The following is a 57,671-nucleotide window of genomic DNA, read 5'->3' as shown; positions in this document are numbered from 1 at the left end:
GTAAATTATGCAACGGGCCGGGAAAAAATCCTGGTCTGCCGGTCTCACTTTACTTGCAATTCACTCGAAAAGAGCTATAATTAGAAATAGGTGGAAATTAAAGAGTCGCCGTGACCCGGAAGTGCGGGAACACTCCCGAGGCACGAGCAGGTGGCAACAGCACCTACACGTAACAGTCAAGCTGTCCACGACGACATTTTTATTATACAACGCTGCCCGCTTGAACACAAGCGAGGCGCAGCGTGTGATAGAGATGCCGGTAGGGTGGGAGCAGACTGCGCGATTTCATGCAGCAAATGATTGAGCCTATCCCTTTAAACCATTAACGGAAAGGCAAGCATTCGCTTACATATTTCTCGACGCTTTTCTGTTGAAACCGGTTATGTTCCGGTTTATTGGTATTGGGATTTAGCAGATGATGAAGCCAAGCGCATGTGTAGGGGTAAAAGCCTCGCATGCGCTTTTTAATTTCCCCTATAAAAAAGCTGGCGGCAGCGCTAACGTGTATGCCACAGCCTAAGTATAGGGGGCTTTGTGGTGTTAAACAGTATTTTAAACCAAGCGTTTGAACAGTATGTCTTTGACAGAGTGGATAATATCCTCAGTATAGCCGGTGTTGCTGATGCAAAATACAGGAAAGCAGTGAAAGAGGCCGACTCTGTACTATCACAGCTTATGGCAATTGCCCGCGAACTGGAAGCGCAGCATCCGGAACTGCTTCGGCTGGTTATGGAGTATGAGGCCGCCACTACGCTTGAATCCGGATTAGCCGCTGAAATTGTTTATCGGGAAGGTATTCGGGATAACTGCAGCATACGTCAAGAAGTCGCCACTTTTATGCAGAAGCAATTTTAAGGTTATCAGTTTATCTCTTCACTTACTAGCTGCTAATAAACAAGGCGATGTCAGGAGATAAGGAGCGACAGGAATCATAACGAGTTATCAAGTCCAAGTTTATTGGTGAATAAAGGCCAAAGGGGAGTCAGGTGTGTATGTGCCTGTGGGAAAAATAGCAATGCCATCGACGAATGTGCCGATGGCATTGTTATTTTTTATTTTTTATGGATGGACTGATTGCCGGACAGGTTTTACCGGTGTATCCTGCGGTGATGTTTGATTTGGCTCCGCTTTATACCAGGCGGCATACATTGTCGGCAGTACGAGAAGCGTTAGCACGGTGGCGCCAAAAAGTCCGCCGGCAATGGCGACGGCCATCGGGCCCCAAAAAACACTGGAAACAAGTGGAATCATGCCGAGAATTGCGGCTGCTGCGGTTAAAAGGATAGGACGGAAACGGGCGACAGTGGCGTTAATGATGGCATCCCACAGAGGGTCTCCGGCTTGGAGTTGTTGTTCAATCTGGTCAATGAGAATGACTGAGTTTCTCATGATAATTCCGGCTAGCGCCAGGAGGCCAAGCTGCACAACAAAGCCCATGGGACGTCCGGTTAATAATAATCCCAGACTGACACCAATAATACCGAGTGGAGCCGTTAAGAGAGTCAGCACCATCTTAGGGATGCTTTGCAGCTGGAACATGAGTAAAGTCGTGATAATGAATACCATTACCGGTACCGGCTGCATCAGCCATTTGGTAGCTTTGGTGCTCATCTCCATGGGACCGCCAATATCAATGCTGTAGCCTGGCGGCAAGGAGGCACGAAGTTCTTTCAGATTATCGTAGGCTGCTTTGGTTGCGTCGTTTCCCAGTACGCCTTCAATGGTATTAGCCTGGACGGTAATCGTAGGTTTAAGATCACGGCGCCAGATGAGGCCTTCTTCCGCATCGTAGCTGATTTTAGCGATTTGATCCAAAGGAATGTATTTGCCATTACCAATATGGATATTTAAGTCTTTCAGGCGGGAAAGGTCATTCCGGTTTTGTGCGTCAACCCGAAAGGCAATGCTCACTGTTTTATCCTTTTCCCGGTATTCGGTTATATCAGTTCCAGAGAGTAGAGCTTGGAGACCGGATGCCAGCGCCTGGCTGTCCAGTCCGAGCATCCGCGCTTTATCCTGATCAATGGCTAAATGCATGACTTTGCTTTTTTCATTCCAGTCAAGATTAATGCCGGTAAGAGTGGGGTTTGTCGCCATGTTGTCTTGCACTTGTTTGGCGATGGCCCGGACTTTGTCATGGTCGTTGCCGCTCACTCTGAGCATGACCGGATAAGGATCGGAAGGGCCGGTTTTAATCAGTTTAGTGTTACCGCGTACGTTGGCAAATTCAGTGGTAAACAGTTCCTGCGCTTTTTTCGTTAGTTCCGTGCGGGCGCTCAAGTCTTTTGCTGTGATAACAAATTGAGCAAAATTGGTATTAGGCAGGGTAGGTTCGGCGGTTAAAACGAACCGTGGCGCCCCTTGCCCCACGTAATAGGTATAATTGACTACGTTGTTGTCTCCGGCTAACTGCTGGGCAAACCGCTCCGCTTCCTGCTGGGTTGCCTGCAGGGAGGCGCCTTGCGGTAATTGCATGTCCATAATTAACTCGGGCCGGGTGGAAGCCGGGAAAAATTCTTGTTTAACCAGTCCTAGTAAGAGGATGGAACCAACAAAACAAGCGACGGTGGTTGCCAAAACTTTTTTACGGTGTGTCAGGCAGGAAGTTAATATTTTTTTAAACATCCGGTAAAACCGGGTATCGTAAACATTGTAATCGGATGTATTACTGGCCGGATGAACTTTTACCAGGTTATAGCCCAGGAGGGGAGTAACCGCGCCAGCAGCAACCCAGGACAGAAGCAGGGCAATCGTGACTACGGAAAAAATACTGCCGACAAACTCGGAAGCGGTGCCTTTCGAGAACCCTACCGGAATAAATCCGGCACATGTGATCAAAGCACCTGTCAAACGGGGCGCTGCAGTGGAGCTATAAGCATAGCAGGCGGCATCAAACCGGCTCCAGCCTTGCTCCAGTTTTACAATCATCATCTCGATGACGATGATGGCGTCATCTACCAACAGGCCCAGCGCGATAATCAGTGCGCCCAGGGAAATTTTATGCAAGTCAATTCCTAAAGTTCTCATGACAATAAAGACGCCGGTAATTACCAGAGGAATGCACAATGCGACAATAACGCCGGATCGCATGCCGAGACTGATAAAACTAACGATCAATACAATGGCGACGGCTTCGAGCAGAGATTTGACAAATTCGTCAATGGATGATGCTACGACTTTCGGCTGATCTGCTACTGTATTCAATTCCAAGCCAGCCGGCAGATCTGTTTGTACTTGGGACAAGGTCTTATTCAGGTTTTGCCCCAAGGTAAGGATATTGCCGCCCCGTTCCATAGATAAAGCCAGGCCGACAGCTGGCTGACCATTGTAATACATTTTGGGATCCGGCGGATCAATGTAACTGCGTTCGACTGTAGCGATATCGCCGAGCCGGAAGGTGTGCCCGCCGGCACGAATGGGAAGATTTTTCAGGTCGTCTAAATTTTCGAACATGCCGGTGATGCGAACATAGACATTATCCGAAACTGTTTCCAGCATACCGGATGGTGCCATGGCATTTTGCGCCTGTATGGCAGTGGAGATGTCAGCAGGCGTGATGCCCAGCTTTGACAGTTTGTTGGTTTCCATTTCAATATAAATTTTTTCCGTCTGCACACCGATAAGTTCGATTTTCTTTACACTCGGTACGCCTAACAAGGTTCGGCGGATGGTTTCCGCTTTTTCCCGCAGTTCTTCATAAGTATAGCCGTCACCGGTCAAGGCATAGACACAACCATATACATCATCGAAACGATCGTTAAAATAAGGACCGTTAACTCCTGCCGGTAAGGTAGGCTTGATATCATTGACCATGTTGCGCACTTCCAGCCAAGTGGGGCGGATTTGGCTTTCGGTGACGGCATCATCCCTCAAAACAACGTAGATAATGGACTGACCAGGACGGGAATAGCTTTTAAGATAATCCAGGCCCGGGGTATCCTGCAGCTTTTTTTCAATTTTATCGGTGACTTGTTCTTCGATTTGACGGGCGGTAGCGCCAGGCCAATTCACGGAAACGATCATTTGGCGAATGGTGAAGTCGGGGTCCTCCATCCGGCCGAGGTTCTGATAGGAAAAAATTCCGCCAAGGAAGATCACAGTGATAAAATAATAGACTAATTGTTTATGGTTGAGGGCCCATTCGGTTAAATTGAACGGTCTCACTGGCTATCACCACCCTTTGCCCGTACTGTTTGCCCTTCGCGCAGCTTATGGACACCGGCTGTAACAATGGTTTCACCTAGATTTAACCCGGAGAGGACTTGAACTTGTGTATTGCCAAAGCTGCCAATTTGAATGGTACGTAAATGAACAACCTGGTCTGTTACAATCCAGACGTTAGGCGTATCATTTGTTTGATAGATCGCGGATAGAGGGATGGTGGTAAAGCCAGGGGTTTGACCGTCGAAGCCGACGACGTGTACGGCGGCTGTCATGCCGAGTTTGATTTCCGGCGGCGGATTGACCAAGCTGATACGAACTTTATAGGTGCGGGTTGTCGGGTCGGCCATGGGCGCGATTTCCCGTACTTTACCATCTACTTTCATATTGGGAAGAGCCCAGAAGGATACGGTGAGCCGGGTTGACTTACGTAGTTCTTCGATACGGTTTTCCGGCACACTGATTTCCACTTCCCGCTCGCCGTCCTGAACAATGGTCATCACAGTTTGACCGGCGCTAACCACTTGCCCGGCTTCGGCGCTGAGGCTGGAAATAACGCCGGATTTGTCTGCATAGAGCAGACTATAATCTAATTGGTTAGAACCTTGCGCATATTGGGACGATGCCTGCCGAACGGCAGCCTGAGCGACTTCATAGGCGTTTTCGTATTGATCTAGCTGGGCACGGCTGATGGCATTTTGTGTATATAACTGCTGGTAACGGTGTAAGTTGCTTTCTGCCAGCTTAAGTTGCGATTCTGCAGAATAGACTTGGGCCGAGGAACTGTTAACCGTTTGCTGTAGATCTCGGGGATCAATCTGCATGAGAATATCGCCTGCGTTGACTGAACTGCCGAGCTGTACATTACGTTTTATGATTTTACCAGTTACCTGAAAGGCCAGCTGGCTTTCATAACGGCCACGCACTTCACCGGAATAGGTATAGCCTTGCGGGGGAGCATCGGCGCCAATCACTGCAGTGCGTACAAATGGGATATCCTGAGTTACGGGTTGGGGATGGCTGTGCTCTTTCCATTTTAAGATACCGGCAGCGCATAAAAGAACGGCTGCTGCGACTAACACATAATGCAATTTCTTTTTGGGCAGTTTCGTGAGCCAAAGAAACGGTTGCATGTTTTCACTCCTTAACTGATATTTTAGCGGGGACAAGTTGGGTAAAAGGCTCTTCATATGAGCAGATGTGCACCCAGTGCCCATCGCAGCTGAGCTCAATTTTTCCCAGCTTTCGTCCTTCCCAGGTCCAGGTCCGAATGACTTCATTGACGATTTGGTTGATTTTTTCCGGTGGCAGGGAAGGATCGGCTCTGACAGGGATACCGGCAATAGTTATTTCTCTTGAATCGTAATGCACGTTGCTTGCTCCTTTCCATTAGTAAATGAGAATTTGCTACGGCAATGACACAATGATAATTTGAACAGTTCAAATAAAAGGGATAAAAAATCATCCAAACAGACGATCTGTTGGAATGTGCTTTTATTATTTGAACAGTTCAATTAATAATCAAAAAAAACCATCCAACAGGATTCTGTTGGAATTAGTTTTACTCAAGTGACAAATGCAAAGCCTTTTCCGGTATTGACAACACTTTTTCGATGAGGGACTCGGCCGTTTTTAAATAGGCAGCCATCAGTTTGCTTGGGACTTTCTCGCACAAGGTATCTGTGATACATTGCAGAATGGACATGATAAAATTTACTGCAATATCAGGGTGAGAAACATGGAAATATCCTTTCTGGACTCCATCTTCGATGATGTATATCAAAGAGGGTTTAAGTAGGAGCGTCCCTTGCCGAATGATTTTATTTTTGATATGTATATTCTTTTCATCATATAAAAGATCCAAGAGCAAACCATCTTTATATTGTGCAGCGCGGAAGATGGCAGTTAATATTAATTCAATTTTGCGGGGCGGGATAAAATCGTCAGAATAAGCCATCTGTTTTATATCAGCTAACATGACGGAGATTTGACGGTTAATCACCGCTTCCAGTATTTCTTCCTTGGATTTAAAGTAATAATATACCATTCCTTTGGCGACACCCATTCTTTTAGTGATGTCATGGATGGTTGTTTTACGATAGCCGTTTGCTGAAAATAAAGGTTCGGCAGTATCTAAAATTTCATCGATCCTGATTTTCGGGTCCTGGGGAGTTCGCGACACAGTAATCACCTCAATTATTGAACAGTTCAAATTATAAATCTTGCTGGGGATTTATGTCAAGGATTAACTTCCCTTTTTTCTTTACGCGTAATGAAGTAAACACACTTTCTGACTTCTGTAGTAGCTAAAATAACGTTGCTAGATAAGTGAATGCTTGACTATTGGCAAAATACACCATTATAATATAGTTAAGTAAATTTAATTATATTAACTTAACTATTTAAGGGAGACATGTTATGCCACTACGAGAAGCAATCCACAGATTTTATACCGACATTATACTCCACGAACTACAGTTGATGAATAAAAACCCATCGTATCCCAACCTAACCTACAACACTTTTTTATATCTGAGTATGATTACCTGCAAGAAGAATTGTACCGTTAGTTATATTGCAGAAACGTTACACATTTCAAAATCCGCGGTTACCATCAAGGTCAATGAATTGATTCGGCAAGGGCTGGTTCAAAAAATACAAAGCTCTAGCGATAAACGAGTCTACTATCTATCGTTAGACCCTAAAATTACCGAGGATTACTCGCCTGAGCACCGATTAGACAAAGCTGTTGGCACGATTGAATCAAATTATACGGACGAACAGGTCAAAATGTTTTGTGATATGCTGAAATTCTTTACCAAGGTTTATCTGGAAGAGTAAGTATATTATATTTTGTGAGGATGATTTGCATGGAGATAATAAAAAGTTGCAGCCAAGAAAAGGCGGATTATATCCACAGACGTTTACAAGAGTACAATAGCCGATATATTACGGATTGTGAAGACTTGGCATACTGTATTGAAAATGAAAAAGGAGAATGTATCGCCGGAATCGTTGCCTCAAGAGATTTGGACTGCATTACCATTGACTACTTGTTTGTTGATGATGCCTACCGAAAAAATGGATATGGGTCAAAGTTATTAGCTTACCTTGAATGCCAAGCTAAGCACATGTCTGCAAAAAGAATTATCTTGAATACATTTGGTTTTCAAGCACCGGCTTTTTATGAGAAACGCGGTTATCAATTATTTGGAAAAATCGAGCCCTGTTTTAATGAATACGGACAATATTTTTTCAAAAAAGAACTGAATATAGAGAGATAAGTTACCTAACATATTCTCAAGTCTAATTAAAAAAGTAGCTAATTTATATCTAGGCGTTTTAGCGGTTGGCAGAAACTCAGGGATTGAGGTTGGCAAATTTTTATATTAGATGTGGTGATAGACTTGATAGCAGGAATTAGTCATATGACTTTTATTATTAAAGATTTAGATAAAGCAACAACTTTTTTTGAAGAGATTTTTAAAGCTAAAGAAATCTGGAATATGATAATCATCTTTTTGAATTTCATACAGGAACTTTAGAAAACAGACTTCTTCGCTATCAGAAAGAGAAAATTGATTAAAAATCAGCAGGATATAGCGAAAACTAATTTTAATACAAAGTGGAGGACAACATGCAATATTATATAAATGGAAAAAGATATAGGCTTGCCAATAATATAAAAGAAAACAAAGAGGTAAGACTGAGCTTTGATAAGCTAGCTCAAAAAACCTTCGATATATCGTTTGAAGAATGGTATCAAAACGGCTATTGGGCGGAGAAATATATTCCTTATGCTCTTCTAGACGGAGAGCGTGTAGTTGCTAATGTGTCTGTAAACATTATAGATACTGTTTGGCAAAATGAGAAAAAGCGATATGTTCAGCTTGGAACAATTATGACAGATAGTGAGTATAGGGGCCAAGGACTATCTCGTCTGCTTATGGAGAAGGTACTGGAAGAATGGAAAGATAAGTGCGATGCAATTTATTTGTTTGCCAACGATACGGTTCTTGATTTTTACCCGAAATTCGGTTTTGTAAAAGCAGATGAATACCAGTGTAAATTATCTATAACATCCCAGAATAAAGCTGTCAGAAAGCTTGATATGTCAAACGCTGCCGACAGAGAATTGTTGCTTGAAAAATACAAAAAATCGAATCCATTTTCGGCTTTACCAATGGTTGATAATGTAGGCTTACTTATGTTTTACTGCACACAGTTTATGAAAGACGATATTTACTATCTGGAAGATTATGACGCAGTTGTAATCGTAATGCAAGAGGACGGGAATTTAATTTGCTTTGACATTTTCTGCGATGGAAACCATGAGATGGATGATGTGTTAGCTGTTGTTGCAAATGATGACACGACAAACGTTGTATTGGGATTTTCACCTAAGTCAATTACAAACTGTCAAGTAACTCTTTTCAAGGAGGAAGATACTACACTGTTTGTACTAGCAACCAAGGAAAATATTTTTGCAGATAATCAAGTAATGTTTTCACTGTTATCTCACGCATAATCATGGACGATCACGTTGCTTCGGATAAAAGGGTCATGGATTACCTGGTTAAAAAAATGCTGTTAATTTAGATAATGCTTATTTAGCCGATTATCGACAAGGAATTATCAAGTATGTTATCACCGTCTTAAATAAACCGGTATATATCATTCTTTTTCTATAAGAGGAGAACTATATGACAAAACCTTCGCTAAGCTTTGGCGAGATAGCCGAGCTTTACCATGAAATCCGCCCACGGTATCCTCAAGAATTATTTAAAGATCTTTTTAAGTTAATAGACCTTCCCCAAAATGCCTGTATCCTGGAAATTGGTGCTGGCACTGGAATCGCTACAGCAGAACTTGCCAAGCGGGGATTTCATGTAACAGCTCTGGAACCTAGCTCGGAAATGGCTTCAGTACTTAAAAAGAATTTGAAGAACCTTAATCTAGAAGTAATTATTTCTACATTTGAAGATTGGACACCACCACCGGGAAGATTTGATTTAGTGATTTCTTTTACAGCTTTTCACTGGCTTGATCCAGTGACTCGTTATCAACGAATCTACGAAGCCCTGTCTCCCAACGGTTACCTAGCAGTTATTAAATATCACCACGTAGCTGGTGGTGACCGATCCTTTTTTAGTAAAGTACAAGAATGCTATAAGAAGTACAAGCCAGAAAGTTCAGCGTTCCGATTACCAGAAGTTAGCGATTTCAAACCTAATACCCAAGAAATCTATGCAAGTGGTTTGTTCAAAAAGCCAATTTTTCGCAGTTATCTTACTGAAGAGACATATAGTCGTGTAGACTATGAGCAGCTTTTACTAACATATTCGGATCATTGTGCTCTTGAAGAGCAGAAACGTTCTCAACTTTTAAAATGTATTGGTACGCTAATTGAGGATCATTACGCAGGGCAAGTACGTAAATGTTATCTACACGAACTAGTGATAGCTCGTGTACGTTAGGCTATTTTTACGGTAAGGTTGCCTTATGTAAGAAACACACTGTAGTAAAAGAACAATTTATTAGCGTATGTACTTTTAACCAATAATGAAAAGAATTATGCAAACTATGAAATTATTAATAGAAATGGTATCAAGTCAATTTCCATTTACAATTAAAATTAACCAATGAGGTGAACCGTTATGGTGGTGAAAATTTTCGTAAAGATTATTTGCTGTTTTATGTTTGTTATAGGTTTGAGCTTACCTGCTTTTGTTAATACGCAAGGTGTTTTTGAGCCAAATAGTAATAGAATTACATCGGTTATTGTTCCTTTAGAATGGGACGGAACGATGAAAGGGATGCCGATTGTTAAGGTGAAAATTGGTGAAAAGGTATTGCGTCTGGCGCTTGATACTGGGGCTAATAAGGTTTTTTTTGCTATATCTCCTAACGCTTTAAATGAAATAAACGTGAAGTATTCTACTGATATTAAAAAAGAATTGGATGTTAAGGGGAATTTGTATAAATCCCGAACTTTCGAGATTCCCGAGGTTAAAATCGGGGAACTTCAATTGAACAACGTGATTGCCACAGAAGAATTGCGGGATAGCCCTGATGATTCTGACGGTATCATTGGAAATCGGTTGTTTGATTATTTTAATGTCTTAATCGATTATTCACAATCCCATATGATACTATATCCTAATAGCAGTTTACCTTCTGCTTTAGAATTGTCACAATGGACGAAAATTTCCTTTAAGCATGAAGATATTGGTATTGTTATGCAGGGGCGATTGGGGAACCAGGAGAGGATTTTACGCTTTTGCCTTGATAGTGGTGCTGTTGCCGCAAATGAGGAAGGCAAGCCATTACCATTAGGTTTATTGCGGTCAAATTCTCTGGCTGCTCGAAATAAAGGTAAGGATACAAAAACTTACACAGACTATTTAACAGTTGATGGGAAAAATATTGGAAAAATGGATTTTTATTTTTTTGATTTTACCCAACCTCCAGTTGACGGTTTTTTAGGATATAACTTCTTTTCAAAATACAAAGTCTTTATTGACTTTTCCAAACAAGTTATGTATATCAAGGAAACGCTACAATCTTAGATTTATCCTAAAGACGGAATTTTGTGGACTAACCAGAGTGGATTGAGATAGAAAAGCTCATTTGTGAAATAAATTCATCTATTACAATTGAGCAATAGGAGAGATTTAAGTGAAAAACCTGAAATTATCACCACAACTGAACAAACTAATAAAAAAGTACCATTGTATAAAAGATACAGAAGGTATGTCTCCTGCCAGAGTATATAAATTAGAAGGGAAAAGTGAGAACTTATATTTAAAAATGACGGATAGCCGATACAAAGAAACCACATATGATGTTGAACGTGAAAAAGATATGATGCTGTGGCTGAGAGGTAAGTTGACTGTTCCAGAGGTTTTGTACTTTGAACAGTATAAAGGTTGGGATTTTCTCCTCATGAGTGAAGTAGATGGTGTTATGTGTCACGAAGAATATAAAACACATGAAAACCCTAAGAAGATTGTTGCGCTATATGCTGATTGTATCAAGCTTTTTCAAACCATTAACATTTCTGATTGCCCCTTTAATAATAATATAAACAATAGGCTAGCTGAATTGGATTATCTGCTTAATAACAATTTAGCTGATGTTGATTGTGAGAATTGGGAAGAAGATACCTCTTTCAAAGAACCATGTGAGCTATATGATTTTCTAAAGGCGAACAAGCCACGGGAGGAATTAGTCTTTTCACATGGTGATTTATGTGATAGCAACATTTTATGGAGGGATAATAAAATAAATGGCTTTATTGATTTGGGAAGAAGCGGTAAGGCAGACAAGTGGTATGATATTGCTTTTTGTGTCAGGTCTATTAGAGAGGATATTAGGGAAGAAAAATATGTTAAGTTGTTTTTTGAGTTGCTAGGAATAGAGCCTGATTGGGAAAAAATAAAGTATTATATTTTACTGGATGAATTGTTTTAGCTACTGTTTATTATTGGGTTTGATTATTTTTCGTATTCATATGACTCTGAAACATCCGCTTTTGTCGGGATTCTATTTGTTCTTTAATAGAAGCTCAACAGAGATTTAATCGATATGAAAATATACTGGTGGAGCAAGCATTGAAAATGCGTGAGCTGGTGTACGAAGGCTGACATTATCTAGTGCAATAAAAACTTCGGAAAGTGATATTTAATTTCAATTAGTAGCGCATCTAAAGGAGCGAAAATGTTTGATTATAGAACAGAATCCCCCGCTGATTTCAAAGAATTGCTTGATTTATATAAAGATTTAGGATGGGATTCACTCAATTTAACAACTGATGAGTTGAAACAAATGTGTATGCATAGTTGGTATTCAGTATATGCCTTTAGTGAGGATAAATTGGTAGGTATGGGGCGTATTATATCTGATGGTGTTATTACAGGAGTGATATGTGGTGTTTGCGTGTTGCCCGATTATCAATCAAGAGGAATTGGTAAAGAAATAATAAGTAGACTGGTTCAATACTGTGAACAAAAACGGGTAATTCCACAGTTATTATGTGTGGAAAAGTTACAGCCTTACTATGAAAAATTGGGGTTTGCAAAATTTTCTGTTGGTATGACGCGGGATGTTAAGCGTTAATATTAAGTAGAACCTGATGAGAACTATAAACGTTAATTGCAGTTAAAGGATAAGACAGTAAACAATGCGGATTTGCTGCCGAAAAGATAGAACTAATACATTCAAATAAGCGTTTTACCTCAGGTTTGAGGTTGGCAAATTTATATTGTATTAGGAGGCTTAGGGCAATGAAATGGAAAGACGGTATAACAATTTACAAAGGTTTTGTGTCATATAATCTGTGTTTCCTTCAGATATTGAGGCAAATCAGCTTTGTTAAGGCATTGGAAAAAAGCGTTAGAATGAGCATCAAAAACTAATTTATATTTTGATCATATAGGATTGGAGAAAAATATGGACTTTCTAGATTTAGCTAAGTACCGTTGTACTATTCGTGACTTTTCAGATAGAAAAATAGAAAAGCATAAACTTGATAGAATTTTGGCCGCGGGACGTGTTGCACCATCTGCTTGCAATAAACAACCGCAACGAATTATTGTAGTTCAAGAAGCTGATAGTATTTTAAAAGTACAGAAGGCCTACAAAACATTTGGTTCTCAATGCATTCTGATAGTGTGTAGAGATGAAAGAGATGCTTTAATCAGACCATTTGACGGCAAATGCTCTGGTGATTTAGATATTGGAATTGTGTGCGACCATATGATGTTAGCTGCAAGAGAATTGAATATCGGCAGTGTGATGGTGGGGTTATTTGACCCCGCAATTATAAGAAAAGGATTTGACATTCCAGAATATATTCAGCCTTCTGCATTACTGATTTTGGGCTATCCAGAGAAGGGGTTTCTAAGCGCAAATCGGCACATCACTGAACGAAAGCCAATTGGAGAAACAGTGATGTATGAAAATTACAGCGAATAAAGGATTTGCATAAAAGTAAAAGTGCCGATATTATAGTTGCGGAAAATCATGGACATGTTGTAAGATTTGCGCTTGCTGGAGCAAGTCACACCTCCGTATAGTCGCATTGTTCAGTATGAATTTTAATAGAACAATTTAATGGGGAGAATTACAATGGAAAAATATGAACTAGTTAGCGACTATCGTTGTGATGAACAATTGCGAGAAAGTTTTAATAAACTAGTGATAAATGTATTGGAAGGAGATTTTAGAAATTGGTATAGCAGAGGGTATTGGAACGAGAAATATATTCCATACTCTTTTGTTGATCAAGGAAAAGTAATTTCGAATGTTTCGGTTAGCGAGATGTCAATTATTATAGAAGGTAAAAAATATAAAGGTATTCAAATCAGTACGGTTATGACAGATGAAAATTATCGCCATCAAGGATTAGCAAAAAAATTAATGAATCATATTATAGAAAAATATGAGGATCATTGTGATTTTTTGTACTTATTTGCAAACGATACAGTCCTAGATTTTTATCCTAAATTCGGTTTTGAACGTTTAGACGAAAGTGACTTTTTCTTAGATATTGTGAAGAGTTCAATTCAGCCTAATTCTAAAGCGAAAATAAAAAAGCTTAGTATTGATGCAGAAGAAGATTTGAAATTGATGGAAAAATTCGCATTAAATCGTAAACCCATTTCGACGATTTTAGGTGTTGAGAGTCATGATAGTTTATCAATGTTTCATTTTACATTAGTATTCGAAGAATCCATTTACTATATTGAAGAATTAGAAACGATTGTCATAATGGAAGAGGATAAAGATATTTTACATATTTATGATATTATCACGTTGAATGATCAAGATATTAAATTGATTTTAGAGAGTGTAATTAATGAATCAATGGAAAAAGTTCAATTCTATTTCACACCTGACTTTAAATTAGAAGGCATGACATCGAAAGTTGCCCCATTCGATGATGATGCTTTATTTATTCGATCAAAACAGCCTGTAATTAAGGGCAATTTTATCTTTCCTTTAACATCTCACTATTAATCGTTTAAATGAGCCTCTTTTTAGATTGTATTTTTGGCTCATTGTAAAATGAAATTGAACTAATAAAAAATCCATAGGGATTGGACCTATGGTAAGAAGGTTTTGCTTAAGAACAACTTCACATGAGAAACAATGAGGCTCTCAAAGGAAGAGTTACGTAGAGCAAATCATCTGAGCATAACTGGTGTAGAAATGTCTTACTGTCTTACTGTATTGAAAATGAACAGGAGGGAATCAAATGAATATTAGAACAGCTAAGAAAGAGGATATAGATCAAATTAATAATATATACAAAATATTATTTGCATATATGTGTGAATTGCAACCAGCATATTTTAAAGCGACAAATCAAGACATGGAGTTTTTAACATCAATTATTAAAAGTGAAAGTGCCGATATTATAGTTGCGGAAAATCATGGACATGTCGTAGGATTTGCTCTTGTTCAGGAGCAAGTTACACCTCCGTATAATTGCATTGTTCAGCATAAATATGCTTTTCTCATGGATATTGCAGTTGAGCCAGAATCAAGAGACCAAGGTATAGGGACGGCTTTGATAAATTCAGTGAAGCTGTGGGCAAAAGAACGTAATTTGGAATATCTGGAGCTTAACGTTCTCAGTGAGAATTTAAAGGCTTATAAACTCTATAAAAATGAAAGCTTTACTGAAGTAATGCGTACTATGCGGTGTTCATTATGAGCATAATTGGGTGTAGGCAGTCCTGCTGTTTTACCAAGATAATATTTTGAGAAGAGGGTACTTCCTTTTAAAAATCAAGATCAATTTATAGTAGTTAAATTTATATCTATAAAGAAGGTAATCTAATGAAAAATAATAAATCGAAAGTTAATAATAGAATAGAAAGAATAAATCCGATTGGAGTTCCAGCGCCAGTTGGTAAGTATAGTCATATTACTAAAATACCAAGAGATTCTGAAATTTATGTTTCTTCAGGTCAAGTAGGAGTAGATTTTAGAGGAAATGTTCCTTCAAATCTTAATGAGCAAGTAAGCAATACTTTCTCTAATATTTCCAGCTTACTATCTAGTCAAGGGTTAGATCCGGATAATGTTATAAAAGTAAATGTTTGGGCTACGGAGCAAATAGATTGGGATTTCTTTTATCCTAAGTGGGATGAACTTTTCGGTGAAAATTCACCGTCTATGACTGTAGCATATATAAGTGAATTAGGATGGCCTGAATTAAAAATCGAAATAGAAGTATGGGCCGCAAAGTAATTATGTTTTATGTCGTCATTGTATAGTAAGTAATAGTTGGGTGGGGGAATAAACGAAAAGGAGAAAAGAAAATGAGAACAATGAGGCTCGCAAAGCAAGAGTTAGATAGTGAACGTACTCGGAGAATATTGGAGACCGCTTTTTATGGCGTTTTATCTACTGTATCAGAAGATGGTATGCCCTATGGAGTGCCTTTAAACCATGTATTGACAGACAACAAACTATATTTTCACTGCGCGGTAAAGGGGCATAAATTAGACAATATCCTACACAGCTCCAAAGCTTGTTTTACGGTTGTAGGAGATACTAAAATGTTGCCAGAAATTTTTACGGCGCATTTTGAAAGTGTTATCGCCTTTGGAACGGTACGTATACTGCAAGACCCTGTAGACATAACCCGTGCTGTACGCCTGCTTTGCGAAAAAAACACTCCCCAACGTTTGGATGTAGTCGATTCAGTCATCGCTGGGTACCTGTCAAAGCTTACTGCTCTGGAAATGACCATTGAGCATCTTACAGGAAAAACGTCGGAAGACTGATAAATACACTGCGATTTTGTCTTATCCAACGTTCATTTTTCTGAAGAAGATTGAGAATTTGATGCCTACTTATATTTCGGCAGCTGCAAGGGATTGAGCATTATATAGATTATTTAATATTCTTTGCTGGAAGGGGTAGTAAAAAAGTGAGCAGTGAATTCACAATAGAAATCTGCCAGGAAATTTTGAATATGGAACAAACAGACCTGTCTACTCTCAAAAACTTGGAAGATCAGGGAGAATTAAAAAAGTACGGTTACCATCCTGCCATGGAAAAAGTACATTTGCAAAATAGCCACCGCCTTAAGAAGATCATAAATAAATACGGCTTTCCGACAATTGACAAGGTAGGAGAAAAAGTACATATTGCAGCATGGCGCATTGTACAGCACGCAATCAGTGATCCAAGTTTTATGTGTGACTGCTACCGGCTTATACAATCCGGCTCAAAGACAAAAATACCATTGAAAAGTATAGCATATCTTAGTGATAGAATATCTTTCTTCAGACGTAAGCCTCAAAAATATGGTACGCAGTTTGATTATGGATTGAATGGGAAGTTCGGAGTATGGTGGCTCGAAATGCCTCAAAATATAGATGCTTTACGAGTAAATGCCGGATTGCCTCCTTTAAAGAAAGTCGAACAATATTTTAGCAATAATGAGGATATATCAGAGGCGCAAGCATTGAAAATGCGCTCTGAGCAAGAAGCATGGTTGATGAAAGTGGGCTGGTGTACAATGGATGATATTATCTACTGTAAAAGATTTTATGGAAATTAAGAACCTGGTAAGAAGCACGGGGCGTTAATTGCAGCTTATAGAGATTATTATAATCAGGAGCATCCAGTTGAAAGCAAAACTGACGCCATTTTGAAAACTGACGTCAGTCTTGCTTATCTTTTTTTTATATAAATTTAAAGAGTACCTGTTATTAGGCCGAAACGTTCTTAAGCATAGCCAGTCTTTGGGGTTTAGCATATAGATGGTATATTGCTGTTGCAGGAAGACAGCGCCGCAGTGCAGACGACAAAATTAATTAACGCTGCCGCCGCTCCACCCCCAATTTACTGAAAATAGCGACGAATAGGCTGCCGAAAGTGACAATCGATTGCCAGGGGTACATGTCGTACTGCCAATTGAATTTAGGCTACTATAGGTTGCTTAATAGGGTGAAGAATATGGATTCGCTCCTTTAGGATACTAATCTATCGCCAAAGTCACCCAGTGGTTTCCCCGGTTCCCTAGGAATGCCGACCTTGCTTACCCGGCAGCATGGGGGCAAAAACTGAGAATCTGGAATTGGGATACTGAATTGTAAATATCGTAGCATATTATTTCCGGTAGTTCATTGTCGTTCGAAATAAAAAAGACGGTAAGTATTTGTTGAAAAACGACAAAATGCTTAACCGTAAAAGATGGGTTTTTATCTGAATATATATTGACTCCATATAGTATAGTATTATTATAAATATAGTAATCTTATAGGTAAAGAAGGTTCAGAATGTTTACTGCAGGATATATACATAATCGCGTGTCATCCAGGATTATAGCGTAGCTGCACGAGGCTTGGACGGAAAACCAGAATCTGATGTATCCAAGGGAATCGTGAACAACAGAAATTAAACCTCAATATCTCAGATAGGTCTGTGACTAGGTGCGATAAAAAAACAGAATATCATTTCAACAGGTTTACAGGATCGAGAATATCGAAAAAGGGAATTGCTCGATCGGAAGCTAAAAAGGACTCCTAAAAGAGAAGAATTAGAGCTTGTTAAGCATAATTGCGGCTAAAGGCTAATTGTATATCTATGCTAGAATCTCTTATAAATAATAGAATAACGAAAGTCTAATTCAATGGAGGCGAGAAGGAATGTTTAAAACTGTTGAGGATGTTATTCAATTAAAAGCATTTGAAAATATCAAAGTTGTTGCGGGAGAAGAAGGATTGAGCCACGTTGTAACTGGCGCTACTTTAATGGAGGTTCCAGACATTTTACCTTATTTGGAAGAAAATACCTTGCTGATTACGACATTATTTCCAATTGCAAGCAGTCCTAAAGAAATGGAACAGTTGATTCCTCAACTATGCAGTGAGAAGGTTGCAGGAATTTGCATTAAACCATTGCGTTACATAGAGAAAATACCGCAGATTATGTTAGATCAGGCAAATCAATTGGGATTTCCAATTATTGAGTTGCCTGTAAATGCCAATCTTTCCACACTCATAAATCAGATTCTCGAAATGTCTTTAAATGAACATATGACGCAACTGCAGTTTCGCGATAACGTTCATCAAAATATGATAGAACACCTGCTTAGCGGAACTGGAGTGGAAAAACTTGTGGAAAAACTTGCACAATTACTTAATAAGAATATTTTTTTGTTAGACAAAGAGTTGTCTGGTATTTGTGCAGCAATTAAAGATGAATCAATGGAAAATTGGCAGATAGTGGACAAGTTAGCAGATGAGAGTTTAGAAAATCAAAAAATGTTTGAGAACGAGCATATATTGTATCCAATTAAAGCGGGAGAGAATTTATTTGGTTATATATTCGTACCGGATACTAGTAAAACAAATGAAAAAATAATAATAGCGATTGAACAGGCTGCTATGTTATTTGCTTTAGTTTTTTTAAAGAATTATGCTGTTGCGATAAATCAACGCAACTTTAAAGATGTATTCATTCGTGAATTATTACAGGGAGAAGTGCGTTCAGAAATTGAATTCGAAAATAAAATAAAAGTATTCAATCTTCCACTCGTTTTTCCACAATATGTGGTTTCTATTAAGCTATTTACGGAGAACGAAGTAATTAAAAAGCAATTTTACAATGAATTAATTGACTACAATTTTGTCAGCAAAAAATTGTCATTTTTGAATAATAAATTTATTGTGTATTTTAATGATGCTCTGATTATTCTTGATAAAAGCGAGAATGATCAAAAAATTTATGATTTATACACCAAAATTATTGTCAAATTAGAACAAAGGGTTGGCATGCGAATAAAGATTGGTATTGGAATTTCAAAAGCGTCAAAAAGGTTTGATACGCTTGACATCGCCTATAAACAGGCGATTAACATGGTAAACATAGGAAATATTATATATCCAAATTCGTTTGTTGCCTTATACAGCCAGAATCGTATATTTGAATTAATTGAGCAGATTCCTGATACTAGCCTCTTGGTGAACTTCGTACGAGACAAACTCGGAGAATTGATTGATTATGATAAGGAAAATGGAACTGATTTTTTGGAAACGTTACAAGTTTTGATGCGACTTAATTTTAATTTAAAAAAAGCTTCAGAATATACCTATGTTCATTACAATACTATGCGATATAGAGCTAACAAAATCCGGCAACTAGGTATTGACCTTGAGCCTGGACAAAACCAAGGTGAGATAGTTTTTGCATATAATATATATTTATGGCTTAAAGCGATAAATAAAATCTGATATTACAGCAAATGTTTGTCTCTTGATGACAAATATTTGCTGTTGCTTTTATTTTGAGCAACAATGACATGGTGTACAAAAGTGTGTTAAAGTGTGTTGAGATGATAACTAATTTAATTGCTATGTTACGCAGCGCTATAAAGATAAGGGGGATACATTATGAAATATTTCTTTAAAAATGCCAATCTGGTTTTAGAGCAGAAAACAGTGGATCTTGCTGTTTGTGATGGAAAAATTGATTTTGTATCTAACGTAGAAGAAGGCAACTTCGACAAAGTGGTTGACTTGAAAGGCAAAATGGTACTAAAGGGTTTTTGTGATTTGCATACCCATTTGGATAAGGCCTTAATTAGTACGCGTGTAGCTAATCGGTCGGGAACATTGGCTGAGGCAATTGCAATCATGAGCGAATACAAGGCGAAAATGACCGATGAGGATATTTATGAGCGCGCAGAAAGTACACTTTTGATGTGTTATAAAAATGGAACTCGTTTTTTACGTACTCACATAGATGTTGATAAAAACATTGGAATACGATCAATACTTGTTATGAAGGAATTACAAAAGAAATATCGCCATCTTATGCAAATTCAAATTGTGGCGTTTCCTCAAGAAGGCATTGTTGATAAACCTCAAAATTATCAGGCGCTTGATCAGGCGCTTGCGGCAGGGGCGGATCTTGTGGGAGGAATTCCGGTAAATGATTTAGATCCGCAGAAACATATTGATATGGTATTTAAGCTTGCTCTTAAATACAATGTTGATATTGATATGCACATTGATGAAACTGATAGAGCGGATTGTATGACGCTGCTTCAATTGGCTTACACAACAATTAGCATGGGCTGGCAAGGCAGAGTCACTGCGGGGCATTGCTGCAGTCTGGCTGCAAATCCTCCGGAAATAGTCGATTCTATTTTGGAGAAGGTTCATATGGCAGGTATTAAAATTGTTTCACTACCGTCTACAAATCTTTATTTACAAGGCAGAGGAGATACCTGCAATATTCGTCGCGGCATTGCTCCGATCAAGCGTATTTATCAGGAACATTGCATTCCAACGGCACTGGCCTCCGATAACATAAGAGATCCATTTAATCCTTTTGGGAATGGCAACCTATTAGAAACTGCTCTAATTGCCGCACACGGGTGTCATATGGGAGGCAATGACGACATTGATCTTCTCTTTGATATGATTACCAGACAGCCAATCGAGATGTTTGGTGCAGATTATCATATTTACGAAGGAGAAGAGGCAGATTTTATTATTATCGATGCAGCAACGCCCGGTGAAGCGATAATTGCACAAAAAAGGTTATATGGATATTTTCGGAACAATACATTAAATTTCTAAACAGCGATTAAATATAATTATTTAAATTCAGCGCGCCATCTTTCATGCAACCTAAGAAAGGATGAATTATAAAATGGAGACAGTAAATTATCCACTCACTCTGAACATTACATGGCTGCGAGAAATGTATCTAAAAAAAGAAATTACACCGGAAGACGTTGTCATTGAGATTATACGTCGCGCCGCTGAAGACGCAGAGATGAATATCTGGATCATACCGCCCGATATGGAAATGATAAAACCACATTTGGACCGGCTGAGTTCCATCGACCCCAAGAGTTCACCCTTGTGGGGTATACCTTTTGCAATCAAGGATAATATCGACCTGGCAGGAGTGCCTACCACCGCCGCCTGCCCCGATTATGCGTACACACCGGATAGACATGCTGCAGCAGTTGAGCGGCTGGTGGCTGTTGGAGCAATTCCTGTGGGTAAGACAAACCTGGACCAGTTTGCGACAGGGCTTGTAGGAACAAGAAGTCCATATGGTGAAACTCATAATTCTTTACGTAAGGAACTGATCAGCGGAGGCTCCAGTTCAGGCTCTGCTGTTGGCGTTGCGCGCGGACACGCGGCTTTTTCCCTGGGTACTGATACAGCAGGATCCGGCCGCGTACCGGCTGCTTTGAATCATCTTGTTGGGTACAAGCCAAGTCTCGGAGCATGGCCTACTAGAGGAGTCGTTCCTGCATGTGCGAGTCTTGATTGTGTAACTGTATTTGCGCATAGTTTGGAGGATGCACTTGAAGTGGATTTGGTTGTGCGTGGCGTCGATGATAACGATCCATGGGGCAAAAGCTTACCGCTCCCGATAGCAAGACTTCCCCAAAAAATTTGTCTTCCTAAAGGACCTCTTAAATTTTTCGGCCCCTACGCGAATGAGTATCGTAACGCCTGGTATAAAGCCATGAGCTGCTTCGAAAAACTAAATATACCTGTTGAATATATAGATTATGATTTGTTTTTCCAAGCAGGATTCATTCTTTACGGGGGTCCTTGGGTTGCCGAACGCTGGGCTAATCTCGACGAGTTTATTGAATCGCACCCCGGAGCAACATTTTCCGTGACCGAAAAAATTCTTCGCACTGGTGCGGCTGAAGAACATCATGCAGCTTCGGTGTTCAATGCCATGCATAGGCTACAAAAATATAAGCTTGAAGCGAGAAAACTATTAAATAACGCTGTGCTTGCAATGCCTACCTGTGGCGGGACCTGGACTCGCGAGCAGGCACGGCTGGACCCGATCGGGACAAATACTGATATGGGACGTTATACCAACCATTGTAATCTCCTGGATTTATGTGCAGTTGCGGTGCCTTCTGGCTACGCAGCAGAGCAGATTCCTTTTGGTATAACATTATTTGCACTTTCGGAAAATGAAGATCTGATTTGCGGTACGGCAGATTTATTTACGGATAAAGTTACTACTACCTTGGAAAAAGGCAACACCGGCGACACGGCCCTTGCATCCGAAACGAGTACTACATTTATTGCCGTATGCGGATTGCATATGCGCGGCTATCCGTTTGAAAAGCAAATGATCGAAGCGGGTGCGCAGTTTATCCGCGAAGATGTAACAGCAGCCAAATACCAACTGGTCAAGCTGCCGACAGTTCCTGCAAAACCCGGGCTTATAAAAAAGCTGACCGGCGGTTCGTCTATTGCTATTGAGTTATGGGAAATGCCCATTGATGCGTTTGGGCGTTTCACAGCTTCCATTCCTGCTCCGCTTGGTATTGGCAAGGTTGAGCTTCAAGACGGCCAGGAAGTTCCGGGGTTTATCTGTGAAGATTATGCCGCAGTAGGTGCAGAAGATATTACTGCTTCCGGAGGTTGGCGGAATATATAAACCGAAATGATTCGAGAAATTACCAGTTTTGTGATATAGTGATGGACAACATAAATTAAATGTACTTTGAAAGGAATTTTACGAATGTTGTTTGATGAAAAGATAAACCGTTTAAATACAAACTCGATTAAATGGGATCGCTACAAAAATCCTGAAATCATCGCAATGGGCACAGCGGATATGGATTTCAAATCTCCGGGCTGTGTTACACAAGCGCTGATTGAACGTGCCAAGGTTGGTATGTTTGCCTATGAATTCAAGTCGGATTCTTACTACCAGGCCATTATCAATTGGTATAAGCGGAGATATAACTGGGACTTGCGTAAAGAATGGATTGCCAATAGTCCTGGAATATGGGCGGGCATGAGAATGTGCGTGGATACATTTACTAAACTTGGAGATAAGATTATTGTTAGTTCTCCTTATTATCATCCCGTTGCCACAATTATTGAGAAGAGTGGACGAGAGATGATAACTAGCTCCTTGATTCTTAATAATGGAAAATATTATATGGATATGATGGATTTTGAGAGTAAATTGGCGTATGAAAAGACAAAAATGTTTATTCTCATCAATCCACAAAATCCAACCGGACGAGTTTTTACTAGGGATGAATTACAACAAATAGGAGAAATTTGTAAAAAACATGGTGTCATGGTGGTTTCCGATGAAGTACATGCGAATATTACCTATGACGGACATGTTCATATTCCCTTTGCTTCAGTGTCAGAAGATTTGGCAATGCAATCAATCGTACTTGCAGCTCCTAGTAAGGCGTTTAATTTGCAGGGATTGACTTATGGTATACTAATAATCCCCAATAGTGAATACAGGGAAATGTATGAAGAAACGATGTGTGGATATGATTTTGACTTTGCAACCAATGTGTTCAGTATGAGGGCACTGGAAGCTGCCTATAGTCAAGGTGAACCCTGGTTAAACGAACTCAATGCATATCTCCAGGGTAATCTGGATTATCTTAGCAATTATTTTGAAACGTACATTCCTCAAATTAAAGTGATCAGACCTGAAGGTGCCTATATGGTTTGGCTGGATTGTAGAGGACTGGGGATGCAACCGGCACAATTGCAACACCTCTTTTACGATAAAGCAAAAGTTGCATTAACTGGTGGTGAAAATTTCGGTACAGATGGCGAAGGTTTTCAACGCATAAATATTGCATGCGCAAGGAGTCTCTTAGAAGAGGCGTTAAAAAGAATTCGGCATATAATAGGCAGTTTGTAAGTTTCTTTAGGTTAAAAAAAGACCTCCTATGGTAGGATAAAAATGACTACCATGGGAGGTTTGTTATGTCAGAAAAAAGGAGGAAGCATTAATTTGATACTAGATGTTTCTAGCCACTTCATAGGCATCCCAGATAGCATACATAATGTTCTGTACCTGTCTGGCATCACCTAGTAAATGTACTTGGGGAGCATAGAATTTTATTTCGTCATATAGACTTCTCTGGGAATTATAGCCGATGGATACGATTGCTGAATCAGCAATTATAGCTTCTTCCTTGTCGGAAGATTTCAACAGGAAGCCATTATCTGTCGTTCCTGCTATAACCGTATTTAATCTCACATCTATTTTTTTAAACTTCATTAAATCTCTAAGCATATCCTCGTTGGCATGGCACAATGGTCCGCCAATTTTTAAAATATCGTTTTGCATTTCAATGAGCGTAACTTGCTTGCCTTGGTCAGCTAACCACAAAGCAGTTTCACAGCCGACAAGTCCGCCGCCGACAATTATGGTGGAATTGCCAGCATTTTTTTTGCCAAGAAGCACTTCTTCGGCCGTATAAACATTATTAGCATTATCAATTTTAAGCATTTTTGGTGCGGAGCCTGTTGCAACTATAACCACATCAGCGTTTGTTTCCTGAACAATTTCTTTGGTAACTTTAGTATTAAAATGTATAGTTACATTTAAATCTTCAAGTTCGCCAGTATACCATCTAGCCAGTTCTCTATCGTCATCCTTAAAGTCCGGCACACCACCAGGTATAATGTTACCACCAAGTCTGCCGGTCTTCTCAAATAATGTAACTTTGTGTCCTCTTATTGCACATACTCTTGCTGCTTCGCAGCCAGCTACGCCACCGCCGACAATCATTACGTTTTTAACTGCTTTAGCCGGCCATAAGCCGTATTCATTTTCTCTGCCGCAAGCTGGATTTACGGCACATGATATAGTAGCAAATGATGCCAGTCTGCCCATACAGCCTTCCTGACACGACAGGCAAGGGCGTATTTTATCATATCTACCGGACCTAATCTTGTTAGGTATTTCAGAATCTGCCAGCAACGGTCTTCCTAATGCAATCATATCTGTTTTGCCTTGTTTTATTGAATCACTTGCAAGATCAGGGTTTTCCATTCTCCCTGCGGTTATAACCGGAACCTTTAGAACTTTTTTCAATATTGCATTATATGGTAAATATAATCCTTTTTCCTGATACATAGGCGGATGACTCCAGTACCAAGAATCATAGGAACCTACATCGCCATTAAAGGCGTCATAGCCGGCTTCTTCAAGAATTTTGGCTGCTTCAATGCCTTCCTCGATATCTCGTCCCTTTTCTGGAAATTCTTCTCCTGGTAATCCGCCGCTTTTCCAATCTTTAATAAAACTTTTGATACTATAACGAAGTGAGACCGGAAAATCTTGCCCACAGGATTGTTTGATAGCTTGTACAATTTCTATCGCAAACCTAAGTCTGTTTCTGAGACTACCACCGTATTCATCCGTTCTGTTATTAAAAAATGCAATTGCGAATTGATCGAGAAGATAGCCTTCATGTACTGCATGAATTTCAACGCCATCAAAGCCTGCTTTTTTGGCGATAGCAGCTGATTCTGCAAATTTTTTAATATAGGTTTTTATTTCTTCGGTCGTCAATTCTCTGCAGGTAACATTAGAAAGCCATCTGTGTGGTATAGGAGAGGGAGCAACTGCGGTATTTCCTACAATGGAAGGAATACTAACCCGCCCAAACCCGGCGGATAACTGAAGGAAAATTTTAGCATTATAGGCATGTATTCTTTCTGTCATTAGTTTACCGGTTTTGACAAAGTTTAAAGGATTGAGTGTTGGGCAAGGCATGGATGGTAAAGCGCATTTTTCAATGTCATTCTCGACCATAGTTACGCCGGTCATAAGTAGTCCGGTGCCACCTTTTGCTCTTTCCACATAATATTCTACGCCGCGCTCATTGTAGGTTCCGTCGGCATCACATAACCCGCCGGGACCCATAGGTGCCATAACAAACCTGTTTTTTAACTCAAGTTTACCTATCTTTATAGGCTCAAAGAGAATTTTATGTTCTTCTTTCAAGTGGAATCCCTCCCATAGAATTAATTCGGTGAATGCATTCATCGCAATTAATTCTATCTTTTTTTGAGAGAGAAGTCAATTGGACTTATATTTCTGAATATTTATACGCCCCTTGAGTTTGACAAAATAATTTTACTAAATCATAATAAATATATTATATGATTTGTTCAAAATAGGAGTAATGATGGAAGAAAAAAAGTTGACAAATAGGCAAATACAAGCAATAAATACTAAAAATAGGATATACCAGGTCGCAATTCATTTACTGGAGAAAAAAGGATACGAGAATATTACAATAGGTGAAATATGCAACAATGCAGGGGTCTCAGTAGGCTCATTTTATAACTACTTTGAATCTAAAAATGACATACTTGCGGAAATATATAAAAGAGCAGATGACTATTTTCGTGACGAAGTTGCACAGTATTTGACCAGCTCACATACGTTAGATCAGATTATAGAGTACTTTGGTTATTATGCAAAGTATAACGAAGCTGTTGGAATTGATACTATGAGACAATTATACAATGCTGCTAACAATAAGATGTTTGTTAAAAAGGGCAGGTATATGCAAACCCTATTGCAAGAGGTAATAAAAAAAGGGCAGGATAAAAACGAAATAGCAAAAGATATGACGGTAGAAAATATTTCTGAGTATTTGTTTATAGCAGCAAGGGGGCTTATATATGATTGGTGTCTGCATGATGGACAAAAGAATCTCCCAGATGCCATGAATAAGTTTATGAAACGCTTTGTATATATATTTAAAGGATAGTATGGCAATGGCAAGTAAAACTGTATTTTCAATGCGACTTGTGCAATTGAAGGATCTTCCTATATGTATCCCTTCTAATGGACTCATAGTGACAATTTAAAAGCGGGGGAATTTAAAAAGTTTATGAAATAGAGGTCTGGTTTCGATATTCTATCGAAGTCAGACCTTTTATGTTTTGTTTTTAAAGTTCCTACTCATATATTGGAACTCTCTATAGCTATGAAAAGGTGGTTTTCTTTATAGCTATTAGTGACAAAAAAAAATGCGGATAATTGTAAGGGGTTGACATAGTAATATTGTCGTAAAAATCTTATTATTTAATCAGGGAAGCGATGACTGCAGCATCGACATAGCCCTTAACAGCGAGGGAGGTTTAGATGAGTATTATAGTGTTGATTCCGTTATTAGTAATAACGGTTCTGTTAATTCGACAGACTCATATGATGGTTGCTGGTATCTGCGGTGCCGTTATAGCTATGTTTATCGGTAATATAGGCTTAATGCAGGCGACCAAGATCGTAACTGATTCTTTGCCTGGCATGTTGACGATGCTTGTACCGATCATCTACTGTTCGACAGCATTAGCGTTATCAAAGACAGGCGGTTTTGAAGCCCTTTTAGCTTTGGCGCGTCATGCGTCAGGCGGGCGGTTGTATCTTGTGGCGGCCGCGGTTGTAATTATTCAGGCCTTGGCAACTTACGCTGCAGGTTTGGCAGCAGGCAACACAATGGCGATCGGACCGTTGGCCTTTGCTATTGCCGGCGTGGTGCCGCAAGTGGTTGCCGGCATGGCTATCGTATCTGCTGTTAGTTTTGAAACTTCGCCATCATCAGCCGAAGCAGCAACCGTTTCCAAAATTGCTGGGATTGATGTAGGAACTTATGTGGATCAATTGTTTCCTATCGCGGTTGCCTTTTGGCTGGTTGGGGCAGCGCTGGCGGCATATGGAGTATGGAAACACGGAAGCTTTATCAAAACTGATTCGCAGAAACAAGCTGAAGAATTGCCCATGGCTGAAAACTGGCGCAGAGCGATTGCACCAATCTATTTTATCGCTGTTGTTGTTGCCGGTAAGTATTTCAATGTTTGGCTGGATTACCCAGTGTTTACGCCGATATTTAACATGATTAGTACTTTGGCGATAGCCGCGATAATGACCCGGTCGGCAGTAGCGAAAGTGGCTGAAGATGTGATTCAGGGGTCGGCCTTTATTTTAACTAAGCTGTTTTCAATTGGTCTGTTTCTCGGTTTTATCAATATTTTGTCAGCCATCGGAACCTTTAAATATATTGCGGGCCTGACAGCAAGCGCACCGGCGTTTATCTTTGTGCCTGTCGCAATTATAACCGGCTTTGCTGTTGCTGTTCCTGCAGGCGCTTATAGTGTAGGGGTAATCAGTTTGATTATGCCTGTTCTTGCCGAGGTTGGCCTGACGCCGCTCCAGATGGGGCTTGTGTCAATAGCCATCGGCATGGGAACACAAATGAGCCCGGTGCAAATAAACGTAGCGGCATTATCGCAGACCTTTGGGATGGATATCACCAAGATTGTGAAGAATAATGCCCCTTATTTAGTTGTTGTATTAGCTGTTCTTTGCGTATTAGGTGTTTTGCTGTAATGACTGACATTCTGGCGGTATCCATTTCTTATGGTGCTAGTGTTCGGGAATTATTGAGACGCCAAGAAGTTATCAGTGGAAAAATTATTTCTTGTAATGCTCGTACCGCGTATTGGGAGTCGAAGGAAGGTGTCCTTTGCATTGGACAGGCTTCGGTTGCCAATGGGCCAATTAATGTGTTAGTAGGAGATAACAGTTGGGCAGGACTGCACCGGCAGCTTCGGGTTGGATTACATCTAGACCTTTGCCGGAAGCAGCGTCGTGGCAGTCCGACTCTACTGATTGACGGGGACTTTGTCGACACTTTCTTTGCTGGAAGGCATGGCAATATTCCGCCAAACGCGTTTCCTTTGGCAGAATGGACTGCTTACATTGCCCAAGCGGGAAAGGGGCCTGTTCATAGCGCTGATTGTGCCGGTGGTAGCCTAACAGATATGAGCATGGTAGCGCACGCAGTATCCAGGCGACTATGGGATTGTAAGCCAATACTACAAAAGGGGCTTGCAGCTCCGGATGATACCAGTTTGGCGGAACATGCGGTTAAAGCTCTTGTCGGCATTGGACCGGGCTTAACTCCAGCCGGTGATGATTTACTTACCGGTTATATCTGTGGTTTGCAGCTGATGCAAGACTATCTTTTTCAGGCAGTGATCTTCCGCGATCAGTTATGTAACTATATTGCCGAAAGGATGAACCGGACTACTGTTATCAGTCAGGCTCATTTAAAATGGGCTTGTCAGGGTTATTATACAGAGCCGTTAACTGAGTTTCTCCAAACTATATCCACAGGAGATTGGGAGAGGGGCATTTGCAAATTAGCTAGCCTCCTGCAGCGAGGATGGTCTTCTGGAACAGACACGGCTGTTGGAATTTTATGGGCTATAGAACATGGAAGGGAGATGTACAATGATAGTTCGCAGTTTAATTAAGTGCAAAACATATCAAGATTCGGTAAAACTTATGAAACTGTCTTCTGTGTTGGCGGCACAAGACGGTGTTTTGCAAGCAAGTGTAGTCATGGCAACAGATATGAACAAGGATGTGCTAAATAGTACTGGCTTGCTTTTGCCTGAGGTGGCTCAGGCTACCCCCAACGACTTGGCTATTGTTATCGCCGCCGAGCAAGAAGAAGTGGCAATGGCAACGATTGAGAAGGCAGAGCAGTTGCTGAGCGAGGCGTCCGGTACAACAGGCAAGGCACGGGAAGTATATCCCAAAACGGTACGTAGTGCGCTAAACGCTTTGCCAGGAGCTAACCTGGTACTCATTTCAGTACCAGGTACTTACGCGGCAGCAGAAGCCCGCAAAGCGCTGGAAAGTGGTTTGCATGTGCATATGTTTAGCGATAACGTAAGCCTTGAGGAAGAAAAAGAGCTGAAAGAGATTGCTGTAAGCAAAGGCTTGTTAATGATGGGGCCTGATTGCGGCACTGCTATCATTAATAATACACCGCTGGCTTTTGCTAATGTGGTAAACCGTGGTCCCATCGGAATAGTTGGCGCATCGGGAACAGGTATTCAGCAAGGCACGGTATTGATCGACCGTTTAGGCTCTGGTATCTCGCATGCCATTGGCACCGGCGGCCGGGATTTGTCAGACCATATTGGCGGTCTCATGATGCTTACCGGCTTTGATTATTTGGAAAACGACCCGGAAACAAAAGTCATCTTACTGATATCTAAACCGGCCGGGCCGCAGACCACCGAAAAATTGCTTAGCAAGATAAAAGCCAGCACTAAGCCAGTTGTGGTCAGTTTAATAAAAGGTGATTTGACTGCTATTAATCAAGCTGGCGGTATTGGAGCATCTACAATTGAAGATGCCGTCTACCAGGCGGTTGCTGTCGCGAATGGTGAAGAGCCGAGGAGCATTCCGCTCAATTACTGGGGTGACAATTCTGAACAGATTGCGGCTGCGAAACGGCAGCTTGCTGGCAGCCAAAAATATCTCAGGGGTTTATTTACCGGGGGTACATTGGCTGATGAGGCTATGGTTATTTTGCGAAGCGCTATCGGTGACGTATATTCCAATATCCCCCTGAATAAGAGCAAGCAGCTAGCGGATGCTAAGGTAAGTAAAGAACACACTGTTATTGATTTAGGGGATGATGAGTTTACCAATGGACGGCCGCACCCGATGATTGACCCACAGCCAAGGAATGAACGGGTACTCAAGGAATTTGTTGATCCGGAAGTGGCTGTGTTACTCTGTGATGTTGTATTGGGGTATGGGAGCCATGATGATCCGGCCCAGGAACTAGCTGCGGCGGTAATGCAAGCAAGAACGCTGCATCCAGGTAGTCATCCAGTCGTTGTGACGTTTGTCTGCGGCACCGAGAAAGACCCGCAAGTGTTAAGCCACCAAGTGACAATTTTGAAACAGGCAGGAATCATCGTATTGGAATCCAATGCTGCCGCAGCCGGTTTCGCAGCAGCATTACTGCCTGAAAACGCAGCAGTATTGTAAGGAGGTTATTATGATGTTGCAGAAAAACTTACTCACAGAAACGCTCAAAGTAGTAAATGTTGGCCTTGACAGCTTCTACAATGACCTGAAGAACAGTGGCGCAGAAGCAGTGCATGTAGACTGGCGTCCGCCGGCCAATGGTAATATTCAATTAGGAAAATGGCTTGCTGCCATGGAAGCCCGCAATGCGAGAATAGAACATGCCAATAAAATTGCAATGGACAAACTCATCAATAGTCAGCCCCGATGGATCGATATAGGTTTAGCCCAAGAAGTTATCCCAGGTATCAAGGGCAAGATAATCCTTCATTCAGGTCCTCCGATAGCATGGCAGAACATGTGCGGTCCGGTACGCGGCGCTATACTTGGCGCAGCCATATATGAAGGCTGGGCAGCCGATGTGGAACAAGCGACGGCATTGATGGAAACCGGTGAAGTGATCTTCTCCCCGTGCCATGATTATGGTGCAGTTGGTCCGATGGCCGGAATTATTTCCCCCTCCATGCCTGTTGTGGTTGTAGAAAACGATAACAGTGGCAATGTTGCATTTTCCAACTTTAATGAAGGATTGGGTAAAGTTCTTCGGTTTGGCGCCAATTCGGCGGAAGTACTTGACAGACTTCGCTGGATGAAAAATGTGCTGGCACCGGTACTGGGTGCAGCCATACGGGATATGGGCGGCATAGATTTAAAAGCCCTTATTGCCAGAGCGCTGCAAATGGGCGATGAATGCCACAACCGGAACAACGCAGCCACATCCTTGCTGATGCGAGAACTCAGTCCTTTCTTGATAAGGCATGCATCTAAGGACGTACTTGAAGAAATCTTTACCTTTTTAGGCAAGAATGACCACTTTTTCCTCAATCTGTCCATGGCCGCCTGCAAGGTTAGTTTAGATGCAGCCCACGGTATTAAGGATAGTACCATGGTGACGGCTATGGCCCGTAATGGTGTAGAATTCGGTATCCGCGTAAGTGGGGCAGGTAATGAGTGGTTTACTGCTCCTGCACCGCCAGTCGATGGCCTGTATTTTTCCGGATATACCGTAAAAGATGCTAATCCTGATCTGGGAGATAGTGCAATTACGGAAACCTTCGGTATTGGCGGCTTTGCGATGGCGGCCGCTCCCGCCATTGTCCAGTTTGTCGGCGGCTCTGCGCAGGACGCTCTTGAATATACCAAAGAGATGTATGAAATTACCATTGCGACTAATCCGGCCTTTAGCCTGCCTGCTTTGGATTTCAAAGCCACTCCGGCGGGAATTGACTTACTAAAAGTGATTGAAACAGGGATTACCCCTCTTATTAATACCGGGGTTGCTCACCGTGAAGCCGGTGTGGGGCAAATTGGCGCCGGAGTGGTTAGAGCCCCTTTCGCTTGTTTTGAAAAAGCATTGGAAGCCCTAAACAAAACCGAATAAAGTAGACTAACTGACAGGTAGATTTTTAACCTATATGAAGGTTTGTCAGATAAAAAATACAACTAAGGGAGATGTGACGAATGCAAAAAGTAGAAGTTTACCGAATTGAGACAGATTCACCGGACGATGTCAAAGGGTTAGCAAAACTCATTGACGCTGGGACAATTAGACCGGAGGAAATTGTGGCAATCCTTGGCAAGACGGAAGGTAACGGTTGTGTTAACGACTTTACCAGAGGCTTCTCCACGTTCGCACTAGCAGTATACCTTGCCGGTAAACTCCAAGTAACCCCGCAAGAAGTGATGCACAAGATCGCGTTTATTATGTCCGGTGGAACCGAAGGTGTAATGTCGCCCCATCTAACCATATTCGTTAAAAGAGAAGTGCCCGAGGTATCTAGTGACATAAAAAGGTTGGCTGTTGGCGTTGCCTTCACCCGTGACTTCTTACCTGAAGAATTAGGCCGAATGGAACAAGTAATGGAAGTAGCCAGGGTAGTTAAAGAAGCCATGTCCGAGGCAAAGATTTCAGATCCCCGGGATGTGCATTTTGTGCAAATTAAGTGCCCCCTTTTAACAGTAGAAAGAATTGCTGATGCGCACAAACGCGGGAAAGAGGTAGCTGTTTACGATACCTATAAATCCATGGCTTATTCTCGTGGTGCCTCCGCGCTGGGCGTTGCTATTGCTTTAGGTGAATTAACACCGGAGCAGGTAACTAATGAAGTCATCTGCCATGACTGGAGCCTGTATTCGACAGTTGCTTCTACCTCCGCCGGGGTTGAGCTGTTGAACGATGAAATTATTGTAGTAGGTAACTCGGTGGACTCGGCTAGCGAGCTGCGAATTGGTCACTCTGTAATGCAAGACTCTATTGATGCTGATGCAGTTCGAGCAGCTTTAAAAGATGGGGGCCTTCAATTTGACTGCTGCCCACCCGACACGGAGCTTAACAAAATCATTAACGTACTGGCCAAAGCAGAAGCCGATACAACAGGAATGGTACGCGGTCGCCGGAATACAATGATTGATGACTCGGACATTAACCACACCCGCTCAGCGAGAGCAGTGGTTAATGCGGTAATTTCCAGCATTGTAAAAGATCCTATGGTGTACGTTTCAGGTGGTGCTGAGCATCAAGGTCCCAATGGTGGCGGGCCTATCGCAGTAATTGCCAAAATCTAATACCATATGCGCTAACCAAAGACAGTAGCCTTTGGTTAGCCTCCATATCTTAATTAAGGGACTGATATTGTGAAATACGTTGCCCTATCATTGGTTGTAGGTGCTATTTGGGCAATGCAGCCGATCATTAATGCCCAGTTAGCCAAATCTATCGGTACAGTTGGGGCCGCAGGCTTCTCATTTGCGGTTGGCTGGGTATTTTTGGCTTGCGCTTTCATTTTTGTACAAGCTCAATCAGGAGTGTCATTTCATTTGGCTCTGGCATTTGAAAATCCGAAACTTTTATTGGGCGGTGTTATTGGTGCGGTTGTCGTTCTAGGCATGACCTACCTAGTTCCCCGCTTCGGGGCAGGTAATACATTGGCTTTAGCAATTACCGGTCAGTTAATTATGGCCGCCGCAATTGACCAATTTGGGCTATTGGGTATACCGCAGGTAGAGTTATCGCCATTCCGGATATTGGGATTTGTATTATTGCTAATAGGTGTGAACATCGTTGTTCATAAATGAAATCGGCCATTTTGGGCGAGGGAGTGGGTAGCTGAATTTTATACTGCCAGCTGCTCCTGGACAATATAAACATCCCGATAAATCTTTAGAATAGGAGAAAAAACATTGATGAAAAAAGTTTCCATTGTAGCAATTGGCGGCAATGCGCTAATTAAAGATAATGATCATATTGCACTGCAGGATCAGCGGCAGGCGGTGGAAGCAACTTGTAAGCATATTGCTGAATTGGTTGCAACCGGAACACAAGTAGTTGTTACTCACGGCAATGGCCCGCAAGTCGGGTTTCTTATGAGGCGAAGTGAGATTGCTCAAACTGAACTGCCATTAATCCCGCTGGATATTCTTGTGGCCGATACGCAGGGCGGAATCGGGTATATGATCCAGCAATGTCTGGTAAACGAGCTTAAGAAGCGCGGTTTAAGTAATGAGGTCGTATCAGTGGTAACCCAGGTTGAGGTAGACGCAGCTGATAGAGCTTTTTCCCATCCCGCTAAACCTATCGGTGGTTTTATGACAGAGGAAATAGCCCAGCATCATGCTAAGAATGAAGGCTGGACGGTATTTGAGGATGCCGGGCGGGGATGGCGCCGGGCAGTGGCCTCGCCTGAGCCGATTAACATTTTGGAAATCGGCGTTATCCGTAGTCTAATTAACCAAGGAACAGTCGTAATCTGCTGTGGTGGCGGCGGAATTCCAATTGTCAATATAGAAGGTTCTATCCAAGGGGTCGCAGCAGTAATTGACAAAGACAAAGTATCGGCGTTATTAGCCCGGGATCTAAAGGCTGATATGCTGGTTGTTACTACTGGCGTGGAAAAGGTAGCCATTAATTTTGGCACTCCCGAGCAAAAAGTTATTGATACTATGACAGTTGCTGAAGCCGAAGCTTATTATAACGAGGGGCATTTCCCGCCAGGCAGCATGGGACCGAAGATTGAGGCCGCTTTGGATTACTTGCGCGGTACCGAGGGAGTAGCCATTATCACAACCCCAGAAAAGATGGCGGAGGCGATAAGCGGACATACGGGGACACATATTGTGCAAAGCAAATAAATCTGGCAAGTATGACAAGTGCTCCTTGTTGGTAATTCCTACTGCCGACATATAAATATGTTGTTAAAAATGGTATAATCCTTCAATTTATTAAGGATAGCAATATTCGTGGTTCTGAATATTATCGCGGGGAGGTAAATGACTATGGTTAACAAACAGATATTTGAAAAACTAACACAACTAAATCTTTCTGCAATGGCTGAGAGCTATCAATTATTATCTGAAAATCCTGAAAATTCATCCCTTCCCGTCGATGAACTTTTAGGAATGATCGTTGATGCAGAATGGACGGCCAGAAGCAACAAACGGTTACAACGCCTGCTAAAAGAATCTTCTATGATATCCGGTTGCTGCATTGAGGATATTGATTACCAACCGGCAAGAAACATCAATAGGCAAATGATCGCATTTTTTTCCGAATGCATTTGGATTGCCAATCGCCGTAATATGATTATCACAGGTAAAACCGGAACAGGAAAATCATATTTGGCCTGCGCGTTAGGCAATATGGCTTGTCGCCTAAACTACAGCGTTAAATATTTTCGGCTTCCCCGGTTAATAGCGGATTTGAATATCGCCAAGTTGAACGGCAGCTACAATCGATATCTGAATCAATTGAAAAAATGCCAACTATTGATTTTAGATGATTGGGGTCTAGCTGAAATTACCGCTGACAGCCGTGACATCTTGGAGATGATTAACTATAGGTTGCATACGGGTTCCACTCTTCTCGCGTCGCGAATTCCGCTTCAAGAATGGGATGCGTTGTTCGATGCCCCCACTTTGGCGGACGATTGCTTTGACAGTCTCCTGTATAATGCTTATCGCATTGAACTTGGTGGTGATTCGATGCGCAAAGTCATGGCGAAAACCAATGCAACTCAAATTGATTTCAACTAATTTCTTGTGATTCCAAATTACAACGCTATGCTTATGACCGGAAGGATAAAACCTTGTCAGTTTGGGGCGAGATCGGCTGCCAACTTGGCCGAAATACACGGATTTTTTAATTATTCTATACACAAAGGCAGCGGCTATTCTTCATGATAAAAGATATGCCGTTGCCTTTATTTCATGGTTTTATTTTGCTGTCTGCTTGTATTTCAGGCAGTTACAAGCAGATCTGAGCAGGAGCGAAAATTTTTGATTATAGAATTAAACTACGTGTTTAAAGCGTGTTCAGTAAAAATTGACAGTGATTATAAGTCTATAATATAATAATTATAGACTTATAATCAAGGAGATGCTCTATGGGGAATTATCTAAGAAACATGGCTAAGATACTTAAATCCATTGGCGATGAGAAGAGACTAAAAATAATAAAAATGCTTGCCTCAAATGCCGATGAAATCTTTTGCGTTTCTGATATAGCTGAAAGACTGGGAATTTCGCAACCTGCGGCATCACAGCACATAAGAGTTTTGAAAGATATTGGCATTCTCGATGAAAACCGAAAAGGCTTTAGAGTTTTCTACACAATTAATTCTGAGGTAATGGCAGAATACTTAAAGGAAATAGAAGAACTCTTTACAAGAGCCTTTGAGAAATGCCCCTATAATTTTTCTTGTGCGGATTGCCCATATCATAACAAGTGTCAATGATTTTAATATTATGTCCTGACTATAAGAAAATGCTTATAATCTTATAGCCTTGCAATTTTATGATCCTATGCTCCTATAGTTAAGAAGAGGGGGTATAAAGCTTGAACAAATTATAATACTTCAATATCTTCGTTGTTTGTACAGATATTATTATCCTTCAGGCCTGCATGCATAAGAAAAAATAAAAATATGAGGTGAACATTTATGACAAGTAAAAGTAATATTCCCTTATTGGAAGTCGATGAAGTAAAAATAACAATAATCATGGATAATACTGTTGACTTATTAATGGCCAGCACAGAGGTTGCCAGTAGATTTAGCTCATACTCAAAAGACGTTTTACCGATAGCAGAACATGGGTTTTCAGCACTAATCCAGGTAAAAAGTGGGGATAAACAAGGAACAGTACTATTAGATACAGGTATGACTGCCAATGGCGTCTTGCATAATATGACTGCATTAGGTATTGACTTATCTGATTTACAGGCAATTGTAATTAGCCATGGTCACTGCGACCATACGCTGGGATTACCTAACCTAATTGAAAAATTAGGAACACAACAATGCTCTCTTGTTTTACATCCGGATGCTTACCTGGAGAGAAAGATTGTAATACCCGACGGTCAGGAATTGAGCATTTCGCCGCCCCAAATAACTGCATTGCGCAAGGAAAATATTTCCTTTGTTGAAAATACCGGTCCAACTTTGCTGGCTGATAATATGATTCTAGTTTCTGGTGAAATCGCTCGCTCAACAGAATTTGAAAAGGGGTTTCCTATTCATTACTCAAACCGTAATGGTAAATGGGAAAACGATCCATATATAAAGGATGACCAGTGTATTATTATGAATGTTCGTGGGCAAGGATTAGTCGTAATTACAGGTTGTTGTCATTCTGGAATTATCAATACCATTCGTCATGCGCAAACTTTGACTAATTGCCAACAAGTTTATGCCATATTAGGAGGCTTACATCTAACTGGTGGGATATTTGAAGAAATTATTCCTGCTACAATTACCGAATTAAAGAAGATTAATCCAACCTATTTGATGCCAGGCCACTGCACGGGATGGTCTGCCATACACCAAATTGCCCAAACAATGCCTCAAGCATTTATACCGAACAGTGTTGGTACTACAGTAGTATTCAAAGCGAATAAAAAAGACTGATGCGATAGTGTTTAATAATTTTTGGTTAAGTATGTATTAATGTGAAGGCAGGAAAAATTATTTATGATAAGTACTAATAACATCATTATAAAATCAACTTGACAAGATAAGAAATATTCTTATAATTAATGTTAGATAGACTAACATTAATGCTTCGACGAGCAACATAGGAATTGAATTAGTTGTTTCTGAAGAAACTATATTTTTTTAAAAATTATGTTAGTTACTATAACTAACATAAAGGTAAAAAATAATAATGTCCGTACCAGGATTCAAGCGTAACAGAGAAATATTATTTAAAGAGGGGGAATTACAAATGAAAAGTAAAATAGCGGAAGCAGTCCAACTGAAGTATTTACCGGTTGCAGTAGTATTTAGCAATGAAAGGCCAGATGGAGCGATTCAGTTTCAGGAAGGAAAGTACGGCTGTGTAGTAGCAATGCTAAATGCAGCTGCCAAAGGAAAAACAGTGGTATTTGACCGCAAAACCTTCGGCTGTCCGGGGGGCGGTGCGGGTTTGGGTTTTGGTAATACCTATAAGAATTTTCCAGGCGGAATAGGGAATTTCCTATCGACAGGGAATCCGGAGTTTTGCAAAACAGAGATTGGCCAAAAGGTTGTAAAACAACTGCCTGCATTGGAGCACGGAGAAGGTTATCAAAAAAGTCCTGAAGTAGCTGAGCAATTCATTAATTCTTTACCAATGATCGATGTGCCTACGGAGTATGTTATTTTTAAGCCACTAGAACAGTGTTCAGAAAATGAAACTCCTAAAGTAGTAGTGTTCTTGGCTAATCCTGACCAGATTTCCGCATTAACTGTTTTAGTGAGTTATACCCGAGGGTCTTATGATAATGTGATCGCCCCGTATGGTGCTGGTTGCCATCAAATAGGGATAATTCCATATAAAGAAAGTGAGTCGGAAAATCCAAGAGCAGTTATCGGGTTGACAGATCCCACCATTAGAACTAAATTGGATAAGGATTTATTGTCATTTACTGTACCCTATAGAATGTTTATTGAAATGGAATCCAACGTAGCAGGAAGCTTTCTTGAAAAACATGACTGGTTAAAAATATTGGAGAGAAAAGCTAACTAGTGAAAAGTAATTACTGCTATAATAGAGAAGAAATATATAAAGATATCAATTTGCGTTATTAGGAACAAAGAAAAATTGGCCTCTTAACAAAGTTAATCCCTGGCCGGGACGGTAGTATCGCGCGATAGCGTGAATGCTTTTGTCCCGACTGGGGAATCGTGCTATAAAGGGGCATTTACCTGGTGTATCGATCTTCAAGGGAGCAGGGAAGGTGTTTGCCTAAGGATGGCATATAGTACTTGATAGAGTGTTAAAATGAAAATAAAGAATTCAACGTAACAGGAAGCAGTCTCAAAAACATAACTGGTTAAAAATATTGGAGAGAAAAGCTAACTAGTGAAAAATAATTATTGTTATAATAGGGAAGGGATATATATTAAGTTTGCATCATTTATAAGGGTATTAGTTCGTACCAGTGTCAGGTAAAGATTGGGGGAATGATTGTGCCAGAAAGCGAGTTGTCCACTTCCGATAAAATTCTTAAGACAGCAGTTGCCTTGATAGAGGAAAAAGGTTTTCATGCTGTAACAATGAAAGAAATTGCTACTACGGTTGGGGTAAGTGAGATGACGGTATTTCGCCATTTTTCATCGAAAAAAGGCATCTTGGAAGTAGCTATAGAAAAATGTTCGTTTATTCCAACCTTGCGAGAGTTTGAAACCCAATTAACATGGGAGTTAGAACACGATTTACTTTTACTCTGTGAAATATACCAGAAAATAATGCATACAAATCGATCCATCATATTGATTTTAATGCAAGAAAGAGCTATGTTGTCTGATGAAAATCGACAAGGGTTACCGCCATATCATTTGAAAGAGTTCATAACAAAGTACTTTAAAGAAATGCAAGCTAAGGATAAAATAGTAACAGAAAATATTGATGCTCTTACGTTAGCCTTTATGATGATGAACTTTGGTTACTTCTACTCCAAGACAACGCTTTCGAAAGATTTTATCAATGTATCGGATGAAACATATATTGATGTTTGCGTACAATTGTTTGTAAAAAGTCTAAAAATATGAAACGCGCCGAGTTCGACATAAAGTTCAAAATAACAGCCTTAATACATCAAAATTGAGGCTGTTTTCCTTTATTGGTAGAGAGGAGGTGCTAGCATGTTACCAGTTGTGATGCAAAACTGTATAAAGTATCTCGAACAAAATTCTTTTATCATAAAGTGTCCGAATGAAGAGGCGATTCACCTTAGAGACATAGCGGTAGAATATGTTAATAGTAGTAAACTAATAAATAATAGAGTGGTTGCCGTACTTTTGACAGGCTCATCAGCCAGTGGTTATTCGGGAATAGGTAGTGACATCGATTTGGATGTACTGCTAGACAGTAACTCCAAACCGATTAAGAAGATTATGTTCAAAGGTATACCTATTGATTTACAGTTCAAATCATACACTGAGTGGCGAAGCGATTGCCTAGCCGGTGGCGAGTCAGTCAAATATTTAACTCATACTATACCAATTTACGATAGAGATACGATTTTTATTGAGTTTCAAAAGGATATTCTGCAACAGTATTATTCGGTTGAAAATATGCAAAAGCAATATCAAAGAAGCTTTGATATCGTAAATGAAAGGTCTTACTATGGAGTTGCTGACGCTAGAAAGGGGTTCCTCGTACCAGCGGCAATAAACATAGAATCTGCTCTTTATGAAGCGATAAGTTTACTGATTTACAGATATAAAGGATTTACAGCAACATCCTTACTGTTAACGGAGTTTGACAGGATAAGTAAAAGCTTAGGACACGGTGAATGGTTTAATAAAACAGTAAAGTATATGAGATTTGATATTTCCCATGATCAAAGTGAGGAACTTTTAAAAATATATAATGAGTTGTTTGTTAGAATGAGAAGGTTACTAGCGGCTAATAGGGAACTTGCTAAACGGATAAGAAGAATGAAACTGGACTATTATTCGGCTGCTAATCAATTGGAAGAGTTATGTTCGGAAATAAATTATCAACAGTTATATGATAAAATAATGAAAACTATTACTGGAAATAAAATATATGAAGCCGGATTATCGTTGTTCTTTGAAGTCCATTACAATTTCTTTATGTTTAGTCCGTTTTTCTATTTGAAAAACATAAATAGCATGGCAAGCGGAAAAGAAATGGTTGCTACTTCTTTTGCGGATTTGTTGAATTGCTGGGATGCTGATATAAAAAAGCTATGGACGAAAGTTTATCGTGCTGATTTACTTACAGAGAAATCTTTAATTGAAATGGCTAACCTAAGTAATGAAATAGTATCATTTTGTTCTTGCAATCCTCACCAAGCAAACAAGCGGGAGGGGGCGCCGTTCACCACCGACCGCGGCGGAGAGTAAAAAAACCGCCCATCAAATGAAGGCAGTACTATAAATGCAAAGCCAAAAGCAGAATTTTATTTTTTCCGGTTAGGCAGTCTGTAAGGGCTGGCGTGCTTGCGACACGTCAGTCCTTTTCTTGTATTTGTTATATCCAGCGGATTAAAATAGGCAACTGAACAAATACGTATGTTTCTTACTGTATTCCCATAAATTCTTTGGTTACGGACTGGAAAGCATTAAGGGCCGGAGACAACCATTTATCCTTGTGATAGGCTAGTTGGATAACGGTGTTAAAATCCTCTCCAGCCCAATTTAAATCTACCAATTGGCTAGATTTTAATTCTTCTTCAATCGCAACTTTGGGCAAAAAAGTAATACCGAGGCCACTTATTGTACACTGCTTCATAGCCACTACGCTACCAATTTCCAAAACTGTCTCAGGATAAACATTCGCACTTGACAATATACCTTCTAATATTGTGCGATAGCTACATCCAGGTTCTGCTAAAATTACTGTTTCTTCTCTCAAATCGGCTGGTTCAATCCGGCCTTTCTCAATCATATGATGGCCTCTTTTGGCAATAGCTACTATTGGTTCATCACGCAAAGTAACTGTAATTAGATTAGGGTGCTCCACTTTACGCTGAAAAAAGAGCGCCATATCAATTAAGTTATTTTTGAGCCAATAGAGAAAGTCATTATAAGCACCAATTTTTAGTACTATTTTTACTTGCGGATAACGTTTGCCGTATTCCTGCAGCACTATAGGCAAACGAGTGGCGCATAAAGACTCTGGTGCACCAATTGTAACTGTTCCATGGATGGTTGTCGAATTGGATACCGTTTCTTTAGCTTCCGCCGCCAGGGACAAAAGCTTTTTTGCATAGATATAAAAACATTGTCCTTGATCGGTTAATACTACCTTTTTTCCTAAGCGGTCAAACAGCCTTGCATTTAGTTCCTGTTCCAAAAGTTGAATTTGGGTAGTAATACTTGATTGTGCATATCCTAGCATGTTAGCGGCACGAGAAAAATTAGCAGTGTTGGCTACTGTTAAAAAAGCTTGCAATTGCCTAAATTCCATTCTCTTTTCTTCCTTTATCAAAAAAATAGATTGTATGTATCTTAATTATCAATTTCACAGATGCATTATATACATGATATCATTTTCCATAGAAAGTTACACTCCTAAATATATAAGGAAGAATGGAGGAAGTTTTATGGTTATAAATAAAGATATGGCTATTTACCTCTCCCTAACCTGCGTGGCTTTTTTATGGGGAACGTCATTTGCCATATCGAAAATAGCTTTATATGAATTGAGTCCATTAAATTTAGCCGGATTTCGTTTTTTTATTGCTGCAATCCTATTCGGAATTATTTTGGCAATAAAAAGAGCAGGCATTCACAAGGAAGATATTCCACAACTTGTTATAATGGGTTTCCTTTCCATAACATCATATTTTTATATTCAGTATACAGGACTTCTTTATACAACGTCGATCAATGCTGCTTTATTGTTAGCAACCAGTCCTGTTTGGACAACAATTGCAAGTGTTGTGCTGGGGCAAGAAAAAGTTAACCGTAACTCAGTTGTAGGAATGCTGATAGCTTTTCTGGGCGTGAGTCTCGTAATTAGCAGAGGAAAACTATTTTCACTATTTGCATCGGAAACCATTTTCGGCGATTTGCTACTGCTCCTTAATGCCATTGTTTGGGCTATTTTTACACTGTATGGAAAGAAAATTATGACTAAATACTCTCCTTTTACTGCTGTCGGTTATATTACTATTTTCGGAGCGGTAATGCTTTTGCCTGTTATTTTGGTTCCCAATCAGCTAAATCCCGTATCGTTATTAGCTCAGATAGCAGATATAAGCCTGCAAACACTCGCTGCCGTATTGTATTTAGCGGTACTTTGCTCTGTTTACGCTTATTATACGTGGTACCACGGCATTGAAAAAATAGGTGCTGTAAGAACGGCTTCTTTCTATTATGTTAGTCCGCTATTTGCTTTATTAGCAGGAATATGGCTATTAAAGGAAACGGTAACTTTCTTGGTTTTACTAGGCGGAATCGCAGTTATAGGCGGAGTTTATCTAACCAACAAAAGTAAATGTAATGGAATGAGCTCAAAAAGCTAATACAACCAATTTTATTCAGTTTTTGCTTTTATGGTTAATGCTACAATCAGACAGACCAAATATAGTATTGCACCAAATAGATACGCGCCGGCAAAACCACCATAATGCTCGATTATTAATCCAGCAACGCCCGGTCCTAACATTTGGCCTACAGCGTAAAAAATAGAGATAAACCCGATAACCGCCGCAATATACTTTTGCGGAACCTGCTGCGACGCAGCCACCTGAATCAGGGCCATCAAACCGCCGGTCCCTGTTCCCCAGATAACAGAGGCAAGCATAAAACCTGAAACAGTAGAGAAAACGAGAGGCAGCAGATTGCCGGCAATAACCCATACAAACACTATTAGCAGTGTTTTATGTGTCCCGGTTCGATCGGAGATATACCCCCAAATAGGAGCACCGGCAATAGAAAAAATACCTGCAAAGGCAAACACCCGACTTGCTGCAGTTTGTGAATTTCCCAGCTCGATCATAAAAACGGTCTGATACAGGATCGGGATGAGGTAGGCCATTCCCACCAGAAAATAAAGAAAGGAAATTTTGCGCAACACTGAATGTTTAAACCAGTTGGGCTTATCGACAGCGGTATTCTCAGGCCTGGCAACTGCCGGATTGCGTAGTATCGCTGCGGCTAGGATAAACGTCAGCAGGTTAAAGCCGCCGAAAGCGAACCAGACCGTCCGCCAGCCGGACAGAGGAAAGAATCCAACGGCCCACGGAATAAGCATTCCGCTAAGAATCATCCCTATTCCGGCGCCGCTCAACAAAAGGCCAACTACCAAGCCTCTATTATCCGGAAACCAACCAATCATCAGGGACATTAACGGCGTAAATACAATTGCACTGCCGGCACCGGCAATAAACATAAATAATGCCGCCATCCAGAACGAAGTTGCACTGCCCAAGCCAACCAGCCCGGCAATAACTCCACAGCTCCCTGCCAAAATTATATTTTTAGCGCCAAAACGTACTGCCAGCAGACCTGATAAGCCCACAGTAACTAGATACCCCAAAAACATAAACGAACCCAGCAGGCCGGATTGTGCAAACGTCAGCGCCATACTCTCCCGCATATACGGTAGCACGGCCCCGTAAGCCATCCGAACAAAACCGGTTGTTGCAATAACCAGCAACACACCAGTAAAAACAAACAAGGTAAATTTGTTGTCTCTATGTTTTGCATTTCTCATGGTAATCCCTCCTAGTGCTAACTATAGCGTAAGCAGTAGGCTTACTCTACTCCATAAGAAAGAAAGACTGCTCTGAAAAACAGTCCCTACTGCGGCTGTCAAACTGCATAGACACGCCAAAGTAGGGACTGCTATCTAATCTATTTTTTTATACTCACTGGGAGTCATACCGGTATATTCCCGGAACGCACTGGCAAACTTGCTGGGGTTGGTATAACCGATTTGATTGGCAATTGCCGCAATGCTATCCTCGCTGTGTTTGAGCAGTTGCTGGCTCTTTTCCAGCCGTTTGGCTCTGACATAGGAATACAAGGTAGTGTGATACACTGACTTAAAATCTTTTTGCAATTTATCACTATTTGTCTGGCAAATCCATGCCAGCTTTTTTATTGAAGGTGGCTCAGCCAGATGCTCCAGCAGATACTGCTGTGCTTTAGATACAATCTCCCTGTCGGCTTGCGTTAATGTGCCTGTTGGGGCGGTCCGGGCTTCATTTTGCATACAACTGCTCAGGAATTCCATAATTTTGGCTTGGAAGGCCAGGTAGGTTTTCATATCATTCCAGCAGGCTGCCTGTAGCTTTCTGGCTGTCAACTGCAAGGCCAGGGGAGCGCGTCGCACAACCAGTGGCTTGTTCGCTAACATGGTTTTGATATTGTCTTGCCACTGCCCGTTAAACCTGTCGGCACAGGCAGTCCCCAGTAATTGTTGCACATATTGCCGGTGCACATGGATAGAAACACCGGAATACATCCGGGTGTTTATAACAACAGCAGGCAGGGCCTGTTGATGATAATAGAAGAGTACATCATCCTCAGCCAGAACAAGTTCTTGGTCATCGCCGATCTGTACCGTCATCTGCCCGCCATGACAATAAATGATCTCCAGCACTTCCTGCTTTGACTGTAGATTGTTTAACCATAACCTCTCAGCTGAAACCGCGTCCCAGCAGCTAACATCTAATCCGTCACCTAAATCCAAACGCCGGATGCTGCCAACACCATATTCCTTGTTGACCTGGTAACTGATTCCCGAACAATCCGAGGCAGCCTGGTACAGATACCGGTTATCTACCATTGAACGGTAGTAACTGCCTACAATATTCCGCTTCATAGCCAATCGCCCGCCTCTAGATTAAGTCGTACTGTTACATTCTAGTGGTATTAGCATAACAATTGATAATCATTTTCAATTATTATACTGGATAGACGCAGGCGTTGTCTAGTCCATATTAATATACGAAACTGCTTTCTAAGTATTCTTTCGCCATACCATATAATTCCACTCAAATTCATGGAATAAAAGATAGCTAAATATACTGCTTTTCCGGTCCTGCGTGCAGAAAGACATTTGCTCGTACAGCTTCTTGGCCTGTTGGTTTCTCCCTGAAACATGCAAGGTCAATTTATCGAGGAATGGATTTGTTTGTACATGCTGCTGTGCCCACTGTAGTAAGCGTTTTCCTATTCCTTTACCTTGGTGTGCCGGATGGACGGAAATATCTTCTATATAACACTCGCTATCTTGCGGCTGGTGATCTAAGAAGTATAAGGAGAGGAACAATTTGCAAAGGTTCCATTTTCCGAATAGGTCACAATCACTCCACAGAAAATTCAATACCTCTTGTTTCCTGGCCGATTCAGCTTTCTCTTTGATGCACACGCTGCCGACAACTTCACCGGCCTTAAGGGCGATCATTCTTTGGCTTGCCACTTCAGGGGGAATTTGATCAAACAATTTTTCGAAAAAAAGAGCAAGCGTGTTATCAGGTAAGTTTGTAAGGGGTTGAAATTTTGTCCGAAACCCATGAACAAGCAAGCGGCCGACCTGATAATTGTATTTTGCCTGCATAGGTTCAATTATTAGGGGGGCAATTGTCATGATTGACCTCCTTCGAATTTTTTTAAAAAATTTGTGTTGCAATTAATTATTGCAAGCTTGTGGTTTGGGAGTTTTCCGGTGTTGCAGGAGAACGGCGTGCTTTCATGTCATGAATGAGTGAATAAACGACAGGTACGACTACCAGTGTAAGCAGTGTTGAGGTAATCAGGCCGCCAATGATGGCATGCGCCATGGGGGCGCGTGCCTCGGCGCCAGGCCCGATGGATAACGCGATGGGGAGCATGCCGAAAATCATGGCTACACTGGTCATTAAGATGGGGCGTAGCCGGATGCGGGCTGCATCCACCAGGGCGTCAGTGCAAGGAACGGCTTCCTGCATGCGCTGTTTGGCAAAGTCAATTAAGAGGATGGCATTTTTGGTAACAAGCCCCATCAGCATCATGATGCCGATGAGCGAAATCAGACTGAGTTCGCTGCCGGCTAAAAACAACCCTAACAGTGCGCCGATAACGGCTAATGGCAAGGAAAGCATAATGGCAAAGGGCTCACTATAGCTTTCAAACTGCGCTGCCAGTATCATAAAGATGAAGGCAACGGCTAGACTCAAGGCAACGCTCATACTGGAAAAGGATTCATCCATGTCATCTGACTGACCGGCAGCGCCTGCCTGATAGCCTATTGGCATTTGGATGTCTTTGATATCTTGATAGAATTGATTGTCAAAGTCGCCCAGGGTAGTTTTCTCCAGATTAGCGGTCAACCGGATCTCTTTTTGCCGGTCAAAGCGGCCGATTTCTGCTGCGCTTGTTGTATATTGCCTCTCTGTTACCTGGGACAGCGGGATTAGCATTTTTTGCCCGTCGGCTTTTGTCTTTTCGCTGGGTACGTAGATAGTAGTAAGACTTTCGGGGCGGCTGCGATCCATCGCCGCCAGACGCGTGCGAATATCGATGCGTTCGTCGCTATCGCTGTATTTTCCGATGACCGTTCCATTTAGCAGAGTTTGGAGGGTTTGACCGATGTTGGCGGTGGAAACAGCCAAATCGTTGGCTCGATCTGTTTTGATTTTAATATCCAGATTTGGTGTACCGGGGCGATAGCTGGAAGCGATGTCTTGCACACCGGGAATGGTCTGCATTTTTTGCTGCAGTTGTTCGGCGATTTCGCCTAATTTTTCTACGGAATCGCCTGTTATCGAGACGGTAACGGGTTTGCCGTCGCCTTGTTCAATATCTGCCCGGACGCCGGGAAGGCGGTTGAGCTTCTCTCGAACTTCACTAATCACGTCGGATTGGCTGCGCTGGCGTTCTTTTTTCGGTACCAACGTAACAAAAAGAATTTGTTCTTTGGCAGCTGAAGTGCTGTAAATATGCCGGACTTCTGGAAGTGATTTGAGTTCCTGGATCATTTTCCGGGTGGTGTTATCCAACGATTCCACAGTCGGGCCGGACTGCGTTTTTACCTTGACGGTAAACTGCGCCTGATCGGTAATGGGAATAAAGGACGAGCCCAGGTATGGAAACAGCATCATGCTAACAGCAAATATAGTGAGTGAAATGGCAACCACTTTTTTGCGGTGACGGTGGAGCAGTTTTTCCAGTAAAACAGCGTAGGAATCAGCTAGACGGTCAAACCAGTGATTCCACTTGGACCACCACTGTCCCAGGCGGCCGGAGGCATAGTGATGACCTACCGGTAGATATAAGGCTGCCATCATCGGTGTTAGGGTGAAGGCAATGAAAAGGGAGACCAGGACGGCAAAGGCAATGGTAAGGCCAAATTCTTTAAAAAATTGACCGACTACGCCGGACATAAAGCCGACTGGGATAAATACAGCGACAACGGTAAAAGTAGTGGCCATAACCGCCAGGGCGATTTCTTTAGTTCCTTCCGCTGCGGCCACTATGGCCGATTTACCCATTTGCCGGTGGCGGATAATATTTTCAATGACGACTATGGCATCATCAATGAGGAGGCCGACCGACAGCGACAGGCCCAGGAGCGACATGCTATTGATGGAAAAATTGGCTAGTTTCATAAAGAAAAAAGTGGCCACAATGGAGGCGGGAATGGCCAGGGCGCTAATGATGGTACTGCGCCAGTCGCCCAGAAACCACAGCACGACAATTACGGCAAAGAAACCGCCAATAATGAGGTCGAACCAAACTTCATGAATGGAGTCTTCAATTCGCTGGGCATCATCGCGAACCATATGCAAGGTGATACCCGGCGGCAGGTTCTGCCGGATTTTTTCCAGTTCGGCTTTTACTTGTTTAGCTACGTTTACGGCATTGGCGCCGGATTGTTTGCCGACTTCCAGACCGATGGCCTGCTGGTCGTTGTAACGGGCGATTGTTTCAATATCCTTGATCGTGTCTTTGACTGTGCCGATCTGCCGATAATATACCGGTGCGCCGTTCCTGGTGCCGATGGCGACGGAGAGAAAATCCTGTGGCGCTTTGAAATTGCCCGCAGTACGTACAGACAATTCCTGACTGGTTTCCGTCAGTTTACCGGCGGGGATATCCTGGTTTTCCTCCTGCAGGCGTTGGGTAATTTCCGGTATGGAGAAACCGAAGGCAGCAATTTTGTCTCGGTCCAGCAACAGCTGGACTTCCCGTTCCTGCAAGCCGGATATTTTTAACTGACCAACGCCGCCGATTTTCTGTAGGCGCGGTTTAATTACGTCTTCTACCAGAATGCTTAATTCGCGGAGGTTTGCTGTTTCACTGGTAAGAGCAATGGCGACGACCGGAGCCGCTTTCATGTCGTAGCGGGCGATGACAGGCTCTTTAATTTTGTCAGGCAGTTCGCTGCGGATAGCGCTGATTTTATCCCTGACATCCTGGGTAGCCATGGCAGGGTCGATATCCAAATTGAACTCAACCCCGATTTCTGCTTCGCCTTCGCGAGAGGTAGAGTAGATGTGTTTTACCCCTTTGGCCTCGCCGACCGCTTCTTCCACTTTTTTGGTAACTTGCGTGTCGATTTGTTCCGGCAGCGCACCTTCGTAGGTAATGCTGACTGTTACGTAAGGGAGGGATACATCCGGCATTTCGTCCACATTCATGCGAAAGTAGCTGACAATGCCCAATAAAATGAGGGCGAGAAGGGTAACTGTAGCAAAGACCGGGCGCTTAATGCTGATTTCCGGTAAACTCATCGACTGGTACCCCCTTCGGTCAGTAAGGCATCACCGTCTTTGATTTTATCCAGGTTGTCGATGACTACGGCCATGCCTGGCTGGAGGCCTGTTTTGACTTCGATCAGGTCGCCGATCAGGTCACCGGTTTCCACCAATGTTTTTTTCGCTTGACCATTTGTTGCGACATAAGCATAGTGCAGGCCCTTTTGGGCCATGATTGCGCTTCGTGGTATTGCTATAACCGTTTTTGGTTCACCCGATGTCAAGGTTGCTTGGGTAAACATGCCGGGTTTTAACAATTGTTCGGGATTATCGATCTTGATTTTCACCCGGAACATGCGACTTTCACCGCCTGCTACCGGATTGATGACCGCTACCGTTCCGTTAAATATTTGACTAGGATAGGCATCAACCGCAGCAGTTACAGCGGCTCCGAGTTTTGCTGCGGCAATGTCTTTTTGTTCGACATTTACCACGACATAAACTTGATCAATTTGTTCTACGGTAAGAAGGGTAGTACCTGGTGAGACCACTTGGCCGATGGTGGCCGCTTTATTGGCGACTACGCCGGTTACCGGACTTACAATGCTGCCGTCGGCGATTTGCTTGTGGGCATTATTTAGATTGGCATAGGCGTTATCGACCTCAGTACGGCTGGTAATCATGCGAGCTTCCGCGCTTTCCAGTTGTTGTTTGGTAGCGGCATTTTTTGCATATAGATTATAATAACGCTGATAATCGGCTTGCGCGGTATTGAAATTGGCTTCCGTCTGCCTGACGTTGTTCTGGGCGATACGTACGGAATTTGCCAATTCTACAGCGTCTAGTGTCAGGAGTATCGCATTTTTTTGGATAGTCTGCCCGTCTTCGACGAGTATCTGATCGATTTTGCCGGCAAGACGGCTGCTGATGATGGCTGAGGTTAGTCCTTCCACCGTACCGGTTAATTTGAGTGTGTTTGGTTTTTGCATTTGTTTTACTTCTGCGGTAGTGACGGCCAGGGGCTGGACGGTCAGGGTGGCTTGCTCACGGGCATTGTAGATTCGCCAGGCAGCAGTACCGGCAAGCAGAGCTAAAATCAGTACGATCATTACAATTCTAATGCGTGGTTTGTTCTTTATCATAGGGTTTCTCCTCCGTAATGGTTCCTATAGCCTGCGCTAATTGTACACTGTATTTATTATAGTCATAGCGGGCGTTGGTATAGTTGAGCTTCGCTGAAGTAAGTGCGCCTTGGGAGTCTATGACGTCAAGGTTACTGCCGACGCCGGCCTGATAACGGACCTGAGCGATCGTATAATCTTCTTCCGCTTTGGCGACAACCTGAGAAGCGATGTCTACTGCTGTCCGGGCATTTTGCATATTGAAATAGGCTTCTTTGGTTTCTAACGTGACTTGTTCAATTTTTTGTTGAAGGAGTTCACGGGTTTTTGTGGTTTCCCACTCGGCCCGCCTGACTTGGGCTTTAGTTTTGTTGCCGTCGAATAGGTTGAAAGCGACGGACAACTGGGCGGACCACGGATTAGTGGAGCTTTCCTGGTTTTGCCATTCTTTCTTGAGCGACAGGCTCACAGTGGGTAAATTACCGCTTTTGGCTATCTGTATGCCGTATTGGGCAGCTTTTTCTTCCTGGTGGATTTGTTTGAGGTCTGTCCGGTGGGCTAATGCGGTTTGAATGGCCTGGGCCACGGAACCGTCATAGGCTGATGTTTCGCCGATGTCAGCTAAAGAAACAGTATGATCGGCGGGAAGACCTAACAGGGTAATGAAATGACTGATAGCCAGGTTGTAAGCGTTCTGGGATTTACTGCGGTCTTGTTTGGCTTGAGCCAGTTCGACTTCGGTCCGCAGCACATCGCTTTTTATCACAGTCCCTTCGTCGTATTGCGCCTGGACGATGGACAAGTGTTGTGTTAGACGTTGAACAGACTCATCAGCAAGGGCCACGTTTTTTTCGGCTTGCAGGACATTGTAATAGGTCAGATATGTATTGGTGATGATTTGCTGTTTGGTATACGCAAGATTATACTGTGCACCGGAGTTAAGCTCTTTAGCCTGGGCGACAAGGCCTTCGTTGAGTCCGCCGCTGTATAAAGTTGTCTTTGACTCTAAAAATGATGAGCGGGAGTTAGCTGGTAAATCAGCGGATCCCGGGTGATTTTTGCTTTGCGTATGGTTGGCACTGAGAGTGGGCAAATAGGCGGACCGGTTTTCTTTGATCAGCCAGGATGCTTTTTCTGCTTCGGCTTCGGCGGCTTTTATCGCCGGACTATGAATGAGCGCCAGTCGGATACTGTCTGCTATCGTCAGTTGCGCCGGCTGGGCATACATTAGGCAGGGCATACTGAAAAAGATAAGGGTTATGCCACATAAAATCAAAGTTTTGTTTAGGTTCATGGTTGGTTCCTTTCCGTAAGAATTTGAAGTAGCAAAAACTGACTTGGGTCAGTTACAGAGTAAAAAAGGTGCACAGCACCTATGCAATCCTACAGTTGAGTTATGGTTAATTTAAGTACTCCTTCCTCGACCCCCAGGATTTGCTCCAATATGGCTTCGGCAATTTTTATTTTGTTGATCAAGACTTCAGACGGTTCTTTTAAAAAAGAAGCTTCCCATAAGCAATTTAAAATACTCCAGATAAATGCAATGGTTTCTTTTGGATAAACTACATGCAGGGTTCCCTCTTGATTTCCCTGTTGAATCATGTCAGCTAGAAGTGGGTTAAAGACGGTTTCTACCTGATGCTGCCAAATTTTATAAAGTAAATCGAGGTGTTTCTCAGCCCATAGTTTGTCACAAAGAACATCAAGCTGACTGGGAAGAAGCTGCTGGGCAAGGAAGGATTGTAGTTTGTCTAACGCAGTAAACTGACGGCTTTCCAACTGGAACGAAGTCGCCAGCTCGATTGCCCAGCGGGTGTAGATTGCTTCCACTATGGCTTCTTTTGTGGGAAAATAGTAATAGAAGGTTCCTTTGGCTACGCCAATTTTTTTTACAATATCAATGATCATTGTTTTTTCATAGCCGGCGGAACTAAATAGCTCCAAGGCCGCATCCATTAACTCCGTCCGCCTAACATCGGGATCTTTCTTGATCCTAGTGATAAACAACACCTCCTGACCAAGTTATTAAGAAACAAAGCTTAACTTTAGTGAGTAGCTGTAAAATCAAACTGACTTGGGTCAGTTTGATTTTACTAGTTGGGGCGCGCATTGTCAATAAGATTTGTATAATATGGCAAATGAGAGGCGGTGGAACCGGTAAGTAGAACTAAAAATAATTGAATTGCGTTCAAAAAAATATCCGAAAAAACCGCTCATCCAAATAATTTGGATAGCGGAATTTATTTTATGTTTTAGCTTGTTTAGTTAGTATAAAATAATTTGAATTATGTTCAAATTATAACCATGGCAGAAAATAATGTCAAGGATTAATTTTCCTTTTACTTTGCGTAGAGTGGACAAAGACTGACAAGGCTTTGGCTGGGTATCAAAGGTAGGTAGTTGCGTAAAGAAATTGCAGCTTTAGAAGAAAAAGCTGCAACCGGTAGGGGAGGAAAGGATATAATTAAACCTACACCGAGAATAACTATCTGGGTATTTTCCAGTGGCCCATTTTCCCAGCCCCACCAGGCTGGTAGTATTAGTCCCAAGGGGAAAAGCAGAACAGTTAGCAAAATTGAAATCCAGGTTGTTGGGAACGGTTTCCAAGAGAAAAGACAATCTGATTGTTTTATCATAATCTTGTTCCTTTCCTTGTGTTTGTAATTTTACCTATGCTTTAGCCGGTTCGCAGTGTGCATTTGCCTGGGAGTGTTTCATTCTTCGGATATAACATATTGTTGCCATACCGGTGAACATTGCCCCTAGCAGAAGTAGAATCACACTATTCCGGTAGAGGACCGGTGAATAACCGGCAATCATCAGCTCACGGACGGTATTGGAAAAATAAGAGAGAGGGAAGGTGTATGATATGGTTTTTCCTACCGTATCCATTGCTTCTTGCGGCCAGGTATAGCCGGACAGTACGAAGGCCGGAACAGTATAGGTGATCGATATTCTGGTAAAGGTTAGTTCGTTATTGCAGATGGAGGCAAGAAAAGCGCTAAAAGCGACGGCTGAAAAAGTAAAAGTCAATGATAGTAAAAATAAACTAAGCAGAGATGCTTTGCCAGGAATTCCGAATAGTTGGATGGCAGTGATGATCGTAATGAAAAAAGCGAGTGTGGCCGAAATCCAATACGGAAAGAGCTTAATGGGTATGATTCTCCAGGAATGGTTGTAGTTTAATTCGCCCGGACGCTGATATTCGTTTTGGATACTTGCACCGACTGCCAGGAAAATGCCCTGTTGAAAAGCGGCCAAGGACAATCCCAAAACAAAGAAGGAAAGATAGCTTTGCGTTGGGTTATTGAGTACCCGTAAGCGAAACTCAATAGGAACGGTTCTGTTTACGGCCATAGCTGGCATTTGCCCATTGTTTATTTCCGTCAGCCTGGTGCCTGTATCTTTGGCAAAGGCGGCCAAGATCTCCTGAGCAGCCGTAGTTACTGTATTGGTAATAAGAATGTTGGAGCCGTTAGCCATTAAGAGAACGGTGGAAGAGCGTCCGGATTTGGCGTCCTGGGCAAATTTTTTGGGAATGTGCACGGCGGCGTACACTTCTTTTTCATGTAAAGACTGTTCCATATCCTCTTGCGTTGAGACATAGCCAACAATCTGAAAGCGCTCGGAGTCATCGAATGCTTGAATGAGTGCACGGCTGAATTGCGTTTGGTCTTCGTCATAGATAACCAGGGGAACCGTTTTTATCGTATGCGTGCCATAGAGTAAGCTGAATAAAATCAAATAAGCCAGGGAGGCTCCGAAAAGAAAGATGGCGCGCCGGCGGTCTGTTATGAACATCTGACGGATTTCCCGTTTAACTATCTGCCACCAATTCATGCGGGCACCCCCTTCGCGGCTGGGAATTGGAGTTTTTTTCGGCGTTTGGTAAATACGAAAATGGTGATTAGGTTGAGTCCGCTGCCGCCGGCAAACATAATAAGAACATTTTTCAGCAGGGTTGGCGAGTAACCGGCCAGCAGCAAATCGCGCAGCGTATCAACCATATAGGTGAGCGGCATGAGGGCGGAAAAGGCTTGAGCGAAACCATTCATGGCAAAAAGGGGCCAACTGAGGCCGCTATATAAAAGTCCGGGCATGATATAGAGCAGCGGTACTTGCAGTGCACTGACTTCATTGCCGGAAATGGCGGAAAAGAAAAAGCAAAGGTTGATGACGAGAAAGGTAAAGGCACTGCCTAAAAGTAATATGCTGACGGCATTTCCCCGAAAAGGTACGCCGAAGAATAAGTTGATGATAACCAGGTAGGTAATAAAGGCCCCTATGGCGCATAACCAACAAGGCAATAACTTGCCGGAAACGATAGCTGCCGACGAGGTTCCTTGCCAGCGAGGAAGGTGGCTATATTCTTTGGCAATAAGTGTGCCCGCCACTAATAGAATTGCAATTTGCAAACCGTTTGCTACTAACCCCGCTAACATAAAATTAGTGTACGAGGTAGTAGGATTATTGATAATTCTTATCCCTAATTTAACCGGAGCAGCCGACCGCAGGGCCGGGACCGGCATTTGATTGAGCGCTTCCAACAGTTTTTGGCCGGTGGCCGCCGAAAATGTCTGAATGATTTCCTGACTGGAAGAAATCACTGTATTGGCAAACATATTGTTGGTCGAGTTTGTTACGATCAAAATTTCGGAGGCGATACCCAATTTGATATTTTGGGCAAACTTGGGCGGAATGGAGACGGCAACCAGTGCTTTGCTCTCATGCAGCAATTGTTCCATTTCTTCCTGGGTTGTTACCTGGGCGACTACATCATAACGCTCCGAATCAATATAGGCCTGGGTTAATGTCCGGCTGGCCGCTGTCTGGTCTTGATCATAGATGACAGTGGGTACGTATTTAACGACATTGCCGCTATAGGCACACCCAAAGAGAAAACTATACAGAATGGGTATGCCAAAAAGCAGCAAGACCGTAGGTGATTTAGGACAAAACAGCGCCCGCAGTTCCAAGAGTATAATTTCTTTGAACCTCACTAAATACCACCATCCATTAGTTTGAACCGCATGCCGGGACGGATTTTATCGGAGTTGACTTGAATTTTGACGTTAAAGGTAATAATATCATTGTCACCGCGTTCATTCGTAGCCCGGTAGGTGGCAAATTCCGCTTTTTTGCTTATATCAACAATGGTTCCATCCAGGACAAGTTTACTGTCCCGGCCTTGCATTTTAACCTGCTGCTGAACGAAATAGCGTGAGAGCTCAGTTTCCTTTACTTTCAGATTGACCCAGTTGTCCAAGGGGTCCTGAATGGCTACCAGAGGCATACCCTGGGAAACCATCGCCCCTTCTTCCACATACTTAGCGGTGATAATGCCGTCAAAAGGAGCGCGTATCTCAGTTTCGTCAAGCGATACTTCCACTTGCTGCAGGGTAGCCTGGGCTTGCGCCACTTTGCTGCGCATAGCTTCTTCGTTGGCAATATTTACATTGGTTTGCAACAAGCCGGCTTGTGCTGACGCCAGACCGGCCTGCGCCTGGCTGTATGCAGCCTGAGCCACTTGATATTTAGTACGGTAGGTATCAAATAATTGTTTAGAGATGGCACCCGACGCTACCAGTTCTCTAAAACGGTTATAATCATTTTCTGCCAAGGCTAAATCGGATTGTGCTTTTTCTAATTGCGCCTGCGCGGTATTTAGGGAAGCCTTGGCCGTTTGGTCCTGCAGTACGGTAACGGTAGTGGCCTGGGCTGTCTGGGCATCCAGGGCCTTAATGTTGGCTTTGCTCTGATTGACTTGGGCAACAATATCCCGGTTATCGATGTGGGCCAAAATCTGCCCTTTGGTAACCCGGTCGCCTTCTTTAACGAGCAGGTTGACGACACGGCCCGGTATTTTGGAGTTAATATCGACTTCTTTGGCTTCCACTCGGCCCCATACTTCCGGGGCGGCCGCATTGCTTCCACAGCCGGTAAGCAGTGTAGCCGTCATAATAAGAAGCAGGGGGAAGGCTAACCACCGCAGAAAAGAATTAGTAGGTCTTATTGTAATTATGTGAAACACTCTCCTTGATCTCCACTTAAAAAATATTCTGTCTCTAGATAATTGACTTATCATTTATCAGGCGGAAGTCGACAATTAATTGGATAGAAGGTTTTTCTGAAGTTATTTGTTCTCAATAACTTCACCTCCCTTCAAATGCTTTTTATGTAAATCCAGATATTGATTGGACTTATACTAAATAGAGCTGGAAATAGTATTTTGGACAAGTAGTCTATAAAACAGGCATAATTATTTTGCGAAAAAAGGCAGGAAAAACATTTTTTGTACCTTTGAGTACTATAATTGTATTTTTGGTACTTGGGTAAATAAATGAAGCGTGAATTAACGCGCTCCATTTTATTTATTTTTTAATAGCAATATCTTTTATTTATTTTTGTCTAATAAACCATGGATAACTATATCAAGCATAGCTGCCACGGCATCTGAGTAGGTCATGTTATTTTCCGCAAGAAAGCGGTAGTTCATAAGATCATTCATGGTACTAACAATTATTTGCTGAACAACACTCCTATTTACACGACGGATAGTACCAGTCTCCATTCCCTGATGCAGGAGGTCAGCCAAGCGATCCATCCGTTCTTTCCGAAACTTGATTATTTTTTTCCATTCCTCCGGATACGTGAGGCGAAGGTCATCATACACACGATTATGAAATGGTTCAAAAACTTCGGGCGTAATCAAAAGTATGGCTTTTAACTTTTCAATAATCGGCAAACTTGAATTATAGATTTTTTCCTCCTGGGCACGTAAATCGTTCAGAACCATATCTAGAATAGTTCCAATAAGTTCCTCTTTGGACGAAAAGTTTTCATAAAGGGATGACTTACTGATACTTAGGCGTTTAGTAAGATCACTCATGGTAAACTTGAAGCCGCGTAAATTGATTTCTTCTACGGCAGCCATAATAATTCGATTTCGCAAAATATTCACCTCATTAAAGCTGTACCGTTGAATACAATTTTGGTACAGTTGTTACAATCCCATAATATGCTACATTTTTTTATATGTCAATGAAAATTATTAA

Annotated in this window: 50 protein-coding genes; 33 read left to right on the top strand and 17 right to left on the bottom strand. The window is 41.8% G+C overall.

Features of this window, described 5'->3' with window-relative positions:
- Positions 1–537 precede the first annotated feature (537 nt).
- Positions 538–855 (top strand): hypothetical protein, encoded by a 318-nt coding sequence (locus SRRS_RS17830; protein ID WP_371362433.1) that lies wholly within the window; start codon positions 538–540, stop codon positions 853–855.
- A gap of 204 nt (positions 856–1,059) precedes the next feature.
- Here the strand turns inward: SRRS_RS17830 and SRRS_RS17825 are convergent, their stop codons facing one another.
- From SRRS_RS17825 to SRRS_RS17810, 4 genes are all read right to left on the bottom strand, one after another.
- Entirely contained in the window at positions 1,060–4,164 is a 3,105-nt protein-coding gene (locus SRRS_RS17825; RefSeq protein ID WP_371362432.1) for an efflux RND transporter permease subunit, read from the bottom strand.
- A complete protein-coding gene (locus tag SRRS_RS17820; RefSeq protein WP_371362430.1) occupies positions 4,161–5,294 on the bottom strand; it encodes an efflux RND transporter periplasmic adaptor subunit in 1,134 nt (377 codons plus the stop codon). Before SRRS_RS17820 ends, SRRS_RS17825 begins: the two co-directional genes overlap by 4 nt.
- A gap of 4 nt (positions 5,295–5,298) precedes the next feature.
- Entirely contained in the window at positions 5,299–5,532 is a 234-nt protein-coding gene (locus SRRS_RS17815; RefSeq protein ID WP_371362429.1) for a hypothetical protein, read from the bottom strand.
- Between the two features lie 190 nt (positions 5,533–5,722).
- On the bottom strand, positions 5,723–6,373 hold the full coding sequence (locus SRRS_RS17810) for a TetR/AcrR family transcriptional regulator (RefSeq protein ID WP_371362428.1): 651 nt from the start codon (positions 6,371–6,373) through the stop codon (positions 5,723–5,725).
- 206 nt (positions 6,374–6,579) lie between these two features.
- Between SRRS_RS17810 and SRRS_RS17805 the strand changes: the two genes are divergently transcribed.
- From SRRS_RS17805 to SRRS_RS17725, 17 genes are all read left to right on the top strand, one after another.
- The gene (locus tag SRRS_RS17805) at positions 6,580–7,002 is read left to right on the top strand and encodes a MarR family winged helix-turn-helix transcriptional regulator (RefSeq protein WP_371362426.1); all 423 of its coding nucleotides are present in this window, start codon (positions 6,580–6,582) and stop codon (positions 7,000–7,002) included.
- 29 nt (positions 7,003–7,031) lie between these two features.
- Complete coding sequence (locus SRRS_RS17800) at positions 7,032–7,445, top strand: GNAT family N-acetyltransferase (protein WP_371362425.1); 414 nt, start codon at positions 7,032–7,034, stop codon at positions 7,443–7,445.
- A 353-nt stretch (positions 7,446–7,798) separates the two neighbouring features.
- Positions 7,799–8,689 (top strand): GNAT family N-acetyltransferase, encoded by an 891-nt coding sequence (locus tag SRRS_RS17795; RefSeq protein WP_371362423.1) that lies wholly within the window; start codon positions 7,799–7,801, stop codon positions 8,687–8,689.
- 175 nt (positions 8,690–8,864) lie between these two features.
- Entirely contained in the window at positions 8,865–9,638 is a 774-nt protein-coding gene (locus tag SRRS_RS17790) for a methyltransferase domain-containing protein (protein WP_371362422.1), read from the top strand.
- A gap of 180 nt (positions 9,639–9,818) precedes the next feature.
- A complete protein-coding gene (locus SRRS_RS17785) occupies positions 9,819–10,730 on the top strand; it encodes an aspartyl protease family protein (RefSeq protein WP_371362420.1) in 912 nt (303 codons plus the stop codon).
- 109 nt (positions 10,731–10,839) lie between these two features.
- Positions 10,840–11,634 (top strand): APH(3') family aminoglycoside O-phosphotransferase, encoded by a 795-nt coding sequence (locus SRRS_RS17780; protein WP_371362418.1) that lies wholly within the window; start codon positions 10,840–10,842, stop codon positions 11,632–11,634.
- A 246-nt stretch (positions 11,635–11,880) separates the two neighbouring features.
- Complete coding sequence (locus SRRS_RS17775) at positions 11,881–12,279, top strand: GNAT family N-acetyltransferase (RefSeq protein ID WP_371362416.1); 399 nt, start codon at positions 11,881–11,883, stop codon at positions 12,277–12,279.
- A gap of 333 nt (positions 12,280–12,612) precedes the next feature.
- Entirely contained in the window at positions 12,613–13,137 is a 525-nt protein-coding gene (locus SRRS_RS17770; RefSeq protein WP_371362414.1) for a nitroreductase family protein, read from the top strand.
- A 153-nt stretch (positions 13,138–13,290) separates the two neighbouring features.
- Positions 13,291–14,181, top strand: a complete 891-nt coding sequence (locus tag SRRS_RS17765) for a GNAT family N-acetyltransferase (RefSeq protein WP_371362413.1) — start codon at positions 13,291–13,293, stop codon at positions 14,179–14,181.
- A gap of 238 nt (positions 14,182–14,419) precedes the next feature.
- Positions 14,420–14,881, top strand: coding sequence for an N-acetyltransferase family protein (locus tag SRRS_RS17760; RefSeq protein ID WP_371362412.1), 462 nt, complete (start codon positions 14,420–14,422; stop codon positions 14,879–14,881).
- A 125-nt stretch (positions 14,882–15,006) separates the two neighbouring features.
- Positions 15,007–15,420, top strand: a complete 414-nt coding sequence (locus SRRS_RS17755) for a RidA family protein (RefSeq protein WP_371362411.1) — start codon at positions 15,007–15,009, stop codon at positions 15,418–15,420.
- Between the two features lie 71 nt (positions 15,421–15,491).
- A complete protein-coding gene (locus SRRS_RS17750; RefSeq protein WP_371362409.1) occupies positions 15,492–15,959 on the top strand; it encodes a pyridoxamine 5'-phosphate oxidase family protein in 468 nt (155 codons plus the stop codon).
- Positions 15,960–16,105: 146 nt separating this feature from the next.
- Positions 16,106–16,741: a DUF6624 domain-containing protein gene (locus SRRS_RS17745; RefSeq protein WP_371362407.1), complete on the top strand. Its 636-nt coding sequence runs from the start codon at positions 16,106–16,108 to the stop codon at positions 16,739–16,741.
- 1,090 nt (positions 16,742–17,831) lie between these two features.
- Positions 17,832–19,418 carry a PucR family transcriptional regulator gene (locus SRRS_RS17740; protein ID WP_371362406.1) on the top strand — a complete coding sequence of 529 codons (1,587 nt, stop codon included), beginning with the start codon at positions 17,832–17,834 and terminating at the stop codon, positions 19,416–19,418.
- Positions 19,419–19,577: 159 nt separating this feature from the next.
- Positions 19,578–20,771 carry an amidohydrolase family protein gene (locus tag SRRS_RS17735; protein WP_371362404.1) on the top strand — a complete coding sequence of 398 codons (1,194 nt, stop codon included), beginning with the start codon at positions 19,578–19,580 and terminating at the stop codon, positions 20,769–20,771.
- A gap of 73 nt (positions 20,772–20,844) precedes the next feature.
- On the top strand, positions 20,845–22,620 hold the full coding sequence (gene atzF, locus SRRS_RS17730) for an allophanate hydrolase (protein WP_371362402.1): 1,776 nt from the start codon (positions 20,845–20,847) through the stop codon (positions 22,618–22,620).
- An 84-nt stretch (positions 22,621–22,704) separates the two neighbouring features.
- Complete coding sequence (locus SRRS_RS17725; RefSeq protein WP_371362400.1) at positions 22,705–23,865, top strand: MalY/PatB family protein; 1,161 nt, start codon at positions 22,705–22,707, stop codon at positions 23,863–23,865.
- 99 nt (positions 23,866–23,964) lie between these two features.
- Here the strand turns inward: SRRS_RS17725 and SRRS_RS17720 are convergent, their stop codons facing one another.
- On the bottom strand, positions 23,965–25,962 hold the full coding sequence (locus SRRS_RS17720; protein WP_371362398.1) for an FAD-dependent oxidoreductase: 1,998 nt from the start codon (positions 25,960–25,962) through the stop codon (positions 23,965–23,967).
- A 181-nt stretch (positions 25,963–26,143) separates the two neighbouring features.
- On the opposite strand from SRRS_RS17720, the gene SRRS_RS17715 reads away from it, so the two are divergent.
- From SRRS_RS17715 to SRRS_RS17650, 14 genes are all read left to right on the top strand, one after another.
- Positions 26,144–26,737: a TetR/AcrR family transcriptional regulator gene (locus tag SRRS_RS17715; RefSeq protein WP_371362396.1), complete on the top strand. Its 594-nt coding sequence runs from the start codon at positions 26,144–26,146 to the stop codon at positions 26,735–26,737.
- A gap of 377 nt (positions 26,738–27,114) precedes the next feature.
- Positions 27,115–28,356 carry a hypothetical protein gene (locus SRRS_RS17710; protein WP_371362394.1) on the top strand — a complete coding sequence of 414 codons (1,242 nt, stop codon included), beginning with the start codon at positions 27,115–27,117 and terminating at the stop codon, positions 28,354–28,356.
- The gene (locus tag SRRS_RS17705; protein ID WP_371362393.1) at positions 28,356–29,285 is read left to right on the top strand and encodes a DUF2877 domain-containing protein; all 930 of its coding nucleotides are present in this window, start codon (positions 28,356–28,358) and stop codon (positions 29,283–29,285) included. Before SRRS_RS17710 ends, SRRS_RS17705 begins: the two co-directional genes overlap by 1 nt.
- The gene (gene fdrA, locus SRRS_RS17700) at positions 29,263–30,822 is read left to right on the top strand and encodes an acyl-CoA synthetase FdrA (protein ID WP_371362391.1); all 1,560 of its coding nucleotides are present in this window, start codon (positions 29,263–29,265) and stop codon (positions 30,820–30,822) included. The genes SRRS_RS17705 and fdrA overlap by 23 nt, the downstream gene beginning before the upstream one ends.
- A gap of 10 nt (positions 30,823–30,832) precedes the next feature.
- Positions 30,833–32,242 (top strand): DUF1116 domain-containing protein, encoded by a 1,410-nt coding sequence (locus SRRS_RS17695; protein WP_371362389.1) that lies wholly within the window; start codon positions 30,833–30,835, stop codon positions 32,240–32,242.
- 80 nt (positions 32,243–32,322) lie between these two features.
- Positions 32,323–33,426 carry a ring-opening amidohydrolase gene (locus SRRS_RS17690; protein WP_371362387.1) on the top strand — a complete coding sequence of 368 codons (1,104 nt, stop codon included), beginning with the start codon at positions 32,323–32,325 and terminating at the stop codon, positions 33,424–33,426.
- Positions 33,427–33,495: 69 nt separating this feature from the next.
- Positions 33,496–33,936 carry a DMT family transporter gene (locus SRRS_RS17685; protein WP_371362386.1) on the top strand — a complete coding sequence of 147 codons (441 nt, stop codon included), beginning with the start codon at positions 33,496–33,498 and terminating at the stop codon, positions 33,934–33,936.
- Between the two features lie 108 nt (positions 33,937–34,044).
- Entirely contained in the window at positions 34,045–34,989 is a 945-nt protein-coding gene (gene arcC / locus SRRS_RS17680; RefSeq protein ID WP_371369868.1) for a carbamate kinase, read from the top strand.
- A 144-nt stretch (positions 34,990–35,133) separates the two neighbouring features.
- Positions 35,134–35,889, top strand: a complete 756-nt coding sequence (istB, locus tag SRRS_RS17675; protein WP_371362384.1) for an IS21-like element helper ATPase IstB — start codon at positions 35,134–35,136, stop codon at positions 35,887–35,889.
- A gap of 350 nt (positions 35,890–36,239) precedes the next feature.
- Complete coding sequence (locus tag SRRS_RS17670) at positions 36,240–36,590, top strand: ArsR/SmtB family transcription factor (protein ID WP_371362383.1); 351 nt, start codon at positions 36,240–36,242, stop codon at positions 36,588–36,590.
- A gap of 204 nt (positions 36,591–36,794) precedes the next feature.
- Positions 36,795–37,760: an MBL fold metallo-hydrolase gene (locus SRRS_RS17665; RefSeq protein WP_371362382.1), complete on the top strand. Its 966-nt coding sequence runs from the start codon at positions 36,795–36,797 to the stop codon at positions 37,758–37,760.
- A gap of 316 nt (positions 37,761–38,076) precedes the next feature.
- A complete protein-coding gene (locus SRRS_RS17660; RefSeq protein WP_371362381.1) occupies positions 38,077–38,859 on the top strand; it encodes a DUF169 domain-containing protein in 783 nt (260 codons plus the stop codon).
- A 443-nt stretch (positions 38,860–39,302) separates the two neighbouring features.
- Positions 39,303–39,884 carry a TetR/AcrR family transcriptional regulator gene (locus SRRS_RS17655; protein ID WP_371362379.1) on the top strand — a complete coding sequence of 194 codons (582 nt, stop codon included), beginning with the start codon at positions 39,303–39,305 and terminating at the stop codon, positions 39,882–39,884.
- Positions 39,885–39,977: 93 nt separating this feature from the next.
- Positions 39,978–41,207 (top strand): hypothetical protein, encoded by a 1,230-nt coding sequence (locus tag SRRS_RS17650; RefSeq protein WP_371362377.1) that lies wholly within the window; start codon positions 39,978–39,980, stop codon positions 41,205–41,207.
- Positions 41,208–41,382: 175 nt separating this feature from the next.
- On the opposite strand, the gene SRRS_RS17645 is transcribed toward SRRS_RS17650, so the two are convergent.
- Positions 41,383–42,273, bottom strand: a complete 891-nt coding sequence (locus SRRS_RS17645; RefSeq protein WP_371362375.1) for a LysR family transcriptional regulator — start codon at positions 42,271–42,273, stop codon at positions 41,383–41,385.
- Between the two features lie 136 nt (positions 42,274–42,409).
- On the opposite strand from SRRS_RS17645, the gene SRRS_RS17640 reads away from it, so the two are divergent.
- On the top strand, positions 42,410–43,333 hold the full coding sequence (locus SRRS_RS17640; protein WP_371362373.1) for a DMT family transporter: 924 nt from the start codon (positions 42,410–42,412) through the stop codon (positions 43,331–43,333).
- Between the two features lie 11 nt (positions 43,334–43,344).
- Here the strand turns inward: SRRS_RS17640 and SRRS_RS17635 are convergent, their stop codons facing one another.
- From SRRS_RS17635 to SRRS_RS17585, 11 genes are all read right to left on the bottom strand, one after another.
- On the bottom strand, positions 43,345–44,526 hold the full coding sequence (locus SRRS_RS17635) for an MFS transporter (RefSeq protein WP_371362372.1): 1,182 nt from the start codon (positions 44,524–44,526) through the stop codon (positions 43,345–43,347).
- A 135-nt stretch (positions 44,527–44,661) separates the two neighbouring features.
- Positions 44,662–45,639: a helix-turn-helix domain-containing protein gene (locus tag SRRS_RS17630; protein WP_371362371.1), complete on the bottom strand. Its 978-nt coding sequence runs from the start codon at positions 45,637–45,639 to the stop codon at positions 44,662–44,664.
- A 138-nt stretch (positions 45,640–45,777) separates the two neighbouring features.
- Complete coding sequence (locus tag SRRS_RS17625) at positions 45,778–46,407, bottom strand: GNAT family N-acetyltransferase (protein ID WP_371362370.1); 630 nt, start codon at positions 46,405–46,407, stop codon at positions 45,778–45,780.
- Between the two features lie 46 nt (positions 46,408–46,453).
- A complete protein-coding gene (locus SRRS_RS17620; RefSeq protein ID WP_371362369.1) occupies positions 46,454–49,531 on the bottom strand; it encodes an efflux RND transporter permease subunit in 3,078 nt (1,025 codons plus the stop codon).
- Positions 49,528–50,637, bottom strand: coding sequence for an efflux RND transporter periplasmic adaptor subunit (locus tag SRRS_RS17615; RefSeq protein WP_371362367.1), 1,110 nt, complete (start codon positions 50,635–50,637; stop codon positions 49,528–49,530). Before SRRS_RS17615 ends, SRRS_RS17620 begins: the two co-directional genes overlap by 4 nt.
- Positions 50,612–51,910, bottom strand: a complete 1,299-nt coding sequence (locus SRRS_RS17610; protein ID WP_371362366.1) for a TolC family protein — start codon at positions 51,908–51,910, stop codon at positions 50,612–50,614. Before SRRS_RS17610 ends, SRRS_RS17615 begins: the two co-directional genes overlap by 26 nt.
- Positions 51,911–51,999: 89 nt before the next feature.
- Positions 52,000–52,623 (bottom strand): TetR/AcrR family transcriptional regulator, encoded by a 624-nt coding sequence (locus SRRS_RS17605; protein ID WP_371362364.1) that lies wholly within the window; start codon positions 52,621–52,623, stop codon positions 52,000–52,002.
- A 663-nt stretch (positions 52,624–53,286) separates the two neighbouring features.
- Positions 53,287–54,456: an ABC transporter permease gene (locus tag SRRS_RS17600; protein WP_371362362.1), complete on the bottom strand. Its 1,170-nt coding sequence runs from the start codon at positions 54,454–54,456 to the stop codon at positions 53,287–53,289.
- Positions 54,453–55,616 carry an ABC transporter permease gene (locus tag SRRS_RS17595; RefSeq protein WP_371362360.1) on the bottom strand — a complete coding sequence of 388 codons (1,164 nt, stop codon included), beginning with the start codon at positions 55,614–55,616 and terminating at the stop codon, positions 54,453–54,455. The genes SRRS_RS17600 and SRRS_RS17595 overlap by 4 nt, the downstream gene beginning before the upstream one ends.
- Complete coding sequence (locus SRRS_RS17590) at positions 55,616–56,647, bottom strand: HlyD family secretion protein (RefSeq protein WP_371362359.1); 1,032 nt, start codon at positions 56,645–56,647, stop codon at positions 55,616–55,618. The genes SRRS_RS17595 and SRRS_RS17590 overlap by 1 nt, the downstream gene beginning before the upstream one ends.
- Positions 56,648–57,010: 363 nt before the next feature.
- A complete protein-coding gene (locus tag SRRS_RS17585) occupies positions 57,011–57,577 on the bottom strand; it encodes a TetR/AcrR family transcriptional regulator (RefSeq protein WP_371362358.1) in 567 nt (188 codons plus the stop codon).
- Positions 57,578–57,671: the final 94 nt, after the last annotated feature.

Source organism: Sporomusa rhizae, assembly GCF_041428845.1.
GTDB lineage: Bacteria > Bacillota > Negativicutes > Sporomusales > Sporomusaceae > Sporomusa > Sporomusa rhizae.
Note: the sequence above shows the minus strand (reverse complement) of the source record. Positions and strands in the feature narration are given on the sequence as shown.

Coding starts and splice junctions, on each gene's coding strand:
- SRRS_RS17740 (WP_371362406.1), top strand. CDS start 17,832: ATGTTTAAAACTGTTGAGGATGTTATTCAATTAAAAGCATTTGAAAAT.
- SRRS_RS17635 (WP_371362372.1), bottom strand. CDS start 44,526: ATGAGAAATGCAAAACATAGAGACAACAAATTTACCTTGTTTGTTTTT.
- SRRS_RS17775 (WP_371362416.1), top strand. CDS start 11,881: ATGTTTGATTATAGAACAGAATCCCCCGCTGATTTCAAAGAATTGCTT.
- SRRS_RS17705 (WP_371362393.1), top strand. CDS start 28,356: ATGACTGACATTCTGGCGGTATCCATTTCTTATGGTGCTAGTGTTCGG.
- SRRS_RS17615 (WP_371362367.1), bottom strand. CDS start 50,637: ATGATAAAGAACAAACCACGCATTAGAATTGTAATGATCGTACTGATT.
- SRRS_RS17600 (WP_371362362.1), bottom strand. CDS start 54,456: ATGAATTGGTGGCAGATAGTTAAACGGGAAATCCGTCAGATGTTCATA.
- SRRS_RS17690 (WP_371362387.1), top strand. CDS start 32,323: ATGCAAAAAGTAGAAGTTTACCGAATTGAGACAGATTCACCGGACGAT.
- SRRS_RS17750 (WP_371362409.1), top strand. CDS start 15,492: ATGAGAACAATGAGGCTCGCAAAGCAAGAGTTAGATAGTGAACGTACT.
- SRRS_RS17800 (WP_371362425.1), top strand. CDS start 7,032: ATGGAGATAATAAAAAGTTGCAGCCAAGAAAAGGCGGATTATATCCAC.
- SRRS_RS17820 (WP_371362430.1), bottom strand. CDS start 5,294: ATGCAACCGTTTCTTTGGCTCACGAAACTGCCCAAAAAGAAATTGCAT.
- SRRS_RS17625 (WP_371362370.1), bottom strand. CDS start 46,407: ATGACAATTGCCCCCCTAATAATTGAACCTATGCAGGCAAAATACAAT.
- SRRS_RS17650 (WP_371362377.1), top strand. CDS start 39,978: ATGTTACCAGTTGTGATGCAAAACTGTATAAAGTATCTCGAACAAAAT.
- SRRS_RS17805 (WP_371362426.1), top strand. CDS start 6,580: ATGCCACTACGAGAAGCAATCCACAGATTTTATACCGACATTATACTC.
- atzF (WP_371362402.1), top strand. CDS start 20,845: ATGGAGACAGTAAATTATCCACTCACTCTGAACATTACATGGCTGCGA.
- SRRS_RS17795 (WP_371362423.1), top strand. CDS start 7,799: ATGCAATATTATATAAATGGAAAAAGATATAGGCTTGCCAATAATATA.
- SRRS_RS17755 (WP_371362411.1), top strand. CDS start 15,007: ATGAAAAATAATAAATCGAAAGTTAATAATAGAATAGAAAGAATAAAT.
- SRRS_RS17660 (WP_371362381.1), top strand. CDS start 38,077: ATGAAAAGTAAAATAGCGGAAGCAGTCCAACTGAAGTATTTACCGGTT.
- fdrA (WP_371362391.1), top strand. CDS start 29,263: ATGATAGTTCGCAGTTTAATTAAGTGCAAAACATATCAAGATTCGGTA.
- SRRS_RS17710 (WP_371362394.1), top strand. CDS start 27,115: ATGAGTATTATAGTGTTGATTCCGTTATTAGTAATAACGGTTCTGTTA.
- istB (WP_371362384.1), top strand. CDS start 35,134: ATGGTTAACAAACAGATATTTGAAAAACTAACACAACTAAATCTTTCT.
- SRRS_RS17790 (WP_371362422.1), top strand. CDS start 8,865: ATGACAAAACCTTCGCTAAGCTTTGGCGAGATAGCCGAGCTTTACCAT.
- SRRS_RS17760 (WP_371362412.1), top strand. CDS start 14,420: ATGAATATTAGAACAGCTAAGAAAGAGGATATAGATCAAATTAATAAT.
- SRRS_RS17715 (WP_371362396.1), top strand. CDS start 26,144: ATGATGGAAGAAAAAAAGTTGACAAATAGGCAAATACAAGCAATAAAT.
- SRRS_RS17665 (WP_371362382.1), top strand. CDS start 36,795: ATGACAAGTAAAAGTAATATTCCCTTATTGGAAGTCGATGAAGTAAAA.
- SRRS_RS17725 (WP_371362400.1), top strand. CDS start 22,705: ATGTTGTTTGATGAAAAGATAAACCGTTTAAATACAAACTCGATTAAA.
- SRRS_RS17610 (WP_371362366.1), bottom strand. CDS start 51,910: ATGAACCTAAACAAAACTTTGATTTTATGTGGCATAACCCTTATCTTT.
- SRRS_RS17620 (WP_371362369.1), bottom strand. CDS start 49,531: ATGAGTTTACCGGAAATCAGCATTAAGCGCCCGGTCTTTGCTACAGTT.
- arcC (WP_371369868.1), top strand. CDS start 34,045: ATGAAAAAAGTTTCCATTGTAGCAATTGGCGGCAATGCGCTAATTAAA.
- SRRS_RS17695 (WP_371362389.1), top strand. CDS start 30,833: ATGATGTTGCAGAAAAACTTACTCACAGAAACGCTCAAAGTAGTAAAT.
- SRRS_RS17645 (WP_371362375.1), bottom strand. CDS start 42,273: ATGGAATTTAGGCAATTGCAAGCTTTTTTAACAGTAGCCAACACTGCT.
- SRRS_RS17735 (WP_371362404.1), top strand. CDS start 19,578: ATGAAATATTTCTTTAAAAATGCCAATCTGGTTTTAGAGCAGAAAACA.
- SRRS_RS17630 (WP_371362371.1), bottom strand. CDS start 45,639: ATGAAGCGGAATATTGTAGGCAGTTACTACCGTTCAATGGTAGATAAC.
- SRRS_RS17770 (WP_371362414.1), top strand. CDS start 12,613: ATGGACTTTCTAGATTTAGCTAAGTACCGTTGTACTATTCGTGACTTT.
- SRRS_RS17670 (WP_371362383.1), top strand. CDS start 36,240: ATGGGGAATTATCTAAGAAACATGGCTAAGATACTTAAATCCATTGGC.
- SRRS_RS17785 (WP_371362420.1), top strand. CDS start 9,819: ATGGTGGTGAAAATTTTCGTAAAGATTATTTGCTGTTTTATGTTTGTT.
- SRRS_RS17640 (WP_371362373.1), top strand. CDS start 42,410: ATGGTTATAAATAAAGATATGGCTATTTACCTCTCCCTAACCTGCGTG.
- SRRS_RS17765 (WP_371362413.1), top strand. CDS start 13,291: ATGGAAAAATATGAACTAGTTAGCGACTATCGTTGTGATGAACAATTG.